At 68.4% G+C, this 55,914-nt stretch carries 54 protein-coding genes (1 of these 54 cut by a window edge); 13 read left to right on the plus strand and 41 right to left on the minus strand.

Going from position 1 to position 55,914, the window contains the following annotated elements; all coding sequences use genetic code 11:
* From fahA to RT97_RS19325, 6 genes are all read right to left on the minus strand, one after another.
* Positions 1-322: the 5' portion of a fumarylacetoacetase gene (gene fahA / locus RT97_RS19300; protein ID WP_042580425.1), read on the minus strand. It extends 950 nt beyond the left edge of the window; only the first 322 of its 1,272 coding nucleotides appear in the window; its start codon is at positions 320-322; its stop codon lies beyond the left edge, outside the window.
* A gap of 112 nt (positions 323-434) precedes the next feature.
* Entirely contained in the window at positions 435-1,409 is a 975-nt protein-coding gene (locus RT97_RS19305) for a Bug family tripartite tricarboxylate transporter substrate binding protein (RefSeq protein ID WP_042580426.1), read from the minus strand.
* Positions 1,409-2,731: a homogentisate 1,2-dioxygenase gene (gene hmgA / locus RT97_RS19310; protein ID WP_042580427.1), complete on the minus strand. Its 1,323-nt coding sequence runs from the start codon at positions 2,729-2,731 to the stop codon at positions 1,409-1,411. Before hmgA ends, RT97_RS19305 begins: the two co-directional genes overlap by 1 nt.
* A gap of 52 nt (positions 2,732-2,783) precedes the next feature.
* Positions 2,784-2,972 carry a DUF2783 domain-containing protein gene (locus tag RT97_RS19315; RefSeq protein WP_042580428.1) on the minus strand — a complete coding sequence of 63 codons (189 nt, stop codon included), beginning with the start codon at positions 2,970-2,972 and terminating at the stop codon, positions 2,784-2,786.
* Between the two features lies 1 nt (position 2,973).
* Positions 2,974-4,611 carry an FAD-dependent oxidoreductase gene (locus tag RT97_RS19320; RefSeq protein WP_042580429.1) on the minus strand — a complete coding sequence of 546 codons (1,638 nt, stop codon included), beginning with the start codon at positions 4,609-4,611 and terminating at the stop codon, positions 2,974-2,976.
* A gap of 140 nt (positions 4,612-4,751) precedes the next feature.
* Complete coding sequence (locus RT97_RS19325) at positions 4,752-5,711, minus strand: MBL fold metallo-hydrolase (protein WP_042580430.1); 960 nt, start codon at positions 5,709-5,711, stop codon at positions 4,752-4,754.
* A gap of 145 nt (positions 5,712-5,856) precedes the next feature.
* Here RT97_RS19325 and RT97_RS19330 point away from each other — a divergent pair, with 145 nt between their 5' ends.
* On the plus strand, positions 5,857-6,747 hold the full coding sequence (locus RT97_RS19330; protein ID WP_042580431.1) for an IclR family transcriptional regulator: 891 nt from the start codon (positions 5,857-5,859) through the stop codon (positions 6,745-6,747).
* Positions 6,744-7,496, plus strand: a complete 753-nt coding sequence (locus RT97_RS19335; protein ID WP_042580432.1) for an SIR2 family NAD-dependent protein deacylase — start codon at positions 6,744-6,746, stop codon at positions 7,494-7,496. Before RT97_RS19330 ends, RT97_RS19335 begins: the two co-directional genes overlap by 4 nt.
* Positions 7,497-7,527: 31 nt before the next feature.
* Here RT97_RS19335 and RT97_RS19340 read toward each other — a convergent pair whose 3' ends face one another.
* The 7 genes from RT97_RS19340 to RT97_RS19370 form a co-directional block, all read right to left on the minus strand.
* Entirely contained in the window at positions 7,528-8,022 is a 495-nt protein-coding gene (locus tag RT97_RS19340; protein WP_042580433.1) for a pentapeptide repeat-containing protein, read from the minus strand.
* Positions 8,023-8,268: 246 nt separating this feature from the next.
* A complete protein-coding gene (locus RT97_RS19345) occupies positions 8,269-8,490 on the minus strand; it encodes a hypothetical protein (RefSeq protein ID WP_042580434.1) in 222 nt (73 codons plus the stop codon).
* 47 nt (positions 8,491-8,537) lie between these two features.
* A complete protein-coding gene (locus RT97_RS19350; RefSeq protein WP_042580435.1) occupies positions 8,538-9,209 on the minus strand; it encodes an ABC-type transport auxiliary lipoprotein family protein in 672 nt (223 codons plus the stop codon).
* Between the two features lie 15 nt (positions 9,210-9,224).
* Positions 9,225-10,181 carry an MlaD family protein gene (locus RT97_RS19355; protein WP_042580436.1) on the minus strand — a complete coding sequence of 319 codons (957 nt, stop codon included), beginning with the start codon at positions 10,179-10,181 and terminating at the stop codon, positions 9,225-9,227.
* 16 nt (positions 10,182-10,197) lie between these two features.
* Complete coding sequence (locus RT97_RS19360; protein WP_042580437.1) at positions 10,198-11,040, minus strand: ABC transporter ATP-binding protein; 843 nt, start codon at positions 11,038-11,040, stop codon at positions 10,198-10,200.
* Between the two features lie 162 nt (positions 11,041-11,202).
* Positions 11,203-12,369 (minus strand): MlaE family ABC transporter permease, encoded by a 1,167-nt coding sequence (locus RT97_RS19365; RefSeq protein ID WP_042580438.1) that lies wholly within the window; start codon positions 12,367-12,369, stop codon positions 11,203-11,205.
* A gap of 134 nt (positions 12,370-12,503) precedes the next feature.
* Complete coding sequence (locus RT97_RS19370) at positions 12,504-13,409, minus strand: LysR family transcriptional regulator (RefSeq protein WP_042580439.1); 906 nt, start codon at positions 13,407-13,409, stop codon at positions 12,504-12,506.
* 146 nt (positions 13,410-13,555) lie between these two features.
* Here RT97_RS19370 and RT97_RS19375 point away from each other — a divergent pair, with 146 nt between their 5' ends.
* Positions 13,556-15,190, plus strand: a complete 1,635-nt coding sequence (locus RT97_RS19375; RefSeq protein ID WP_042580440.1) for a GMC family oxidoreductase — start codon at positions 13,556-13,558, stop codon at positions 15,188-15,190.
* Positions 15,191-15,205: 15 nt separating this feature from the next.
* On the opposite strand, the gene tetR is transcribed toward RT97_RS19375, so the two are convergent.
* Positions 15,206-15,871: a tetracycline resistance transcriptional repressor TetR gene (gene tetR / locus RT97_RS19380; protein WP_042580441.1), complete on the minus strand. Its 666-nt coding sequence runs from the start codon at positions 15,869-15,871 to the stop codon at positions 15,206-15,208.
* A gap of 130 nt (positions 15,872-16,001) precedes the next feature.
* On the opposite strand from tetR, the gene tet reads away from it, so the two are divergent.
* Positions 16,002-17,201 (plus strand): Tet(A)/Tet(B)/Tet(C) family tetracycline efflux MFS transporter, encoded by a 1,200-nt coding sequence (gene tet, locus RT97_RS19385; RefSeq protein WP_042580442.1) that lies wholly within the window; start codon positions 16,002-16,004, stop codon positions 17,199-17,201.
* Here the strand turns inward: tet and RT97_RS19390 are convergent, their stop codons facing one another.
* From RT97_RS19390 to RT97_RS19420, 7 genes are read right to left on the minus strand one after another with little or no spacing between them, the layout of a single operon-like run.
* On the minus strand, positions 17,202-18,269 hold the full coding sequence (locus RT97_RS19390; protein ID WP_042580443.1) for an ABC transporter substrate-binding protein: 1,068 nt from the start codon (positions 18,267-18,269) through the stop codon (positions 17,202-17,204). It abuts the gene before it with no gap.
* 12 nt (positions 18,270-18,281) lie between these two features.
* Positions 18,282-19,469: an NAD(P)/FAD-dependent oxidoreductase gene (locus tag RT97_RS19395; RefSeq protein WP_042580444.1), complete on the minus strand. Its 1,188-nt coding sequence runs from the start codon at positions 19,467-19,469 to the stop codon at positions 18,282-18,284.
* Positions 19,466-20,875, minus strand: a complete 1,410-nt coding sequence (locus tag RT97_RS19400; RefSeq protein ID WP_042580445.1) for an NAD(P)/FAD-dependent oxidoreductase — start codon at positions 20,873-20,875, stop codon at positions 19,466-19,468. The genes RT97_RS19395 and RT97_RS19400 overlap by 4 nt, the downstream gene beginning before the upstream one ends.
* On the minus strand, positions 20,872-21,186 hold the full coding sequence (locus RT97_RS19405; protein WP_042580446.1) for a (2Fe-2S)-binding protein: 315 nt from the start codon (positions 21,184-21,186) through the stop codon (positions 20,872-20,874). Before RT97_RS19405 ends, RT97_RS19400 begins: the two co-directional genes overlap by 4 nt.
* On the minus strand, positions 21,187-21,981 hold the full coding sequence (locus tag RT97_RS19410) for an ABC transporter permease (protein WP_042580447.1): 795 nt from the start codon (positions 21,979-21,981) through the stop codon (positions 21,187-21,189).
* 4 nt (positions 21,982-21,985) lie between these two features.
* On the minus strand, positions 21,986-22,846 hold the full coding sequence (locus RT97_RS19415; protein ID WP_042580448.1) for an ABC transporter permease: 861 nt from the start codon (positions 22,844-22,846) through the stop codon (positions 21,986-21,988).
* Complete coding sequence (locus tag RT97_RS19420; RefSeq protein WP_042580449.1) at positions 22,843-23,913, minus strand: ABC transporter ATP-binding protein; 1,071 nt, start codon at positions 23,911-23,913, stop codon at positions 22,843-22,845. Before RT97_RS19420 ends, RT97_RS19415 begins: the two co-directional genes overlap by 4 nt.
* A gap of 205 nt (positions 23,914-24,118) precedes the next feature.
* Here RT97_RS19420 and RT97_RS19425 point away from each other — a divergent pair, with 205 nt between their 5' ends.
* Positions 24,119-24,997 (plus strand): IclR family transcriptional regulator, encoded by an 879-nt coding sequence (locus RT97_RS19425; protein ID WP_042580450.1) that lies wholly within the window; start codon positions 24,119-24,121, stop codon positions 24,995-24,997.
* 8 nt (positions 24,998-25,005) lie between these two features.
* Here the strand turns inward: RT97_RS19425 and RT97_RS19430 are convergent, their stop codons facing one another.
* The gene (locus RT97_RS19430; RefSeq protein ID WP_042580451.1) at positions 25,006-25,446 is read right to left on the minus strand and encodes a DUF4174 domain-containing protein; all 441 of its coding nucleotides are present in this window, start codon (positions 25,444-25,446) and stop codon (positions 25,006-25,008) included.
* Positions 25,447-25,448: 2 nt separating this feature from the next.
* Positions 25,449-25,952, minus strand: a complete 504-nt coding sequence (locus tag RT97_RS19435) for a hypothetical protein (protein WP_042580489.1) — start codon at positions 25,950-25,952, stop codon at positions 25,449-25,451.
* 200 nt (positions 25,953-26,152) lie between these two features.
* Here RT97_RS19435 and amaB point away from each other — a divergent pair, with 200 nt between their 5' ends.
* From amaB to RT97_RS19455, 4 genes are all read left to right on the plus strand, one after another.
* A complete protein-coding gene (gene amaB / locus RT97_RS19440; RefSeq protein ID WP_042580452.1) occupies positions 26,153-27,691 on the plus strand; it encodes an L-piperidine-6-carboxylate dehydrogenase in 1,539 nt (512 codons plus the stop codon).
* A gap of 168 nt (positions 27,692-27,859) precedes the next feature.
* Positions 27,860-28,765, plus strand: coding sequence for an amino acid ABC transporter substrate-binding protein (locus RT97_RS19445; RefSeq protein WP_042580453.1), 906 nt, complete (start codon positions 27,860-27,862; stop codon positions 28,763-28,765).
* Complete coding sequence (locus RT97_RS19450; RefSeq protein ID WP_042580454.1) at positions 28,762-29,979, plus strand: pyridoxal phosphate-dependent aminotransferase; 1,218 nt, start codon at positions 28,762-28,764, stop codon at positions 29,977-29,979. Before RT97_RS19445 ends, RT97_RS19450 begins: the two co-directional genes overlap by 4 nt.
* 157 nt (positions 29,980-30,136) lie before the next feature.
* Positions 30,137-31,810 carry a thiamine pyrophosphate-binding protein gene (locus RT97_RS19455; RefSeq protein WP_042580455.1) on the plus strand — a complete coding sequence of 558 codons (1,674 nt, stop codon included), beginning with the start codon at positions 30,137-30,139 and terminating at the stop codon, positions 31,808-31,810.
* Between the two features lie 160 nt (positions 31,811-31,970).
* Here RT97_RS19455 and RT97_RS19460 read toward each other — a convergent pair whose 3' ends face one another.
* The 7 genes from RT97_RS19460 to RT97_RS19490 all read right to left on the minus strand — a co-directional run bounded on the left by RT97_RS19460 (position 31,971) and on the right by RT97_RS19490 (position 37,843).
* Positions 31,971-32,273 carry a hypothetical protein gene (locus RT97_RS19460; RefSeq protein ID WP_080898363.1) on the minus strand — a complete coding sequence of 101 codons (303 nt, stop codon included), beginning with the start codon at positions 32,271-32,273 and terminating at the stop codon, positions 31,971-31,973.
* A gap of 17 nt (positions 32,274-32,290) precedes the next feature.
* Positions 32,291-33,526, minus strand: coding sequence for an ammonium transporter (locus RT97_RS19465; protein ID WP_042580456.1), 1,236 nt, complete (start codon positions 33,524-33,526; stop codon positions 32,291-32,293).
* A gap of 863 nt (positions 33,527-34,389) precedes the next feature.
* The gene (locus tag RT97_RS19470) at positions 34,390-35,901 is read right to left on the minus strand and encodes a tripartite tricarboxylate transporter permease (RefSeq protein ID WP_042580457.1); all 1,512 of its coding nucleotides are present in this window, start codon (positions 35,899-35,901) and stop codon (positions 34,390-34,392) included.
* A 12-nt stretch (positions 35,902-35,913) separates the two neighbouring features.
* Complete coding sequence (locus tag RT97_RS19475) at positions 35,914-36,402, minus strand: tripartite tricarboxylate transporter TctB family protein (RefSeq protein ID WP_042580458.1); 489 nt, start codon at positions 36,400-36,402, stop codon at positions 35,914-35,916.
* A 219-nt stretch (positions 36,403-36,621) separates the two neighbouring features.
* Positions 36,622-37,038: an RNA recognition motif domain-containing protein gene (locus RT97_RS19480; RefSeq protein ID WP_042580459.1), complete on the minus strand. Its 417-nt coding sequence runs from the start codon at positions 37,036-37,038 to the stop codon at positions 36,622-36,624.
* A 182-nt stretch (positions 37,039-37,220) separates the two neighbouring features.
* The gene (locus RT97_RS19485) at positions 37,221-37,457 is read right to left on the minus strand and encodes a DUF3820 family protein (protein ID WP_042580460.1); all 237 of its coding nucleotides are present in this window, start codon (positions 37,455-37,457) and stop codon (positions 37,221-37,223) included.
* 8 nt (positions 37,458-37,465) lie between these two features.
* The gene (locus tag RT97_RS19490; RefSeq protein ID WP_042580461.1) at positions 37,466-37,843 is read right to left on the minus strand and encodes a translation initiation factor Sui1; all 378 of its coding nucleotides are present in this window, start codon (positions 37,841-37,843) and stop codon (positions 37,466-37,468) included.
* Positions 37,844-37,896: 53 nt separating this feature from the next.
* Between RT97_RS19490 and RT97_RS19495 the strand changes: the two genes are divergently transcribed.
* Entirely contained in the window at positions 37,897-39,162 is a 1,266-nt protein-coding gene (locus RT97_RS19495; RefSeq protein WP_042580462.1) for a DEAD/DEAH box helicase, read from the plus strand.
* 10 nt (positions 39,163-39,172) lie between these two features.
* On the opposite strand, the gene RT97_RS19500 is transcribed toward RT97_RS19495, so the two are convergent.
* The 11 genes from RT97_RS19500 to argE form a co-directional block, all read right to left on the minus strand.
* Complete coding sequence (locus RT97_RS19500; RefSeq protein WP_042580491.1) at positions 39,173-39,475, minus strand: Dabb family protein; 303 nt, start codon at positions 39,473-39,475, stop codon at positions 39,173-39,175.
* A gap of 14 nt (positions 39,476-39,489) precedes the next feature.
* Positions 39,490-39,795 carry a YciI family protein gene (locus RT97_RS19505; RefSeq protein WP_042580463.1) on the minus strand — a complete coding sequence of 102 codons (306 nt, stop codon included), beginning with the start codon at positions 39,793-39,795 and terminating at the stop codon, positions 39,490-39,492.
* Between the two features lie 144 nt (positions 39,796-39,939).
* Positions 39,940-41,106: an acyl-CoA dehydrogenase family protein gene (locus RT97_RS19510; RefSeq protein ID WP_042580464.1), complete on the minus strand. Its 1,167-nt coding sequence runs from the start codon at positions 41,104-41,106 to the stop codon at positions 39,940-39,942.
* A gap of 6 nt (positions 41,107-41,112) precedes the next feature.
* On the minus strand, positions 41,113-42,273 hold the full coding sequence (locus RT97_RS19515) for an acyl-CoA dehydrogenase family protein (RefSeq protein ID WP_042580465.1): 1,161 nt from the start codon (positions 42,271-42,273) through the stop codon (positions 41,113-41,115).
* A 15-nt stretch (positions 42,274-42,288) separates the two neighbouring features.
* Positions 42,289-43,200 carry an SDR family oxidoreductase gene (locus tag RT97_RS19520; protein WP_042580466.1) on the minus strand — a complete coding sequence of 304 codons (912 nt, stop codon included), beginning with the start codon at positions 43,198-43,200 and terminating at the stop codon, positions 42,289-42,291.
* A 43-nt stretch (positions 43,201-43,243) separates the two neighbouring features.
* Positions 43,244-45,196 carry an acetyl-CoA carboxylase biotin carboxylase subunit gene (locus tag RT97_RS19525; RefSeq protein ID WP_042580467.1) on the minus strand — a complete coding sequence of 651 codons (1,953 nt, stop codon included), beginning with the start codon at positions 45,194-45,196 and terminating at the stop codon, positions 43,244-43,246.
* Positions 45,193-46,803 (minus strand): acyl-CoA carboxylase subunit beta, encoded by a 1,611-nt coding sequence (locus RT97_RS19530; protein WP_042580468.1) that lies wholly within the window; start codon positions 46,801-46,803, stop codon positions 45,193-45,195. Before RT97_RS19530 ends, RT97_RS19525 begins: the two co-directional genes overlap by 4 nt.
* A 73-nt stretch (positions 46,804-46,876) precedes the next feature.
* A complete protein-coding gene (locus RT97_RS19535; protein WP_042580469.1) occupies positions 46,877-47,656 on the minus strand; it encodes an MHYT domain-containing protein in 780 nt (259 codons plus the stop codon).
* Positions 47,657-47,788: 132 nt separating this feature from the next.
* On the minus strand, positions 47,789-49,495 hold the full coding sequence (locus tag RT97_RS19540; RefSeq protein WP_042580470.1) for a hypothetical protein: 1,707 nt from the start codon (positions 49,493-49,495) through the stop codon (positions 47,789-47,791).
* Between the two features lie 125 nt (positions 49,496-49,620).
* Positions 49,621-50,874 carry a DUF445 domain-containing protein gene (locus RT97_RS19545; protein ID WP_253278271.1) on the minus strand — a complete coding sequence of 418 codons (1,254 nt, stop codon included), beginning with the start codon at positions 50,872-50,874 and terminating at the stop codon, positions 49,621-49,623.
* A 167-nt stretch (positions 50,875-51,041) separates the two neighbouring features.
* Positions 51,042-52,208, minus strand: coding sequence for an acetylornithine deacetylase (gene argE / locus RT97_RS19550; RefSeq protein ID WP_042580471.1), 1,167 nt, complete (start codon positions 52,206-52,208; stop codon positions 51,042-51,044).
* Between the two features lie 100 nt (positions 52,209-52,308).
* Here argE and RT97_RS19555 point away from each other — a divergent pair, with 100 nt between their 5' ends.
* The 3 genes from RT97_RS19555 to RT97_RS19565 all read left to right on the plus strand — a co-directional run bounded on the left by RT97_RS19555 (position 52,309) and on the right by RT97_RS19565 (position 55,911).
* Positions 52,309-53,505 carry a glycerophosphodiester phosphodiesterase gene (locus RT97_RS19555; protein WP_042580472.1) on the plus strand — a complete coding sequence of 399 codons (1,197 nt, stop codon included), beginning with the start codon at positions 52,309-52,311 and terminating at the stop codon, positions 53,503-53,505.
* 109 nt (positions 53,506-53,614) lie between these two features.
* Entirely contained in the window at positions 53,615-54,820 is a 1,206-nt protein-coding gene (locus RT97_RS19560) for a M20 aminoacylase family protein (protein WP_042580473.1), read from the plus strand.
* Entirely contained in the window at positions 54,817-55,911 is a 1,095-nt protein-coding gene (locus RT97_RS19565; protein ID WP_042580474.1) for a M14 family metallopeptidase, read from the plus strand. Before RT97_RS19560 ends, RT97_RS19565 begins: the two co-directional genes overlap by 4 nt.
* The last annotated feature ends 3 nt before the right edge of the window (positions 55,912-55,914 follow it).

Here is a 55,914-nt window from a genome sequence, read left to right on the forward strand (position 1 = left end):
CGAGCAACGCCTTCGACCACGCGGCCTGCTTGTCGCTGCCCTCGGCGAGGCCGGCGGAGATCGCGGCGCGCAGGGCCTGCCGGTCCGTCACGCTCGCGCTCATCAGCGCGTTCATGTCGTCGGTGTCGACGAGGCCCGCGGCCTCCAGGTCGAGCACCTGGTCGCCGATGGCCACGCCGATGCGAAAGGCCTCGCTGCCGCCCGCCGCGCGGAAGCGGCCGAAGGGCAGGTTCTGGATCGGGAAGTCGGTGCCGGCCTCGTTGGCCGAGGCGACCCAGCTGCGCAGCTTCGGGTCATGGGTGGCGTTCAGTGTGGCGGTCATGGATGTCTTTCTGTTCTGTGTTCGTTTCGGTGTCGCAACCGTTCGGACTGAGCTTGTCGAAGTCTCGCGCGGCGCTTGGACAAGCTCCGCGTGAACGGTTGGGTGGATCGCTTCAGTCGGCGGTCATCCCGGCTTTTTTCGCGACCTCGCCGAGGCGCTGGTACTCGGTCTGCGTGAGCGTGGACAGCTCCTGCGCGGTCGAGCCGCGCGGCGAGAAGCCGGCCTGCTGCAGCTTGGCCTTCACGTCGGGCATCGCCAGCGCTTCGACGAAGGCTTCGTTCAGCGCCTTCACGATGGGCGCCGGCAGGTTCGCCGGGCCGTACACGCCGAACCACGGATCGAGCGCGTAGCCTTTCAGGCCTGCCTCGGCCATCGTCGGCACGTCGGGCAGCGAGGGCGAGCGCGCCGGCCCGGCCACCGCCAGCGCGCGCAGCTTGCCGGCCTGGATGTGCGGCAGCGATGCCGGCAGGTTGTCGAACATCACGCCGATGTTGTTGCCCAGCATGTCGGTGATGGCCGGGCCGCTGCCCTTGTAGGCGACGTGCACGAGCTCGGTGCCGGTCATCTGCGCGAACATCACGCCCGCGAGGTTCATCGAGGTGCCCGCGCCGGCCGTGGCGTAGGGCAGGCCCGGGTTTTTCTTGGCGGCGGCGATCAGGTCCGGCACCGACTTGATCGGCGAGCTCGCAGGCACTTCGAGCACGATCGTCGAGGTGCCCAACAGGCTGATCGCGGTGAAGTCGCGGCGCGGGTCGAACGCCATCGACTTGTAGATGTGCGGGTTCAGCGCGTTGGTCGAGATCGCGCCGAAGCCGATGGTGTAGCCGTCGGGCGCGGCCTTGGCCACGGCGTCCATGCCGATGTTGCCGCCTGCGCCGCCGCGGTTGTCGATGAGCACCGGCTGGCCGAGCTTTTCCGACACCTTCTGGCCCACGGTGCGCGCCACCAGGTCGGTCGTGCCGCCCGGCGTGTAGGGCACGATGAAGCGGATCGGCTTCGACGGAAAGTCCGCCGCGTGCGCGAGGAACGGCGCGGCGAGCAGTGCGATGGCCGCGGCGCGGCGGGTGAGGGCGAAGGCGTTCTTCATCATGGCTTGAACTGGTCTTTCAGGCCGGCCCAGCAGTCGGCGTAGTCGGTGTCGAGCGCCGGGCTCTTGAGCGCGAAATTGGTTGGAATGAAGCGGTAGCGGCTCTCGAACATGAAGGCCAGCGTGTTGTCCAGCTTGTGCGGCTTGAGGTCCGCGTGCGTGGCCTTGTCGAAGGCCTCCTCGTCGGGGCCGTGCGGCACCATGCAGTTGTGCAGGCTCGCGCCGCCGGGCTTGAAGCCGCCTGGCTTGGCGTCGTATTCGCCGAGCACCAGGCCCATGAATTCGCTCATGAGGTTGCGGTGGAACCAGGGCGGACGGAAGGTGTTCTCCATCACCATCCAGCGCGGCGGGAAGATCACGAAATCGCAGTTGGCCGTGCCGGGCGTGTCGCTCGGCGAGGTGAGCACCGTGAAGATCGACGGGTCGGGATGGTCGAAGCTGATCGAGCCGATCGCCATGAAGTGCGCGGTGTCGTACTTCACCGGGGCGAGGTTGCCGTGCCAGGCGACCACGTTGAAGGGCGACTGCTTCGTCGGCGCCTTCCAGAAGCGGCCGGCGAATTTCTTGACCAGTTCGTAGGCGCCGCCGCTGCCGTCGCCGTTTTCCTCGAAGGCCGCCACCGGCGCCTGGAAATCGCGCGCGTTCGCCAGGCCGTTCGAGCCGATCGGCCCGAGCTCGGGCAGGCGGAAATGCGCGCCGTAGTTCTCGCACACGTAGCCGCGCGAAAGACCGTCGGGCAACGCCACCTTGAACACCATGCCGCGCGGCAGCACCGCGATCTCGCCGGGCTTCACGTCGAGCACACCCAGTTCGGTGGTGATGACGAGGCGGCCTTGCTGCGGCACGACCAGCATCTCGCCGTCGGCGTTGACGAAGGCGCGCTTGTCCATCGAGCGGCCGGCCAGGTACATGAGCGAGCCGATGCCGACCTGCGACTCGGCATCGCCGTTCGCCGCGACCGTGTGCATGCCGTCGACGAAGTCGGCTTCGGCGGCGCCGTCCAGCGGCATCGGATGCCAGCGCAGGGGCTCGGGCGCGAGCGCGATCTCGCGGTCGCCGCCGGTGGTCCAGTGCGGCTGGGCGTAGGGCTGGTAGCGGCCCGACACCACCGAGGGTTGGCGGCGATAGAGCCAGGTGCGGCGGTTCTCGTGGCGCGGCGCGGTGAAGGCGGTGCCCGAGAGCAGCTCGGTGTAGAGGTCGAACGGCCCGCGCTGCGGGTTGTTGCGGCCCTGCGGCAGGGCGCCCGGCACGGCTTCGGAGGCGTATTCGTTGCCGAAGCCGCCCAGGTAGCGCCGTTCGTCGTTGGCGGATGCTTGGGTCATTGGTTCTCTTTCGAAAATCGCGATGAGGTTGGAATGCGTGGTGCCGCCCGGCTCAGCCGCGCGCGGCCTCGAAGGCCTCGCGCAGCACGGCCAGCGAGCCGATGTGGTTGGCCAGCACGAGCACGAGGCGCGCGTTGAATGCGTGGCTCTCTTCGTCCGAAAGCCCCTGGTGCGCCTCGATGAGCGCCTCGTAGAAATCGTCGGGGGCTTCCAGGTTCGGCGCGGTGTTCAGGTGTTGCATGTCATGCCTTTGCAAGGGCGTGGTCGATGGCCGTGCGGATGTCCGCGGCGGCAGGTTGCCGCCAGCGTGCGCACACGTGCTGGTCGGGCCGCAGCAGGTACACGGTACCGGGTTGCGCGTCGTAACGCCGCGCGGCGAGTTCGCCTTCGGGCGTCGTGTCCTGCACGCGCACGATGTGCAGCGGGCGGTCGCTGGCCTTCAGCGCGTGCGCGCTGCGCTCGGCCGCTTCTCCCGCGCCGAACACCAGCGCGGTGAACTGCGCCACATGGCATTCGCGCAGCAGCCAGGCGCTGCGGCCGTCGGCGCGCACGATCGGCGCATCGGCAGCGGCGGCGCCGGGCACCATCGCGCCCTGGAACGCATCGGCATCGGGCGTGTTGAGCGGCGAATCGCGCAGCACCGCCGGCACCGAGAGCCGCCCGCTGTTGACCAGCGTGCGCGCGAAGGCGTGGCGTTTCGTCAACGCCAGCACCGCGTCGCGGAACAGGCGGCTCACCTGGCTCTTGGGCGTGATGAAGTCGGTCGCGCGCGTGGAGTGGCGGATGTTCTCGTCGGCCGCGAACTCGCGCTCGCTCGCGTAGCTGTCGAGCAGCGCATCGGGCGCATCGCCCGCGAGCACGGCGGCGAGTTTCCATGCGAGGTTGTCCGCGTCCTGCACGCCCGAGTTGGCGCCGCGCGCGCCGAAGGGCGACACGCCGTGCGCCGAGTCGCCCGCGAAAAGCACGCGGCCGTGGCGAAAGCGTTCCATGCGCTGGCAGGCGAAGGTGTAGACGCTGGCCCAGCCGATCTGGAACTGCACGTCCGCAAAGCCGATGCTGTCGAGCAGCGCGCGCACGCGCGGCGTGATGTTCTCGGGCTTGCGTTCTTCCACCGGGTCGGCGTCCCAGCCGAGCTGGAAGTCCACGCGCCACATGCCGTCGGCCTGCTTGTGCAGCAGCACGCTCTGGCCGGGATGGAACGAGGGGTCGAACCAGAAGCGGCGCTCTGTGGGGAGCTGTGCATCCATCGTGATGTCGGCGATCAGGAAGCGGTCGCGGAAGGTGCGGCCCTTGGCCTCCTGGCCGAGCAGCTGGCGCAGGTTGGAGCGTGAGCCGTCGCAGGCCGCGACGTAGCCGGCCGACAGCTGGTAGTCGCCCTCGGGCGTCTCCACGGTGAGCACCGCGCCGTCGTCGCGCTGCGCGATGCCCGTCACCTTGTTGTTCCAGCGCAGGTCGATCAGCGGCAGCGCCGCGGCGCGCTCGACGAGGTAGCCCTCGACGTAGTACTGCTGCAGGTTGATGAAGGCCGGCCGCTCGTGGCCGGGCTCGGGCAGCAGGTCGAAGCGGTAGACCTGCTCGTCGTGGAAGAACACCTTGCCCACGTTCCACGAGACCCCCTTGTCGACCATGCGGTCGCCGCAGCCGAGGCGATCGAACACCTCCAGCGTGCGCTTGGCGAAGCAGATCGCGCGCGATCCGCTGGAGAGGGTGTTGTCGTTGTCCAGCAGCACGACAGGCACCTGGCGCAGCGCCAGGTCGATGGCCAGCGTGAGGCCGACCGGGCCGGCGCCCACGATCACCACGGGGCGATGGGCCGGTGTCGCGGCGTCCTGGTCGGCGTGGCGGCGGTAGTCGAAGCGCAGGCTTTGATAGTCGATCACGTTTGTCTCCGTGTCTTGGGTCTTGTCTTGCTCCTTCCCCCTCTGGGGGGAAGGTGGGGATGGGGGCAAGCGGCGCTCGAAACTGGCGCTCTGCCTGCCCCACCCCAGCCCTCCCCCAGAGAGGGAGGGAGCAAGACCGATCAGCCTTCCAATGCCTTCCACATCTCGATGTCGCGCTCGGCCGTCCACACGCGCGGATCGGCATGGCCCGAGGCTTCGTCGTACGCCCGGCTCACGTCGAACGGCATGCAGTGGTCGAAGATCACCCACTGGCTGTACTTGGGCTTGAGCTTGGCGTAGGTGTCCTTGTAGACCGTGTTCAGGTCGCGCCCGGCCTTCACGCCTTCCTGCACGCTCGCATACACGTCGGAGATGAAGTTGCGCGTGCCCGTGAGGCCCTCGGCCACCTCGGCCGGCGTGGTGAGCGCGGCGCCGCGGCCGGGCACCAGCGCGGCGGGCTTGAGCGCTGCGATGTTGTCCAGCGTCTGCGGCCAGTCCTGGAAGTACGCGTCGCCGGCATACGGCGTGGCGCCGAACTCCACCAGGTCGCCCGAGAGCAGCGTGCGCTCTTCCGGCAACCACACGACCGTGTCGCCCTTGGTGTGGCCGCGGCCCAGCTGGATCAGTTGCACTTCGAGCTTGCCCAGCCAGAGGGTCATCTTGCCGGTGAAGGTCATGGTGGGCCAGGTCAGGCCCGGGGGCACGCTCTCCACGTTCTGGAAGAGGCGCGGGAAGCGGCCGATTTCGCTGGCCTTGTCGGCCTCGCCGCGCTCCACGATCAGGTCGCGCGTGTCCTGGCTGGCCAGGATGTGTTCCGCGCCGTAGCCTGCCGCGCCCAGCACGCGCACCGCGTGGTAGTGGGTGAGCACCACATATTTGATGGGCTTGTCGGTCACCTCGCGGATGCGGCGCACCACGTCGGCGGCCATGGCGGGGGTGGCTTGCGTGTCGGCGACCAGCACGCAGTCGTCGCCGATCACGATGCCGGTGTTCGGGTCGCCCTCGGCGGTGTAGGCCCAGGCGTGCTCGGAGATCTGGCTGAAGGTGATCTTCTTTTCTTCCATGTCGGCCTGGCTGGCGAACTTCTTGGCTTGGCTCATCGTGTTGTCTCCGGTCTGGGTGGGGTGGAAAGTGCCTGGTGTAAATTCGTTTAGGGCAAACGAATTCGCGGATAACGAATTTTCGCAGTGTAAGCGGCGGATCGGTTAATGTCTAATCCCTTCTTCATGAACGAACGGCAGCCCTGTGACCAAGGACTCCAGCGAGACCAGCGACCCCCCGGACACCGACCGCGCCGCCCAGCGCGGGATCCAGAGCATCGAGGTCGGCGGCCAGTTGCTGCGCGCGCTGGTGCACCACGGCCGGCCGATGGCGCTGAAGGACCTGGCGCGCGAAGCCGACATGACGCCCGCCAAGGCCCACCCCTACATGGTGAGCTTCGGTCGGCTCGGGCTGATCGAGCAGGACCGCGCCAGCGGCCACTATCTGCTCGGTCCGCTGGCCTTGCAACTGGGGCTCATCAGCCTGCAGCAGGCCGACCCGGTGCACATCGCCACGCCGATGCTCAGCCCGCTCGCGCAGCAGATCGGGCATACGGTGGCGCTGGCGGTGTGGGGCGCACGGGGCGCGACCATCGTGCGCACGGCCGAGTCGCCGTCCCCGGTGCACGTGAACATGCGGCACGGCACGGTGTTCTCGCTCACCAACACCGCTTCGGGCCGCATCTTCGCGGCCTACCTCGATGCCGGCGCGGTGCGGCAACTGCTCGAGGAAGAGCGCCAGCGACAGAAGCCGCGCAAGGGCGCCGCCGAACCCTCGCCGCCCGCCGGCATGCCGCGCGTGCAGCCGCTGCCGTCGTGGAGCGACTTCGAAAGCCAGCTGAAGGAAGTGCGCGAACACGGCATCAGCCGCTCCGACGGCGAAGTGATCGAGGGCGTGAGCGCCATGGCCGCGCCGGTGTTCGACCACACCGGCGCCATCGTGCTCGCGGTGACTGCCATCGGCCCGGCCGGCATCTTCGATACCGCGTGGGACGGCGAGCTCGCGCGCGCACTCAAGGCCTGCGCGGGCACCGTGTCGCAACGGCTCGGCGCTCCCGCCGCAGGGCCTTCCGACCTCCGAAAACCAGAGCGATGACGCAACCCGCTGCAAACGGCACACCTTCTTCTCCTCCGCTCGAATCCGCCATCGCGCTGCTGCGCGACGCCCGGCGCATCGTCGTCTTCTCGGGCGCCGGCCTGTCCCGCGCCTCGGGCATCCCGACCTACCGCGATGCGGACGGCCTCTGGAAAAGCCAGAACGCCCTGCAGTTTTCCCATGCCGAAGACCTGAAGCGCGACCCCGCGGGGTTCACGAAGTTCTGGGGCCAGCGCATGTCGGTGGTCGACTCGGCCTTGCCCAACCCGGGCCACCGGGCGCTCGCGCAACTGCAGCGGCTGCGCCCGGCAACGCGGCTGGTCACGCAGAACGTCGACGGGCTCCTCTCCCGGGCGGGCGGGCTCGACGTGCTCGAGCTGCACGGGTCGTTGCGCCGCTGGCGCTGCGACCACTGCGGCAACCGCAGCGGCCCGTGGCCCTTTCACCGGTGCCTGCGCTGCGGCTCGCACGCGCGGCCCGACGTGGTGATGTTCGGCGAAATGCTCAACCATGGCGTGCTGCTCGAAGCGCAGGTGGCGGCGCAGGAGTCCGATCTCTTCATGGTGGTCGGCAGCACGACCGTCGTCTACCCGGCCGCCGAGTTGCCCGAGCTCGCGATGGCGCACGGCAGCCGCCTCATCACGCTGAACCTGGAGCCGCTGCCGCATCTGGACGACGCGGCATCGGTGGTGCTGCGCGGGGCTTCGGAAGACCTGTTGCCGCAATTGCTGGCGGGAATGGGCGCCTAGCTTCGCGCCTTCGTGCACCCGCCGTGCGCCTTCAGTTGATGCGCGCGTTGGTGAGCTGCATGTCTTCGAACTGGCTGCCAGTGAAATCGACCCGGTCGCCTTGCAGGTCGATGGCGCTCACTTGCCGGCCACTGCAATCGAGCAAGTTCACCTGCGACCAATGGCTCGCGTCGAAATTCAGCGCGGTCCAGTTGCATCGGGTGAAGGTGCAGCCGCCGAGCTGGCTGGCCTTGAGTTGCGATGCATCGAACGTGCAGTCGACGAAGGTGCATCCGGTGATCCGGATGCCCTGCATGTCGCACAGCCTGAACGCGCAGTTGCTGAACCGGCACGAGGTCCAGGCGGCATCCAGGAACGTGGTCGACGTGAAGCTGCTGCCGCTGAACGTGCTGGACGCGAAGGTGATCAGGTTCAGGTCGAGGCCGGCATAGGCATTGCCGTCGCTTTCGCCCGCGAGCCCCGCCGGCGCGCCGCCGACGCCCTTGCGCCACTTGTCGTGGTTCTGGATGAGTTGAAGGGCGCTCATGCGGTCGTCCTTCCTCGTGCAACCGACGGCATGGCCGTAGCGATGGTTTCGATCGTGCGCGCTCGCGCGGCATGGAATGCGGACATGTGTTCCTCCCGTGAACCTGCTCCCGTGGATCGGGAGTCGCGGCGGATTATGGAAGGGGCCTCGCAGCGAAGGGGCGCGAGAAAAAATCCGGCAACCATTGCGCCACGCATGGCGTGACGGATTGCATGGGGCCTGCCGCGCCGCGGGACAGGCGGGCGTTCAGCCCCTCTTGCCGCCCAGCAGCACCAGCGCGCCGCCCACCACGATGGCGGCCACGCCGGCCCAGGCGGGGAAGTTGACGGTCTGCTTCTCCTTCACCGAGAACTCCAGCGGCCCGAGCTTGGCCTGGTGGGTTTCCTTGGTGAAGCTGAAGCTGCCCAGGCCCAGGGCGGCGATGCCCGCCACGATCAACAGGATGCCGACGATGCGTGTCGCGTTCATGGGACGGGTCTCCTCGGTGTTGGATGTTGCGGCGGTCGGGCGACAGCTTACTGCCGCGGCTGGCGCTGCAGTGCGTCCATCCACTGCGTGACCTCGGCCACGGCCGCATCGCTGGCGGCGGCCAGGGCCTTCACGCCGCCGGGCGCGTCGGCGCTCGGCGCGGGGCGGCGAACGGTGATGGTCTTCTGGCCCAGCACGCGGTCGCCGGCGGTGGTGCCGCGGATCAGCGTGGCGCGCAGCCGCACGAGGCCCACGCTGCTCGTGGGCGTGTCGAAGTAGTGGCTGAATTCGTCCAGCGAGATGCGCAGCGTGTCGGGCACCTCGCCCTTGCTGCGGGAAATGGTCGCGCTCTCTTCGGGGCCGAGCACCATGCGGCGCTCGGCGAGGCTGTCGCGCAGCCGCTGGCGCAGCAGTTGCGCGGGCGGCTGGCTCCAGCGCGACTGGCCGTAGGGGCGCAGCTCGTTGACGTCCGCGTAGCCGAGGCGGTAGAGGATCTGCGTGCCATCCAGGCGCGTGTTGCTCTCGATCTCGGCCAGCGCCAGGGTCGGAAGTGGGGCAGCGGGCGCAGCGGCGGCCGGCGCTGACGCGGCCAGCCCGGGGCCGAAGTCGTAGAGCGTCGCGCGCGCGGGCTTGTCGGGCAGCGCGCCGCAGCCGGCGATCAGCGCCGCAAGGCCGACGCCCGCGAGCGCCGTTGCAAGGGAATGGGTGGTTGTCTTCATGCTCGTCACCTTGGATCAGGGGCGCGCGGCCGGCGCGGAGAAACCCGGCTCGCCCGGGCCCGCCGCGGCGCCGCCGTTGCCGAACAGCAGCGATTGGGGGTTGTCGTTGATGCCGTCCGCCGCGCGGCCCAGCCGTCGCACGGCGTGCGAGGTGTCGTCGGCCACGCGGTTCACGCGCGGCAGCGTCGCCGAATTGAACGAATCGACCGCCTGCGCGAGCGCCTTGGTGCCGTCGCTCAGCCGCTCGACCGGCCCGTCGGGCACATTCAGCCGGCCCACGGTGGTGTTGAAGTTGTTGGCCACGCGCGAGACGTCGCTGGCCGCCTTCTTCACGGTGCCCAGCGTGTCGGGCAGCTTCTCCAGCGCCGGGTTCAGGCCCGTCTTCACCGTGCTGTCGAGCGTCTTGAGCAGCGTGTTCGCGCTGGCCGAGGCCGCGGCAATGTTCTCCAGCGCATCGGCCGCGCGCTTCTGGTTGGGGTCGCTCAGCAGCTGGTTGGCGCGCTTGGTCACTTCCTCGACCTGGTTGATGATGGCTTCGCCGCGGTCCTGCAGCTGCGCGAGCATCGAGGGCTTGAGCGGAATGCGCGGCGGGTCGTCGTCGTTGGGCTTGAGCGCGACCTGCGATTCGCCCTTGTCGTCCAGCGCGATGAAGGCCAGGCCCGTCACGCCCTGGTAGCTCAGCGTGGCGAAGCTGGAGGTGGTGAGCGGCACGCGCTCGTCGACCGTGATGCGCACGCGCACGTTGCCCTTGACCTTGGGGTCGAAGTCGATCGACGCCACCTTGCCGACCGCGATCCCGCGGTAGCGCACCATGGCCTGCGGCTGCAGGCCGCTGACCGCATCGCGCGTGGACAGCTCGTAGACGTTGCGCACGGTGTTGTCGCGCGTGAACCAGATCACCAGCCCGACGAGCACGGCCAGGAGGCCGAGCACGAAGGCGCCGGCGGCGAGGGCATGGGCCTTGTTTTCCATGGTGGCTACCTACCTTTCAGCGCGGTGCGGCTTCGGGCCGCGGCGCAGGTTGTTCTGTGGCTGGCTTGTCATGCAGCGCCTCCAGGGCGCGCTGGCCGCGCCCTCCGAGAAAGTATTCGTGGATGAACGGATGCGGGTAGGCGATGACCTCGCGCGCCGTGCCGGTCACGATCACCCTTTGGTCGGCCAGCACCGCGATGCGGGTGCTCAGGTCGAACAGCGTGTCCAGGTCGTGCGTGACCATCACGACCGTGAGACCCAGCTCGCGGTGCAGGCCGCGCAGCAGGTCGCAGAAGCTGTCCGAGGCCTCGGGGTCCAGGCCCGCGGTCGGCTCGTCGAGCAGCAGCAGCGGCGGGTCCATGATGAGCGCGCGCGCCAGCGCCACGCGCTTGATCATGCCGCCCGAGAGGTCCGAGGGGCTCTTGTTCGCATGCTGCGGCTCCAGCCCCACCATCTGCAGCTTCACGAGCGCCGCATGGCGGATCAGCTCGTCGGGCAGCAGCTTCAATTCGCGCAGCGGAAAGGCGATGTTCTCCAGCACGCTGAAGGCCGAGAACAGCGCGCCGTGCTGGAACAGCATGCCCACGTTGGCCGCGCCCGAGGCGCTGAGCTCGCCCGGCTGCTGGCCCAGCACCTCGACCACGCCCTGCGTCGGCTTTTCCAGCCCGAGGATCTGGCGCAGCAGCACCGTCTTGCCGGTGCCCGAGCCGCCCACCAGCGAGAGCACCTCGCCGCGGTCGATGTGCATGTCCAGGTTGCGATGCACCACCTGCTCGCCGTCGGCGTTCTTGAACACCGTCCAGAGCTTGCGGATGTCGACGACGGTCGCGTCGGTGCTGGAGCGCACGGACATGCTCATTTCAACGCTCCCCCCGGCCGTGATTCGCTGCGCAATGCGTCGAGTTCGCGCACCCAAGGCCGGTAACACCGCGGAACCGGCTTTGCCGGGCCGCTGGTGTTGCCCCCTGGAAGGTGGTTGGCGAAGCGACACGAAGTGCGCGAAGACTGGGGGTGAGCTTTTTCATCCGCGGAACCCTATGCCTTTGAACAGCACCGCGAAGAGCGCATCGACCAGGATCACCGCGGTGATCGACGTCACCACCGACGAGGTCGTGCCGCGCCCGAGGCTCTCGGTGTTGGGCTTGACCTTCATGCCGAAGTAGCAGCCGATCAGCGCGATCAGGATGCCGAACACCGCCGACTTGGCCATCGCGAGCCAGAGGTTCGCGATCGGCACCGCGCGCGGCAATGCAGACAGGAAGTAGGCCGGCGAAATGTCGAGTGCCGCATCGGCCGCGAGCATGCCGCCCAGCAGCGCCGCCATCGAAGTCCAGAGGCTGATGAGCGGCATCGCGATCGCCAGCGCCAGCACGCGCGGCATCACGAGGCGAAAGCCGTGCGGGATGCCCATCACGCGCATTGCGTCGAGTTCTTCGGTCACACGCATCACGCCGATCTGCGCCGTGATGGCCGAGCCCGAGCGCCCGGCGATCAACACCGCGGCCAGCACCGGCCCGAGCTCGCGCACCAGCGAGAGCCCCAGGATGTTGACCACGAAGGCCTCGGCGCCGTACTGGCGCAGCTGCTGGGAGATCAGGTAGGCCAGCACCACGCCGATCAGGAGGCCGACCAGCGCCGTGATGTGCAGCGCCGTCGCGCCGAACTGGTAGAGATGCCCCGAGAAATCGCGCCACGGCGCGCGGTGCGGTGCGCGGATGAGCGTGCCCACGTCGATGGCGAGCTGGCCGATGAGGCCGACGAAATCGCGCATGACGTACATCGCGCGCGGTCCGTTGTGCGAGAAGGCGCGGATGCGGTCGGCCAGCGTCTTGGGCGGCTCGTCAGGCGTGGCGACGGTGTACTGCGCCACCTGGTCGAGCACCGCCTTGTGCTGCGCTTCCATCTCCAGCGTGGCGGGCCATTCGTGGCGCCAGTGCTCCCAGAGCAACTGCGCGCCGATGTGGTCGAGCTGCTCGATCGGGCGCAGGTCCCAGGCGCGGTCGTCCGCGGGCGGCGCGGCCTCCAGGCTTTTCGACAGCGCCTGCCAGGCGGAAAACGACGACATGCCCAGCGCGGTCCAGCGGCCGGTGGCCACCGTCCAGGCCTTGCCCTCCTGCTCCTGCTCTGCGACACGCGGCAACGCGCTGTCGGCGGCTTGGGCGTCGGCAGTCGGGGTGGCGGAAGGCATGGGACGGGTGAGCAGAAAAGTAAACAAAAAACCGGGTTGGGGGATGCGCGCATCGTAACCGGGTGCATCCGGCAACTGCGTGCTCCAGACCCCTCATTGGCGTAGGGCGGCACCCCGTTTTCTTCAGCTTTTCTTCAGCTCCAGGCCTTGCCCAGCGCCTCCCAGGCGCTGGCGACCACCGGTTCGTCGCGCCGCGATGCCAGCGAGACGAAGCGCAGCGCGCAATCCAGCTGCACCCGGTCGGCCATCGCGAGGCCGTGGGCCTGGCATTCGCGGATCGCGATCGAGTCGCGCACCAGGCTCAGGCCGATGCCCGACTTCAGGAGGTCGAGCATCGACGCCTCCTGGTCCACCAGCGCCACGCGCCGCGGCGAAAGGCCCAGGGGCCCGAACACCCGCTCCAGCAGCCGGTGGTGCGCCGACTCCGGCGGCGTCGCGAGCCAGGGCAGCGCGGCCAGCGCCTTCCAGTCGCGGCCCTGCACCTGCGGCCCCCAGCCGGCGGGTGCGACCACGCGGTAGGTGAAGCGGGTGAGGGTGCGGACCGAGAGCGCAGGCGCTGTCGCGGCCGAGGCGTCTTCGCCTGGGTCGAGGTGGAACCCCACGTCCAGGTCCCCGCGCAGCACCTGCGCCAGCACGCTCCCGCTCATGCCGTGGCGCAGCTCGGTCTCGATCTGTGGGGCGGCTTCGACCAACTCGCGCAGGAACACGCCGAGGCGCGTGAACTCGGGGTCGAGGATGGTGCCGATGCGCAGCGCCCCGCGCACCGTGCCCTGGAGCTTGCGCGCAGCCTGCTGCAGGTCGCCGACGGCAGCCAGCACCCGCTCGGCCTGCGGCAGCATCGCCGCGCCGTCGGCAGTGAGCGCCAGGCCGTGCGGCGTGCGCGTGAAGAGCACGAGCCCGGTTTCCTCGGCAAGGCGCTTGAGCTGCAGGCTCACCGCGGGCTGCGTGAGGTGCAGCCGCTCGGCGGCTCGGGAGACGTTGCCCTCCCTCGCGGCAAGAACGAAGGCGCGCAGAATCTGCAGGTCGATGGCGGCGGTCATATAAGAACGATTTATAAGCCACTGGCGCCGAAATCATTGGCCTTTGCGACGGAGAGCCGGGTAAATTGCGGCCCGGAGTACGCATCACGTCCATGAATCCCGGAAATATCGCGCGCAGGACGCAGTCATCCCGAAAAGAAGAACCCATGCGAGACAACGACAACACCTTCGACTACATCATCATCGGCGCCGGCACGGCCGGTTCGCTCATCGCCAATCGCCTCAGCGCCGACAAGACCAAGCGCGTGCTGCTGATCGAGGCTGGCCGCAAGGACGACTACCACTGGATCCACATCCCGGTCGGCTACCTCTACTGCATCGGCAACCCGCGCACCGACTGGCTCTACAACACCGAGCCCGATGCGGGCCTCAACGGCCGCGCGCTGCGCTATCCGCGCGGCAAGACGCTGGGCGGATGCTCCAGCATCAACGGGATGATCTACATGCGCGGCCAGTCGCGCGACTACGACCAGTGGGCCCAGCTCACCGGCGACGACGACTGGCGCTGGCAGAACGTGCTGCCCGCCTTCAAGAAGCACGAAGATTTTTATCTCGGCGCCGACGAGCTGCACGGCGCGGGCGGCGAGTGGCGCGTGGAGAAGCAGCGCCTGCGCTGGGACATCCTCGATGCGTTCGCCGAAGCCGCAGTGCAGGCCGGCGTGCCGCACACCACCGACTTCAACCGCGGCAGCAACGAAGGCGTGGGCTACTTCCAGGTCAACCAGAAGAACGGCTGGCGCTGGAACACCGCCAAGGCGTTTCTCAGGCCCACCTGCTACGGCCGGCCGAACTTCGAGCTGTGGACGGGCGCGCAGGTCTCGCGTCTTCTCTTCGAGAAAAACGAAGACGGCACTCAGCGCTGCACCGGCGCCGAGGTGTGGAACGGCAGCGAGATGAGCACCGCGCATGCCGAGCGCGAAGTGATCCTCTGCGCAGGCGCCATCGGCTCGCCGCAGATCCTGCAGCTCTCGGGCGTCGGCCCGGCCGATCTATTGCGCCAGCACGGCATCGACGTGGTGCTGGATGCGCCCGGCGTCGGCGCCAACCTGCAGGACCACCTGCAGATCCGCGCGGTCTACAAGATCGACGGCGCGCCCACGCTCAACGTGCTCGCATCGTCGATGGTCGGCAAGGCGAAGATCGGCCTCGAATACCTGTGGAAGCGCAGCGGCCCGATGAGCATGGCGCCTTCGCAGCTGGGCGCCTTCACGCGCAGCTCCGACGCCTATGAGTGGCCGAACCTCGAATACCACGTGCAGCCGCTCTCGCTCGATGCCTTCGGCGATCCGCTGCACAGCTTTCCGGCCTTCACCGCGAGCGTGTGCAATCTCAACCCGACGAGCCGGGGCTCGGTGCGCATCAAGAGCAAACGCTTCGAAGATGCGCCCGCCATCGCGCCCAACTACCTCAGCACCGACGAAGACCGCAAGGTGGCGGCCGACTCGCTGCGCGTGACGCGCCGCATCGCCTCGCAGCCCGCTCTCGCCAAGTACAAGCCCGAGGAGTGGAAGCCCGGCGTGCAGTACCAGAGCGACGAAGACCTCGCGCGCCTGGCCGGCGACATCGCCACCACCATCTTCCATCCGGTGGGCACCACCAAGATGGGCGCCGACGGCGACCCGATGGCGGTGCTCGATGCGAAGCTGCGCGTGCGTGGCATCCAGGGCCTGCGCGTGGTGGATGCGGGCGCGATGCCCACCATCACGAGCGGCAACACCAACAGCCCGACTTTGATGATGGCCGAGAAGGCCGCGGGCTGGATCGTCGAAGCCAACCGCTGAGCGGCGGAGTGGGCCTCAGCGGCGCGGTGCGGGCTTTCGCCGCAAGGCCTTGGGCTCGCCGCTTTCCTTTTTCGCGAGGCGCGCCTTCGCGCCTTCGATCATGAGATCCACGCCGATGTCGAACATCGCATCGGGCCCTGCCTTGCGGTAGCTCGCAAAGGCCTCCGCCAGCAAAGGCCGCGATGCCGCGGCGGCATCGAGCGTCTGCTGGCGCACGGCCGCGTCGTCGGGCGCCGCCTGTTCCTCGAGCACGCAGCCCACGGTGTAGCGGCCCAGCGCGATCATCAGCGCCATGGCGTCCGTCGCCGGCATGCCCCGTTCGACCACGGCCGCGAGCTGGGCTTCCACCATCGCGAGGTCGCCCGGATCGGGCTCGGTGCCCGCATGCAGCCGCGCGCCGTCGCGCCGCGCCAGCAGTGCGCGGCGGAAGCTGTGCGCGTTCTCGCGCAGGAAGGTCTCCCACGATTCGCCGTCCCGCGGCAGCCGGCGCTCGTGGGCGCGGCGCAGGATCTGGCCGCTCATCGCGTCGAGCAGCGCGCGCTTGTTCTTGAAATGCCAGTACAGCGCGGGCTGCTGCACGCCAAGGCGCTCGGCCAGCAGACGCGTGCTGAGCTTGTCCATGCCGACCTCGTCGAGCAGCGCAAGGGCCGCCTCGAGGATCGTTTCGCTATCCAGTTTCATGCCGTGTTCGTGTTCGTGTCCGTGCCTGTGTGCCTGCCTGCGTCCAGGCCTTGTTCCGGGACCGATGGTACGGGTGCTTCACGGCCAGGAATTTATCGCTGATAATTCCTTATCACCGATAAATTCTAAGATGTCTTCTTCCTTTCTCCCAGGCGGCCGACAGGCGCACGCCGTGATCCTTGCGATCGTCACGCTCGACGCCATCGGCATCAGCCTGGTCATGCCCATCGTGCCGAGCCTCTTGCGCGAAGTCGGCCACACCGGCGATCTCGGCTGGCACTTCGGCGCCTTCCTTTCCCTGTACGCGCTGATGCAGTTCCTCTGCGCGCCCGTCCTCGGCGCGTTGAGCGACCGCTTCGGCCGCCGTCCGGTGCTCCTGATCTCGGTGCTGGGCGCGGCGATCGATGCGCTCTTCATGGCCTTCGCGCCGTCGCTGTGGATGCTGTTCGTGGGCCGTGCGATCGCCGGCATGACGGGCGCGAGCATGGCGGTGGCCTCGGCGGCCATTGCCGACCTCACGCCCGAGCACCAGCGCGCGCGCTGGTTCGGCCGCATGGGCGCGTGCTTCGGCCTGGGCTTCATCGCCGGGCCGGCCATCGGCGGCGTGCTCGGCGACCACGGCGTGCGGCTGCCCTTCATTGCGGCCGCGCTGCTCAACGGCCTGACCTTCCTCGTGGGCCTGCTGGTGTTGCGCGAGTCGCGTCCGCCCGCGCTCGCGTCGAAGCCGTTCGACCGCGCCGTGCTGCATCCGCTCGCGCCGCTGCGCTGGGCCGCGGGCGTTCCCGCGCTGCTGCCGATCCTCGGCGTGTTCCTGGTGCTCGTGCTGGTGGGCGAGGTCGCCGGCACGACCTGGGTGATCCACGGCGAGGACCGGTACGCCTGGAACGGCACCACGGTCGGCCTTTCGCTCGCGGGCTTCGGCCTGATCCATGCGCTGGTGCAAGGCGTCCTGGCGGGCCCACTGGTCGAGCGTTGGGGCGAGCGCGCGGCGATCGCGGTCGGCACCCTTTCCGACTGCACGGCCTACGCGCTGATCGCCTTCGCCTCGCAGGGCTGGATGGCGCTCGCGCTGCTGCCGTTCCTGTGCATGGGTGGCGTCGGCCAGCCCGCGCTGCAGGCGATGCTCTCGCGGCGCGTGGGCGAGGCCGACCAGGGCCGGCTGCAAGGCGTGCTCGCGAGCATCTCCAGCCTGGCCTCGGTGGCCGGCCCTCTGCTGATCAGCTCGCTCTACTTCGCGTTCCGGGTGCGCTTCCCGGGCATCGTGTGGCTGGTCGGCGCGGTGCTCTATCTGCTGTGCCTGCCGGTGCTGGTACGCAAGACCGCGCCTTGATCATTTCTCGATGGTTTTATTCCAGCGCGAATTCCACGCCGGCCGGTTCGCGTTGATGCTCTCCCAATCGATGGTGATCGCGGTCTTCATCCACTTGTTGATGTCCGCCACCTGCGTCGCGCCTTCGCCCACGGCCGGCGCCTTCGGGTTGGTCGGGATCTGCGCGCCGTACTGGAGCACGTTGGCCTGCGCGAGCGGGCTCAGCAGGAACTCGGCGAGCTTCTGCGAGAGCTCGGGCTCGCTGTTGTTGGCGATCACGCACTGGCCCACCATCAGCACCACCGCGCCTTCCTTGGGCGGCGCGTACTCGACCGGGATGCCCTTGGTCTTTAGCGCCGCCACGGCCGTGGGCGTGAGCGGGAAGATCGCCGCCTCGCCGGTCTGCACCATCTCCGAGAGCTTGGCCGAGCTGGGGATGTACTCCAGCACGTTGGGGCCGACGGTGGTGGGCCAGGCCTTGAAGCCGGGCTCCACGTTCTTGTCGTTGCCGCCCTGGATGCGGTTGAACATCAGGAAGCCGTGCAAGCCGAACGAAGACGACGACATCGACTGGAACACCACCTTGCCCTTGAACTTCGGGTCGGCCAGGTCCATCCACGAGGTGGGCGCGGCCCAGCCCTTTTCCTTGAACATCTTGGCGTTGTAGGCCAGGCCCGTCATGCCCAGGCTCACGCCGCTGGCCATGTCGTCCTTGAAGCGCGCGGCGGGGTAGATCTCGGCGAGCGAGGGGTTGGGCTTCTGCTTCTGGCACAGGCCCATGCCGATGGCGCGCACCATGATCCCGTCGTCCAGGAACATCACGTGCATCTGCGGGCGGTCCTTGTTGGCCTGCGCCTTGGCGAGGATGTCCGACGAGGTGCCCGGCACCACCACCACCTTCGCGCCGTAGAGCTTCTCGAAGGCCGGGAACACGTACTGCGTGTACGCCTTCTCCATGGTGCCGCCGTTCATGCCGATGTAGAGCGTCTTGGTCTGCGCGCCCGCCGCGCCGGTGGCCGCGAGCAACGAAACGGCCGCCGCCCCGAGCAGGGTCCGGCGAAGGGAAAAGGTCTTCTGGGTACGGGACATGGGGGTTGCCTTTCAGGGGAGGGTGGGGACTGAAGTGGAAGGGGGGACGGCCTGTTCTTCATCCGCTGCTTCCCCCTCTTCGTCGGGGAAGGGGCGGTCGACCGCGAACGCATCGATCGGCGTGCTGCTGCGGCCGTCGCGCACCAGCTCGGCCAGCACTTCGCCGGCGGCCGGGCCGATCTGGAAGCCCGCGCCCGAGAAGCCGAAGCCATGGAAGAGGCCTGGCGTGGTGCGGCTGGGCCCGAGCACCGGCTGGCGGTCGGGCATGTTGCCTTCGGTGCCGCTCCAGGTGCGGATGAAATGCGCATGGCGCAGCGCGGGCAGCAGCTCGACGGCCTGCAGCGCGAGCGTGGCGATGGCGTCGCGGTCGACGCGGGCGCGGTCGGCATCGAGCGCGTAGCCCCGGCCGCCGCCGAGCACGAGGTTGCCGCGCGCCACCTGCCGACCATAGATGCCGCCGCCTTCGACGCCCAGGCTCCAGTCCATGAAATGCGGCAGCGGCTCGGTCACCGCCATGACGGGGTGGCTCGCTTGCAGCGGCACCGCTTCGCCGAACCGGGCGGCGAAGGGCCCGGCCCATGCGCCCGCGCAGTTGAGCAGCACCGGCGCATGCACTTCGAGCGAATTGCCCGAGCGCAGCATGAACATCGCGCCGTCGTGCGCCACCTCGTCGACCGGGTGGCGCTCGAAGACCTGCGCGCCCGCGCGCTGGGCCGCAAGCGCGAACGCGGGGGACACGAGGCGCGGGTTGGCCTGCCCGTCTTCCACGCACAGCGAGCCGCCGACCGCGCGCGGGCCGAGCCAGGGGCAGCGCTCGCGCAGGCGCGCAGAAGAGATCAGCTCGAGCCCGAGATCGAAGTCCAGGCTCTGCGCGCGGTAGCGCTCGAGCGAGGCCATGTCGGATTCGCTGCGCGCGATCTTGAAATGGCCCGAGCGCAGGTATTCGCCGTCGGTGCCGAGCAGCGAGGGCAGTCGCCCCCAGATCTGGTGCGCGCGCTGCGCGAGCGGCAACTGGCTCAGCGGCCGCCCCTGGCGCCGCACGCCGCCGAAGTTCACGCCGCTGGAGCGCGAGCCGCAGAGGTCGCGCTCCAGCAGCGCCACGCCGATGCCCATCTGCCGCAAGGCGAGCGCGGCCGACGAGCCGACGATGCCGCCGCCGACGATGGCCACGTCGGTGCGCAGGGTGCGCAGCGAACTCATGCGACGTTCCCTTCGCTGGCCGCGTGCGCGGCGAGGTGGATCGGAATCGGCTTGATCGGCGCCTGCCCGCGCAGCCGGCCCACCTGCTGCAGCGGCTGGCTCGTCGCGTGCGCGAGGATCTCGGCGGTCGCCACGCCGCACATGCGACCCTGGCAGCGGCCCATGCCGACGCGCGACAAAGCCTTGAGTCGGTTCATTTCGTCGGCGCCTTCGACGCGGACGGTCTCGCGCAGCGTGCCGGCCGTGACGTTCTCGCAGCGGCAGACGACGAGGTCGTCGGGCGCGTTCGCGGCCCAGTCCTGCGGCAGCGGAAAGGCGCGCTCGAGTCCGCGGCGGAAACCCGTCAGTCCTTCGAGCTTGCGTTCGAGCGCATCGGCGCGTGCCGCATCGACGGCGACGCCGCGGTCAGCGAGCAGCGCGAGCGCGGCGCGTTCGCCGGCCCACTCGGCCGCATCGGCGCCCATGATCCCGGCGCCGTCGCCCGCGAGGTACACGCCGGGGACGCTGGTGCGCCCCGCCGCATCGCGCACCGGCAGGTGGGCGCGGTGCATCGGCGCGAATTCGAAGCGGCAGCCGAGCAGGTCGGCCAGTTGCGTCTCCGAGCGCAGCGCGTAGCCGAAGCCGACGGCGTCGCAATCGAGCGTGCGCTCCTCGCGGCCGTCGTGCCATTCGACGCCGGTGACGCGGCGCGCATCTGCATCGCCGACCACGCGCAGCGGTCGAACGCCGCCGTGCAGCGGCACGCCGTGCGCGCGCAGCCACGCGACGAAGTACACGCCCTTGGCGAACACAGTGGGCTGGCGCAGCATCGCGGGCGTTGCGGAAATCTGGTCGGCAAGCCGGGCGGTGTCGAGCACTGCCGCGACCTTCGCACCGGCTTTCGCGTATTGATACGCCACGAGGTACAGCAGCGGCCCCGTGCCCATGAACACCACGCGCTGCCCGATGGCGCAGCCCTGGAATTTCAGCGCCACCTGCGCGCCTCCGAGCGTGTAGACGCCGGGCAACGTCCAGCCCGGCACGGGCAGCACGCGGTCTGTCGCGCCCGTCGCGACGATGAGCGCGCCATGCGGCACGCGCGTCGTGGTGCGCGTCGGGTTGTGCAGCACGTCGAGCACGCCGGCCTGCGCGTTCCACACGAGGCTTTCGGGTCGGTAGTCGATGCGGTCGCGCAGCGCGTCGAAGGCCAGGTGCACCGCATTCGCGCGCGAGGCCTCGAAGCCGTAGAGCGTGGCCGCCGTGCGCTGGATGAAATTGGCGGGCGGGCGGCGGTAGATCTGGCCGCCGGCGCGCGCGGCCTCGTCGATCACGAGGGGGCGCAGGCCATGCGCGACCAGCGCTTCGGCCGCGCGCACGCCGGCCGGCCCGGCACCGACGATCACGGGGCGAAGCTGGGCATCGGTCATGCGCCGCTCCTTCCGGTGACCAGCGCCATGCCCGGAGCGATGAAGGTGGAGCAGGCGCGCAGGCGCTCGCCTTCGGCGGTCGCGATCCAGCAGTCCTGGCAGGCGCCCATCATGCAGAAGCCGGCGCGAGGCGTGTCGCTGAATTCGTTGCGGCGCAACTGGCTGCCTTGCGTGAGCACGGCCGTGAGCACCGTGTCGCCGGCGAGTGCCGAGGCGGGCGCGCCATCGAGCGTGAAGGCCACGGCGGCGCGGCCGGTCTCGGCCACGCGATGCAGCAGCGCGTGCGGTGCGGTCGATGCGTTCAATGCCATCTACTTGCGCCCCACCAGCACGCGATCCAGCCCGTAGAGCCGGTCGAGGATCACCATCGCGACGGCGGTCACCGCCACCATCAGCGCCGAGACCGCCGCCATCAGCGGATCGATCGACTCGGTCGCATACATGTACATGCGCACCGGCAGCGTCACCGTGCTCGGCGAGGTCACGAAGATCGACATCGTCACTTCGTCGAAGCTGTTGATGAAGGCGAGCATCCAGCCGCCCGTGACGCCCGGCAGGATCATCGGCAGCGTGATGCGCCGGAACACCGTGGCCTGGCTCGCGCCCAGCGAAAGCGCGGCCTGCTCGGCGCTGCGGTCGAAGCCCACGAGCGCGGCCACCACGAGGCGCAGCGTGTACGGCGTGACGATGAGCGCGTGCGCCATCACCAGCCAGCCGAAGCTGCCCGTGCCGCCCACCAGCGCGAACAGCCGCAAGAGCGCCACGCCCAGCACCAGGTGCGGAATGATCAGCGGCGAGAGAAAGAGGCCGTTGAGGAAGTCGCGCCCCGGAAACTCGTAGCGCGTGATCGCCATGCCCGCCGGCACCGCCAGCAGCGTGGCGATGGTGGCCGAGGCCAGCGCGAGCCACAGGCTGTTCCAGAACGACTGCATGAAGTCCGGGTGCGCGAACACCGCGGCGAACCAGCGCAGCGAGAAGCTGGTGGTCGGAATGGTCAGCGTGTTCTCGGGCGTGAACGCGACGATGCACACCACCAGGAGCGGCGCCAGCATGAAGGTGATGACGAGCGCGTTGAACGCGAGGGCGAGGGGGCCGTTCTTGCTCATAAGGTCACCCGAGCGCTTTCTTGTAGCGGCCTTCTACGAGGCGGTTGTAGCTCAGCATCACGATGAGGTTCGCGGCGAGCAGCGTGAGCGCAATGGCGGCACCCAGAGGCCAGTTCAGCTCGCTCAAGTACTCGTCGTACACGACCGTCGCGACCATCTTCAGGCGGCGCCCGCCGAGCAGCCCCGGAATCGCGAACGAGCTCGCAGCCAGGCCGAACACGATCAGGCTGCCCGAAAGGATGCCCGGCATGACCTGCGGCAGCACGATGCGGCGCAGCGTGGTGAAGGGCGAGGCCTTGAGCGAGAGCGCCGCGTTCTCGACGCCCGCATCCAGCTTCTGCAGCGAGGTCCACACCGGAATCACCATGAACGGCAGCATCACGTGGACCAGCGCGACGATCACTGCGATCTCGGTGTAGAGCATCTTCACCGGTCCGATGCCCACGAGGCCGAGCAGCGAATTCACGGCACCCTCGGGGCCGAGCAGCATGCTCCAGCCGAAGGCGCGCACCACCACCGACACCAGGAGCGGCGCGAGTACCACCAGCAGGAGGATCGAGCGCCACGGGTTGCGCATGCGGCTGAGCACATAGGCCTCGGGCGCGCCGATGACCACGCAGATCAAGGTGACCAGCGCCGAGATCCAGAAGGTGCGCCAGAAGATGCCGTGGTAGTACGAGTCGGTGAACACCTGCGCGTAGTGCGCGAGCGTGAATTCGCCGGCCTTCGGTCCGGTGGCCGGGTCGTACACGTTGAAAGACAGCACGGCCGTGAGCAGGAGCGGCACCAGCAGCAGCGCCGTGAACAGCAGCAGCGCGGGGCCCGAGAGCCACCACGGCGCGGCCTTGTTCCGGATGCCGCTCATGCCGCCACCGCCTCCTCGACCGGCAGCAGGCGCGTGCAGTGCGCGGGCCAGTCGATGCCGACCGCGTTGCCCTCATCGAGCGCTTCGCGGCCGTCGTTGGGGCTCAGCACCATCAGGTCGCCGGCGGGCGTGGCGATGCGGTAGAGCCACTGGCTGCCGAGGAAGAAGCGTTCCTGCACCGTGCCGTCGAGCCGGCCGCGGCCTGCCGCAACGAGCTGGAGCTTTTCGGGCCGCACGCTCATCAGCACCGCGGCGCCGGCCTTGAAGCCGTCTTCGTCGACCTGCACCGCGAGCGGGCCGACCTCGACGCTGCAGCTGCCGGTGCTGCATGCGGTGACGCGCCCGTTCAGCAGGTTGGCCTTGCCCACGAAAGTGGAGATGAAGCGCGTGCTCGGATGCTCGTAAACGCGGTGCGGATGGTCGATCTGCGTGGCGCAGCCGCCTTCCATCACCACCACGCGGTCGCTGATCGACATGGCCTCGCTCTGGTCGTGCGTGACCATCACCGTGGTGGTGCCGACCTTGCGCTGGATCTGGCGCAGCTCGAACTGCATCTCCTCGCGCAGCTTGGCGTCCAGGTTGGAGAGCGGCTCGTCGAGCAGCAGCACCGGCGGCTCGATCACCAAGGCGCGGGCGAGCGCCACGCGCTGCCGCTGGCCGCCCGAGAGCTCGCGCGGGTAGCGCGTGGCGTGCGGCTCCAGGTGCACGAGCGCGAGCGCCTGCTTCACGCGTTCGGCGCGCTCGGCCTTGGGCATCTTGCGCATCTCCAGGCCAAAGCTCACGTTGTCGGCCACCGTCATGTGCGGGAAGAGCGCGTAGCTCTGGAACACGATGCCCAGGCCGCGCGTGTTGGCCTTGGCGTTCGTGATGTCCTTGCCCGCGAGTTCGATGCGGCCGCTGGAGACCGCCTCGAAGCCCGCAATCATCTGCAGCGTGGTGGTCTTGCCGCAGCCCGACGGGCCGAGCAGCGAGACGAATTCGCCCTTTTCGACCGTGAGGTTCATCGCCGACACCGCGCGTGTGCTGCCGTAGAACTTGGTCACGTCGGTAAGCCGTAGGAATGACATGGAAGCGCCTTTCGTGGGGGCAGAAAGATGGCGTGCGACACCTTGGTGCATGCCATGGACTGCCGGGTACTTTCAATTCACTCTATTGCAACGATTGCGCCAGAACGCCTCGGGTATTCCATTAATCAGAATCTTTCTCTGATTTATTCCATTCATTGGAATGTGAGCCATAAAATCCAGTCAGAAAATTCCACAGGAGCAAGGTATGGAAAGCACATCGGAGGCGCGTTCGCAGTCGTCCGCTTCCAGCGGCGGCGTGCCGCGCGTCTTTTCGGTGATCCGCGCGCTCGGCGCGGTGCAGGCCGAGGGCGGCCGCGTGACCCAGATCGCACGTTCCGTGGGCTTGACGCAAGCCACCACGCACCGCTTGCTGCAGGCGCTCATGGCCGAAGGCATGGTCGAGCAGGACGAGCGCAGCAAGCTCTATCGGTTGAGCATCGATTTCTTCGCGCTCGCAGCCAATGCCGGCAACCCCGGCGACCTGCGCGCGATCTGCCGGCCCGTGCTGCTGCGCCTGTGCGCGAGCCTGGGCGACAGCATCTTTCTCCTGGTGCGCAGCGGCTTCGACGCGGTGTGCCTCGATCGCAGCGAGGGGCCGTTTCCGATCCGCTCGTTCACCGGCGACATCGGCGGGCGCATCGCGCTGGGCGTGGGGCAGGGGGCGCTCGCAATCCTCGCGTTCCTGCCGGAGGCGGAGCGCGAAGAGGTGATCCGCTTCAATCTCTCCCGCGTGCGCGAGTACGGCGTGTACGACGAGGTCTATCTGCGCACCGAGATCGAGCGCGTGCGGCAGGCCGGCTACGCGGGTCGCAACACCGGCCTGCTCGAAGGCATGGCGGGCGTGGCGGTGCCGATCCTCGACCGCGAAGGCCGCGCGGTGGCCGCGCTGAGCGTGGGCACGATCGCCGACCGGCTCAATGCGGACCGCATGCCGACGGTGGTGGAACTGCTCAAGCGGGAAGCCGCGGCCATCGGGCCGAAGATCAATCCGTTCGATGCGACGCTCAGGCGGCCGGCGCAGAGCCTGGCGGGCTCGCCGGCGGGGCAGAAGATCTCATTGCCCGAGGCGCCCGGGCCGAACTAGGCGCAGCGTCAGCGCCGGCGCATCGGCATGCGGTCGATCTCGGCGAACACCGCTTGCAGGTCGACGCCGGGGCCTTCGGTCATCTTCACGCCGCCGTCCTTGCCGACCAGCACGAAGGTCGGCGCGCCGGCCGCCTCCAGCTTCAGCGCACCCAAGAGGGCGCGGGTCTGCGCCGGGGCCATGGCCTTGTCGTTGCGGCGGCCCTCGCCCGCGACCACGGTGTAGAGCACCATCTCGCGGTCGATGAAGGCCTCGCGCGTGGCCGTCTGGCGCAGCGCCGTTTCGACCTTTTGCAGCAGCGGATCGCCCGCCGCCGGCACCACCACGACCACCGGCCGCGTCTTCCAGCGCTCGGCCACGAGCGGGTTCGGGTCGGCAGCGGCCGCGAACGGCATGGCGATGCTCAGTGCCGCCAGGGTGGACTTGAGGAGGCTTGATGAAGAAGCCATGGTCATTTCCTGAGCTTTGCGTCTTCGCTCTTGGCCTCCTCCATCGCCTCGGGTTCCAGCTCCTCGGCGTAGCGGTTGAGGCGGATGAAGATCCCCCAGCCCGCCATCAGGAAGCCCACGGAGCCCAGCATGGCGGCGGCGTGGAGCATCAGCTCGGGCGCCTCGCGCGCCTTGAAGGTCGCGACCAGCCCTTCGACCGCGACGGCCACCACGATGACCACCATGAAGCGGGAGAGGAAGCGGCGCACGCGGGTCGGTGCGCCGATGTGCGCGTCGCGCACCACTTCTTCTTCGAGCACCGTCTGCGAGATCTGCAGCGCCACCACCCCGGCCGCGAGCAGGCCCACCGCTTCGATGATGGCTTCGGCCGCCGGGAGGTCCAGGCCGTGCATGACCGCGCCCCAACCCGCGCGCGCCGCGATCACGACCAGCACGAGCGAGGCGATCGCGAAGGCGAGCGCCATCAGCGCATGGATCGCGGCGTAGAGGGAGTGGATGACTTTCATGGCGCGCATCTTCGGCGCCGCCCGGCCGGCTGCGCGTAGGCGCGCAACCCGATGCGCGGGGAGCGGACGCCGAGTTCATTCCGCAAACGCATCAAGTCCTTCCATTTTTTCACTAGGCAAGCGCGCGGGATTCGCAGATATTGGCCGGGTTTCCCGCCTCTCTGTCGCCTTTCTTCTTCCCTCCTTTGCGGAGCGCGCCCATGTCCGAAACCCAATCCCCCGTTTCCCTCCCCGACGAAGTCGAACAACTGCTGCAGCGCCTGGGCGTGCCCCGCACCGCCTGCACCGGCGGCGAGCTCACGGTGCGCTCGCCGGTCTCCGGCGAGGTGATTGCAGAGGTGCGGCAGACCACGGCCGTGGAGGCCACCGGCGCCATCGGCAGCGCGCACGAGGCCTTCAAGGCCTGGCGCAACGTGCCGGCGCCGCGCCGCGGCGAGCTGGTGCGCCTTCTGGGCGAAGAGCTGCGTGCCGCCAAGCGCGACCTGGGCCGCCTCGTCACGCTGGAGGCCGGCAAGATCCCGTCCGAAGGCGCGGGCGAGGTGCAGGAAATGATCGACATCTGCGATTTCGCGGTCGGCCTCTCGCGCCAGCTCTACGGCCTCACGCTGGCCACCGAACGCGCCGAGCACCGGATGATGGAAACCTGGCATCCGCTGGGCGTGTGCGGCGTGATCTCGGCCTTCAACTTCCCGGTGGCCGTGTGGTCGTGGAACGCGGCGCTCGCGCTGGTGTGCGGCGATTCGGTGGTGTGGAAGCCGTCCGAGAAAACGCCGCTCACGGCATTGGCCGTGCACGCCATCGCGCAGCGCGCCGTCGCGCGTTTCGGCGATGCGCCCGAAGGCCTGCTCGGCTTGCTGCTGGGCCAGCGCGACATCGGCGAAGTGCTGGTGGACGACCACCGCGTGCCGATCCTCTCGGCCACCGGCTCCACGGCGATGGGCCGGCAGGTCGGGCCGAAGCTGGCGGCGCGCTTTGCCCGCGCGATTCTCGAACTGGGCGGCAACAACGCCGCCATCGTCACGCCCTCGGCCGACCTCGATCTCACGCTGCGCGGCATCGCATTCGCGGCCATGGGCACGGCCGGCCAGCGCTGCACGACGCTGCGGCGCCTCTTCGTGCACGACAGCGTGTACGACCAGCTCGTGCCCAAGCTCGCGAAGGTCTACGGCAACGTGCAGGTGGGCGATCCGCGCGAGGCCGGCACGCTGGTCGGTCCGCTGATCGACCGCGCGGCCTTCGACGGCATGCAGAAGGCCTTGGGCGAAAGCCGCGAGCTCGGCGCCAAGGTGCACGGCGGCAGCCGCGTCGAGGGCATCGGCACGCAGGACGCCTACTATGTGCGCCCCGCGCTGGTGGAGCTGAAGTCGCACGACGGCCCGGTGCTGCGCGAGACCTTCGCGCCCATCCTCTACGTGGTGCGCTACAGCACGCTGGACGAAGCCATCGAATGGCACAACGCCGTCGGTGCAGGCCTGTCGTCCTCGATCTTCACGCTCAACGTGCGCGAGGCCGAGCGCTTCATGTCCAGCGCCGGCTCCGACTGCGGCATCGCCAACGTCAACATCGGCCCGAGCGGTGCCGAGATCGGCGGCGCCTTCGGTGGCGAGAAGGAAACCGGCGGCGGGCGCGAAGCGGGCTCGGACAGCTGGAAGGCGTACATGCGCCGTGCCACGAACACCATCAACTACTCGACGGCGCTGCCTCTCGCGCAGGGCGTGACCTTCGACATCGGGGATTGAGGCTCACCCCCAGGCTTCGCGCACTTCGTGTCGCTGCGCCAACCCCCTGACCGGGGGCGACATCTGCGGCCCGGCGAAGCCGGTTCCGCGATGTCCCACGAAAAATCATGCCGTGCCGGCAGCGTGTGCCGTGCGCCTTCAAAGAAAAACTACCAGGAGACAGAGAAGATGAAAAAGCAACTGAACACCCTCGCCGCCGCAGCGCTGCTCGCGTTCGCATTCGGCAGCGCCACCGCGCAGCAGGCGCCCACGGGCGGCACGCTCGACAAGATCAAGTCGAGCGGCAAGGTCGTGCTCGGCGTGCGCGAAGCCTCGCCGCCGATGGCCTACATGCTGGGCGCGGGCGAGAAGTACGTGGGCTACCACGTCGAACTCTGCGAGCGCGTGCTGAAGGACATCGTGCCCAGCGCCAAGCTCGAATACATGGCCGTGACCGCGCAGAACACCATCCCGCTGGTGCAGAACGGCACGCTCGACATCGGCTGCGGCCCCACCACCAACAACACCGCGCGCCAGCAGCAGGTGGCCTTCGCGCTCACCACGTATGTGAGCGAAGTGCGCATGGCGACCAAGGTCGACTCGGGTATCACCACGCTCGACCAGCTCGCGGGCCGCAACGTGTCGGCCTCGACCGGCACCACCGCGGTGCAGTTGCTTCGCAAGCGCGAGCGCGCGCAGAACGTCTCGTACAACACCATGCTCGGCAAGGACCACCTGGAGAGCTTCCTGCTCATGGAGTCGGGCCGCGCCGATGCCTTCGTGCTCGACGACAACCTGCTCGCCGGGATCATCGCGAACTCGAAGAACCCCGCGGCCTACCGCATCACCGGCGAGGCGCTGGGCTCCGAGCCGATCGCGCTGCTGTTCCGCAAGGATGACCCGGCGTTCAAGACCGCGGTGGACGAGTCGCTGCGCAAGCTCATGAAGAGCGGTGAGGTCGAGAAGATCTACACCAAGTGGTTCGTTGCTGCGATTCCGCCGAAGAACACCAGCCTCAACCTGCCGATGAGCCCCGCGCTCAAGCAGCTCCTGCTCGAACCCAACGACAAGCCACTGGAAGCCTACGCGAAGTGACAGACGCCGCCGTGTTCTCGCCCGCGCAACGTGTGCGCGCCATCCACGTCTCGGAGATCCTGCGCATTACCGACCATGCGCAGGCGCTCAAGCGCGCCGGCCGCCCGGTGATCGTGCTGGGTGCGGGCGAGCCCGACTTCGACACGCCCGAGAACATCCGGCATGCGGCCTCGCAGGCGATTGCGCGCGGCGACACGCGCTACACGGTGCTCGACGGCAGCCCGGCGATGAAGGCGGCGGTGCACCTGAAGTTCAAGCGCGACAACGCAATGGATTTCGCGCTCGACGAGATCAGCGTGAGCGCGGGGGCCAAGCAAGTCATCTTCAACGCGCTGATGGCGAGCCTCGACCCGGGCGACGAAGTGATCCTGCCCGCGCCGTACTGGACCTCGTATGCGGACATCGTGCAGATCTGCGGCGGCGTGCCGGTGTCGGTGGCCTGCGGCGAGGAGAACGGGTTTCGGCTGACCGCCGCGCAACTGGAGGCAGCCATCACGCCGCGCACGCGTTGGCTGTTCCTCAACTCGCCCTCGAACCCGAGCGGCGCGGCCTACAGCGCGGCGCAGCTCAAGCCGATCACCGATGTGCTGCTCGACCACCCGGGCGTGTGGGTGCTGGCGGACGACATCTACGAACACATCCTCTACGACGGCCTCGCGTTCGCAACGCCGGTGGCGGTCGAGCCGCGCCTGCGCGAACGCACGCTCACGGTGAACGGCGTGTCCAAGGCCTATGCGATGACCGGCTGGCGCGTGGGCTACGGCGCCGGGCCGCGCGCGCTGATCGCGGCGATGGCGGTGGTGCAGAGCCAGTCGACCTCGTGCCCCTCGTCGGTGAGCCAGGCCGCGGCGATCGAGGCGCTCACCGGGCCGCAGGGCATCGTGGCCGAGCGCTGCGCGTCGTTTCAACAGCGCCGCGATTTCGTCGTGGCCGCGCTCAACCGCACGCCGGGCCTGCATTGCCGCGTGCCCGAGGGCGCCTTCTACACATTCGCAAGCTGCGCGGGCGTGCTCGGAAGGCGCACCGCCGGCGGCGCGCTGCTGCAAACCGACAGCGACTTCTGCCGCTACCTGCTGCAGGACTTCGACGTGGCGGTGGTGCCCGGCAGCGTGTTCGGGCTCGCGCCGTATTTCCGCATTTCGTATGCGACGTCGATGGCGCAGCTCGAAGAGGCGTGCGCGCGGATCGAAGCGGCATGCGCAGCGCTCTCTTGAGTTTCTCCCTCCCCTCCCGGGGGAGGGCCGGGGTGGGGGCACGCGGCGTATCCATCGCTGTCGGCGCATCCATCGCCGCTTGCCCGCAGCCCGGCCTTCCCCCGGAAGGGGAAGGAGCAATACCGATACCCAAGACCTTCATTGCATTGGACACAGCATGACTTCCTCCCGCACCGGCGGCCAGATCCTGGTCGAGCAGCTCATCACCCACGGCGTCAGGCAGCTCTTCTGCGTGCCCGGCGAAAGCTTCCTGGCCGTGCTCGACGCACTGCACGACGCGTCGATCGACGTGACGGTGTGCCGGCAGGAGGGCGGCGCGACGATGATGGCCGAGGCGCAGGGCAAGCTCACCGGCAAGCCCGGCATCTGCTTCGTCACGCGCGGCCCCGGGGCCACCAACGCGGCGGCGGGCGTGCACATCGCGCACCAGGATTCGACGCCGCTCCTGCTGTTCGTCGGCCAGGTCGCGCGCGACGCGATGGGCCGCGAGGCCTTCCAGGAGCTGGACTACGGCGCGGTCTTCGGCACGATGGCCAAGTGGGTGGTGCAGATCGACGATCCGGCGCGCGTGCCCGAACTGGTGTCGCGCGCCTTCCACGTCGCGACCTCGGGCCGGCCCGGTCCGGTCGTGATCGCACTGCCCGAAGACATGCTGACCGAAGCCGCCGTGGTGGCCGATGCGCTGCCTTATGCGGTGGTCGAGACCCATCCGGGCGCCGCGCAATTGGCCGAACTGCAGCAGCGCCTGTCGCAGGCGCAGCGGCCCGTCGTGATTTTGGGGGGCAGCCGCTGGTCGGAAGCCGCGACGCAGCAGTTCGCGAAGTTCGCCGAGGCGCATGCGCTGCCGGTGTACTGCTCGTTCCGCCGCCAGATGCTGATGTCCGCCGAGCACCCCTGCTATGCAGGCGACCTGGGGCTCGGCGCGAACCCGCGCATGCTGGCGCGCATCCGCGATGCGGACCTCGTGCTGCTGGTGGGCGGACGTTTGTCGGAAGTGCCGTCGCAGGGCTATGAGCTGTTCGCGATTCCGCAGCCGAAACAGGCGCTGGTGCACGTGCATGCGGATGCCGACGAGCTCGGCAAGCTCTACCGCCCGGCGCAGGGCATCCACGCCACGCCCCAGGCTTTCGCCGAAGCGGTGTCCACGCTGCGCCCCGCTTCGACGCCCGCCTGGGAGGCCGAAACCAGGACCGCGCGCGAAGAATTCCTGCGCTGGAGCGACCCGGCACCGATCCGCATTCCCGGCCCGCTGCAGATGGGCGAGGTCATGCAGCACCTGCGCGAGGTGCTGCCGGCCGACACCATCTTCTGCAACGGTGCGGGCAACTTCGCCACCTGGGTGCACCGTTTCTGGCCGTTCCGCGCATTCGCGAGCCAGCTCGCACCGACCAGCGGCTCGATGGGCTACGGCCTGCCGGCCGGCGTGGGCGCCAAGCGGCTGTGGCCCGCGCGCGAGGTGGTGGTGTTCGCGGGCGACGGAGATTTCATGATGCACGGCCAGGAGTTCGCCACCGCCGTGCAGTACGGGCTGCCGATCCTTGTCGTGCTGCTGGACAACGGCATGTACGGCACGATCCGCATGCACCAGGAAAAGCACTACCCCGGCCGCATCAGCGCCACGCAGCTGAAGAACCCCGATTTCCGCGGCTACGCCGAGGTGTTCGGCGGCCACGGCGAACGCGTGACCAGCACCGAAGAGTTCGGCCCCGCACTCGCGCGTGCACGTGCGAGCGGCAAGCCGGCCATCCTGCACTGCCTGCTGGACCCCGAGGCGATCACTCCCGCGAGCACGCTGCAGTCGATCCGCAAGGCCGCATTGGCTGCGAACTGAGCGCAGTCAGAGCGGTCGTGATCGGCCGCTCATTGGCAGCGCCCATCGGTGCGCAGGGCATCGGGTGCTCCCCGCAGCGAAATCAAGGAGGAGGGCGACGCCCGGGGGACATTCGCGGAGGGGAGTACCCGGTGGCCTGTGCACCCGCCCTGAACAAACCCTAGCGCAATCCACCCACATAGCGAGGCGGCGGCGTAGGCGGTGTCCCATCGGGCTGCCGCGCCGCCAGCCGTGCAGCGCGGGCAAGCGGCTCCATCGCCTGCTCGAGGCGCGTGGCGAGCTGGTCGAGTTCCTCGTCCTTGGTCTCGGCCGCGTGCGCCCGCGTCATGCGCACGATCTCGGCGGCGTACTCGGCGTTGATGGCCATCCATTCGGTGTCGGTCACGCGGCCGTGCTTTCGCCGCAGTGCCACGTGAAGGCGTGCTGCAAGCGCGATGCGTTCGCTTTCGGACATGGACGGCATGGTGTCTCCCTCGGTGGTCAGGCTCCCAGGTGTTCTCGATGCTGAGCAAGATCGAGGCCCAGCTGTTCGCTTTCGGCATCGACGCGCAGTCCGACCAGCATGTGCACCAGGAACAGCACGATCGCCGTCGCCGCAGCGCTGTAGATCGCCACGCTGCCGACCGCGATGGCCTGGGTCAGCACGTTGCCCGTCGCGCCCGAGATGCGTGCATCGGCGAACACGCCCGTGAGGAGCGCGCCCACGATGCCGCCGATGCCGTGCACGCCGAACACGTCGAGCGAATCGTCCGCGCCGAGCATGTGCTTGAGGCCCGTCGCGCCCCAATAGCAGGCCAGGCCCGCGATGGCGCCGATGGCCAGCGCCGAGAGCGGCGTGACGAAGCCGGCGGCCGGCGTGATCGCCACCAGCCCGGCGACGAGGCCCGAGCACAGGCCCAGCAAGGAGGGGCTGCGCCGCACGATCCACTCCCCGATCATCCAGCTCATGGCGCCGGCGGCCGCCGCGATGTGCGTGACCAGCATCGCCAGCCCGGCGCGCCCGTCGGCCGCGACCGCAGAGCCCGCATTGAAGCCGAACCAGCCCACCCACAGGAGGCCCGCGCCGATCATCGTCATCGCCAGGCTGTAGGGCTCGAAGGCCTCGCGCCCGTAGCCGCGGCGCGGGCCGAGCGCGTAGGCGCACACCAGGCCCGCGATGCCCGCGTTGACGTGCACCACCGAGCCGCCCGCGAAGTCGAGCGCGCCCATCTGCGCGAGCCAGCCGCCCGGCTCCCACACCCAGTGCGCGACGGGCGCGTAGACCAAGACGCTCCACAGCAGCGCGAACCAGAGCACTGCCGAGAAGCGCATGCGCTCGACGAATGCGCCCAGCACCAGCGCGATGGTGATGATCGCGAAGGTGAGCTGGAACATCGCGTAGACCGACTCCGGCACGTTGGGTGCGACGTGGCTCACGGCGATCTGTCCGGCCTCCTTCAGGTACTCGAAGCCCGAGAACCAGAAGCGCCCGGTGCCGCCCAGCCAGGGCCAGCCGGGCGTGAACGCGAGCGAGTAGCCGACGGCGAACCACGTGAGCGACACCGCCGCGGCGATCGCCACCACGGCCGCCATGGTGGCCAGCACGTTCTTGCGCCGCACCATGCCGGCATAGAAGAGCGCGATGCCGGGCAACGTCATCAGCAGCACCAGTGCCGTCGACGTCATCATCCAGGCGGTGTCGGCCGCGTTGATGGAGGCTTGCGGGACCAGGGCCATGGCGGTGCGCTTCTTGGAGTTGTCGGTGTTGCGTGACGTGCACGAGTCGTGCCATCTCGTTAACTACCAGAAACACTTTGGTTTGCGAATCGGCCGTTCGCAGTAAGGCAAAGCGGGTAATTCCCAATGCACTGGTGCGGTGCAGCACATAAAGTCTGCGCACTCGCGAACGGGCCCTGCTCGTGCTGCCGAGGGTCCGAGGAGACAACTTCCCCTTCAAAAAGAAAAATCCTTCAAGGCTCCGTACGAGATGCCGGTTCGAACTTGAAAGGCGCCGCTGGTCGGCGCCTTTTTTATGCCTGCGCGATTAGCGTCGGCAGGATCTTTCTCCCGGTCGAATCCCTGGGCTGCCCACGTGGGACGGATCTTTTTTGCTATCTTTTGAGTAGCAACTGGGGTGGGCCAGTTGCGTCATTGGAACGCGGATGCCGAGGGGAGCCTTTTCGCCCTCCGGGCTGGTCGATCCGATCGCTCCCGCAGGCGATTGATCTCGGTGCCGGCGCTCCGTGCCATCTTTCCGGGCGCACAACAGGCGACGCCGCCGGGCACCAACAAGAGCGCGTCGATATGGGGCGCAGCCGCCGCGGCGCCCCCGGAAACGAAAAAGCCCCGGGCACCAGCCAGGGGCTTCTTCCAGAAACACCGAGGAACCGGCTCCGCCGGGCCTCAGGTGTTGCCCCCGGCAGGGGGTGGGCGAAGCGACACGAAGTGCGCGCAGCCTGGGGGCGAGCCTATTCCTGCCCGGGCACCAGCCAGGGGCTTCTTCCAGAAACACCGAGGAACCGGCTCCGCCGGGCCTCAGGTGTTGCCCCCGGCAGGGGGTGGGCGAAGCGACACGAAGTGCGCGCAGCCTGGGGGCGAGCCTATTCCTCGACGAAGGCTTCCTCGCGCTTGGCCTTGATCGACGGCAGCAGCACGATGCACAGCAGCGCCGCTGCAGCCACCAGCAGGCCGGCCGACAGCGGCCGCGTGACGAACACGCTCCACGCACCGCGCGACAGCAGCAGCGCGCGCCGCAGGTTCTCTTCCATCATCGGCCCGAGGATGAAGCCCAGCAGCAGCGGGGCCGGCTCGGTGCGCAGCTTCAGGAACAGGTAGCCGATGAAGCCGAAGATCGCGACCATCCACACGTCGAAGGTGTTGTTGTTGGTCGAGTACACGCCGATCGCGCAGAACAGCACGATGGCGGGGAACAGGAACTTGTAGGGCACCGTCAGGAGCTTGATCCACATGCCGATGAGCGGCAGGTTCAGGATGATCAGCATCGCGTTGCCGATCCACATCGAGGCGATCAGGCCCCAGAAGAGTTCGGGGTTGCTGGTCATCACCTGCGGGCCGGGCTGGATGTTGTGGATCGTCATCGCGCCCACCATCAGCGCCATCACGGCGTTGGGCGGAATGCCCAGCGTCAACAGCGGAATGAAGGACGTCTGCGCGCCGGCGTTGTTGGCCGACTCGGGCGATGCCACGCCGCGGATGTTGCCCTTGCCGAAAGGCACTTCGCCGGGGCGCATCTTGATCTTCTTCTCCAGCGCATAGGCTGCGAAGGCCGCCAGCAGCGCACCGCCGCCGGGCAGGATGCCCAGCGCAGAACCGAGGGCAGTGCCGCGCAGCACGGCGGGCGTCATGCGCTTGAAGTCGTCCTTGGTGGGCCACAGGCCCTTGACCTTGTGCGTGAAGACTTCGCGCTCGTCGTCGGGCTGCGAGAGGTTGCCGATGATTTCGCCGTAGCCGAACACGCCCATGGCGATCACCACGAAGCCGATGCCGTCGGTGAGCTCGGGAATGTCGAAGCTGAAGCGCGCGACGCCCGAGTTGACGTCGGTGCCCACGATGCCGAGCAGGAGGCCCAGCACGATCATCGCCACCGCCTTCAGGAGCGAGCCCGAAGCCAGCACCACCGCGCCGATCAGGCCCAGGGTCATGAGCGAGAAGTACTCGGCCGGGCCGAACTTGAAGGCCAGCTCGGTCAGCGGTGGCGCGAAGGCGGCCAGGATCAGCGTGCCGACGCAGCCCGCGAAGAACGAGCCGAGGCCCGCGGCTGCGAGCGCGGGGCCCGCGCGGCCCTGCCTTGCCATCTGGTAGCCGTCGATGCAGGTGACCACCGAGGAGGACTCCCCGGGCAGGTTCACCAGGATGGCGGTGGTGGAGCCGCCGTACTGCGCGCCGTAGTAGATGCCGGCCAGCATGATCAGGGCCGACACTGGCGGCAGCGCGTACGTGGCGGGCAGCAGCATCGCGATGGTCGCGACAGGGCCGATGCCCGGCAGCACGCCGATCAGCGTGCCCAGGATGCAGCCGAGGAGGCAATACAGCAGGTTCGTGAAGGTGAAGGCAACGCCGAAACCGATGGAAAGGTTGTGGATCAGGTCCATGGTGTTCTCTCCTCAGCCCGAAATGAAGGTGGGCCAGACCTGGATCTGGAGCTTGAGCGCCCAGATGAAGGCCACGTAGCTGCCGGCCGCCAGGATGGTGGAGAGCACGAGCACGTCGCGCAGCTTGAAGTGCTCGCCGGCCATGCTGGAGATGATCGTGAGCGCGTAGATCGCGATGATCATTCCCATCGCCGGCAGGCCGATGCTGGGCAAGCCGCCCAGCAGGATGCCGAAGGCGAGGTTGGCGCCGAGCACGAAGGCCAGCGGCTTCCAGGCCCACTTGCCGATCTTGTCGCCGTCGGTGGTCTCCACCACCATGGCCTGGAACATGATGACCACCCCGAGGATGGCCAGCAGGATGCCCAGCATGAGCGGGAAGTAGCCGGGGCCCATGCGGGCACCGTTGCCGACGGTGTAGGTGGTGGCGCCTATCGCGAAGGCACCCCCCACGGCGGTGAACATGACCCCTGAAAAGAAGTCCGCCTGACTCTTGATCTTCATTGCCTCGACCCTCTGTTTTGGAGCAGTGAGGGTCGTCTTGCGCGGCTGACCGTTGGCTGACCGGTGCGGTACGGACAAATGCTTAGGCCAGGATTAGGGTTCTCCCCGGAGCGATGCCTGCGGCACGGTGAAAGGAAGGGGCAGAAACGAAAAAAGCTCCCGAAGGAGCTTTCTTTTCATCATTCGGAGAGCCGAAGCTCCCCGAGTGTGGATGAGGGCTTAGTAGCCGCCGCGACCACCGCCGCCGCCGCCGTAACCGCCGCCGCCACCGCCGCTACGGCCACCGCCGCCGCCGCCGTAACCGCCGCCGCCACCACCACCGTAGCCGCCGCCACCACCAGCGCCGCCGCCGTAGCCGCCACCACCGCCGGTGCGGGGGGGACGAGCTTCCATCGGACGGGCTTCGTTCACCGTCAGGGCGCGGCCCTGGAGCGAATGGCCGTTCATGGCTTCGATGGCTGCGAGTGCTTCAGCGTCCGAGCCCATTTCGACGAAGCCGAAGCCCTTCGAACGACCGGTGTCGCGTTCCATCATGACCTTGGCGCTGACGATCGAGCCGAACTCGCCGAAAGCCTGTTCCAGGTCGTTGTCACGCACAGAGTAGGCGAGGTTGCCTACGTAGAGTTTCTTGCCCATGGAGGGACTCCTAATTCAAACCAACAAAACAAAGCGATGGAGTCCCAGAATCACAACAAACAAGTGCGCTGTGGCGCGAAACTGACCGATCACCGAATTACGTGCACGGGAGACAACAAAGCTCACAGACACGTGGGGCGAATTATCCCGGTCCTTTGCAAAAAAGCGTGGGAAATCGTGTGTTATTGAGAAACATCCCGGCGCGACGGGCGGTTTCGCAACGGTTTGAGCAGCTCCGAAAGCCCGTTGTGGTCTATTTCATGCATCAAATGGAGCAGCCGGCCGATTTCTCCTGAGGGAAAACCCTCGCGAGCGAACCAGGTCAGGTAATTTCCGGGCAAATCGGCGATGAGCGTGCCTTTGTGTTTGCCAAAAGGCATTTCGAGCGTGACCAGGCGCTGCAGGTCTTCGGGTTTCATGCGTTTCCTCAGCCTCCCGCGCGCTTGACGGTGTGGCCTTGCTTCACGAGAGCCGCGATCACCAGTTCGCGGTGATCGCCCTGGATCTCGATGATCCCGTCCTTCACCGTGCCGCCCGAGCCGCAGGCCGTTTTCAGCTGCTTGCCCACAGCCGCGAGCGCCGCGGCGTCCAGCGCGAGGCCCTTGATGACGGTCACGCCCTTGCCTTTGCGGCCCTTGGTCTCGTGCGATACACGCACAATGCCGTCAGTGGCCGGCGCGCGCGCCTTCAGTTCCTTGCAGCGGCACTGCGCCATCGGCGCACGGCAATCGGGGCACATGCGGCCGCCCGCCTCGGTGGAATACACCAGCGCGCTGCTGGCCTGATTGTTTTTCGTCGTCGCCATTCGATCCATCTCTTCTCTGTCCGAATACCGGGTTTTTCTCTCTGTCTGCTCACATGCCATTCGACTCACTGGGCCTGGCCCCCGCGCTCGTCAAGGCTGCCGCCGAAAGCGGCTATGCCGCGCCGACCGCCATCCAGGCCGCCGCCATCCCCGCAATTTTGCAGGGCCGCGACGTGCGGGGCTCGGCGCAGACCGGCTCCGGCAAGACCGCCGCATTCTCCCTGCCGCTGCTGCAGCGCCTGGCCGCCGAACCCGCGCTGTCGCCGCGCCGCGTGCGCGCACTGGTGCTCGTGCCCACGCGCGAACTCGCGGCCCAGGTCGGCGAAACCATGCGCAGCCTTGCCCAGCACCTGCCCGAACGCCTGAAGATCGCCATCGCCTTCGGCGGTGTCTCGATCAACCCGCAGATGATGAGCCTGCGCGGCGGCGCCGACATCGTCGTCGCCACGCCCGGCCGGCTGCTCGACCTGGTCGAGCACAACGCGCTCAAGCTGGGTGCCGTGTCGATGCTGGTGCTCGACGAGGCCGATCGCCTGTTCGATCTCGGCTTTGCCGAAGAACTCGGCCGCATCCTCGCGCTGCTGCCGGCGCAACGCCAGAACCTGCTTTTCTCCGCCACCTTCCCGCCCGCGATCCAGTCGCTGGCCGACAGCATGCTGCGGGAGCCCGCCGTCATCGACGTGCAGGGCGAGCCCGGCACCGAGCCGAACATCGTGCAGCGCGTGATCGAGGTCGATGCGAACCGCCGCACGCAGCTCCTGCGCCATCTGCTGAAAGAGAACGAATGGGAGCGCGTGCTGGTGTTCGTCGCCACGCAGCATTCGGCGCAGATCGTGGCCGAGAAGCTCTACAAGAACGGTGTCTACGCGGTGCCCTTCCACGGCGACATCGCGCAGGGCACGCGCACCGGCATCCTGGCGCAATTCAAGGAGAGCCGCTGGGACGTGGTGATCGCCACCGACCTTGCGGCGCGCGGCATCGACATCGCGCAGCTGCCGGTGGTCATCAACTACGACCTGCCGCGCTCGCCCACCGACTACATCCACCGCATCGGCCGCACGGGCCGCGCGGGCGAGAGCGGCTTGGCGATCAGCTTCGTGAGCGCGTCGACCGAGGCGCACTTTCGCCTGATCGAAAAACGCCAGGGCCTGAGCCTGCCGCGCGAGCGCATCGAAGGGTTCGAGCCGACCGAGGTGGCCGTGCCGCTCGTCGATGCGTCGGGCACGGGCGGCATCAAGGGCAAGCGGCCGAGCAAGAAGGACAAGCTGCGCGCTGCGGCGCAGGCCGCGCAGCAGGACGGATCCGAAAAGAACGACTGACCGGCGCCGGTCAATCCGCCGCGTAGTCGACCTGGTGCCGCGCGATCCGCAGGTCGCCCAGCTCCTCGCGCACCCGCAGATGCGCGGGGTGCGTGGCATAGCCGTCGAGCGATGCCTGGCTGTCGAACTCGCTGTAGAGCACCACGTCGCAGGCGTAGCCGATGCGGCTCGAATCGACGCCCACCTCGAGGTGCAGCAGCCCGGGGATCTGCCCGCGCAGCGATTCGAACCTGCGCTTGAGCAACTGCGAGGCCTCGGCCTTTTCCTCGGCCGATTCGCCGCGCAGGTCCCACATCACGATGTGCTTGAACATGGTGCGCGGCCCGCTCACTCGGCGGGCGGGAAACCGGCCTTCTGCGGCCAGAGGTTCGCGAAAGGCAGCACCGAGCCCGACGCGTAGACGCCGGCGCGCGTGAAGGGCTCGTCGGCCTGCCATTGCTCAGCCGCTTCGCGGCTCGCGAAGTCGATGGCCAGCAGGCTGCCGATCATGGTCTTGCCGTCGTCCGACAGCAGCGGCCCGGCGAAGGCCATGCGGTCGGCCACCTGGGCCAGGTAGGCCTTGTGCGCGGGGCGGATCTCGTTGCGAAGCGCGGCGGAATCGGGCTTGTCGAGAAGATGGAAAACAAAGATCAAGGCGGCTCCGGCTTCATGCGGGTTGAAGGGCTGCAGAAGGCGGCCCTCGTGTGCGATCGATGGTAAGCAGCCGTCGCGCGAAAGGCCATGCCTTGCGCGCCTCGCCGATGAAGAACAGTTTTCCGCTGGCGAAGAAGTGGCGCGCTACAACCAGCCGAGCTGGCGCGCGGCGAGCTCCTTCATGATCTCCTCGGCCCCGCCGCCGATCATCATCACCTTCACCTCGCGGTAGATGCGCTCGCTCACCGTGCCGCGCATGAAGCCCATGCCGCCGAGGATCTGCACCGCCTGGTCGGCACAGAACTGCATGGTCTGCGTCGCGTGGTTCTTGAGCATGCAGACCTGCGCCACCCACTCGGGCGCGTTGAAGCGGCCAGCCGCTTCGTGCGCATCGCCTTCCGCGCACACCGCCTCGAGCCACGCCTCGGTGGAGGCGATGCGCATCTGCATGTCCACCAGCTTGTGGCGCACGGCCTGGTGTTCGATGAGCGCCGCGCCGAAGGTCTTGCGCTCGCGCGACCAGGACAGCGCCTCGTCGAGGCAGGCCTGCGCGAAGCCGAGCGCACCGGCCGCGAGGCCGATGCGCTCGCCGTTGAAGTTGGTCATGACCATGCGGAAGCCTCCGCCTTCGTTCCCCAGAAGGTAGCGAGCCGGCACGCGCACGTTGTCGAAATGCAGCGTCGCGGTGTCGGAGCACCACCAGCCCATCTTCGTGAGTCGCGTGCGCGTGAGGCCGGGCACATCGCCGGGTACGAGCAGCATCGAGATGCCGCTCGCGCCGCGGCCTTCGCCGGTGCGCACGGCCACCGTGATCCAGTCGGCGCGCATGCCCGAGGTGATGAAGGTCTTCTCGCCGTTCAGCACGTAGTCATTGCCGTCCCGCTGGGCTGTTGTGCGCAGCGCGGCGACGTCGGAGCCTCCGCCGGGTTCGGTGATCGCGAGTGCCGCGATCTTCTCGCCGCGCAGCACCGTGGGCACGACCTCGTTGCGCACCTCGTCGCTCGCATGCAGCACGACCGGCGGCAGGCCGATGTTGTGGGAGAACAGGCTCGCGAGCACGCCGCCGCTCTTGCCGCGCCGCGCAAGCGCAATCCATGCGGGGAGCTTGAGCGAATACGAGGCCGGCGTGCCGCCGAGCGCTTCGGGATAGCCGAGGCCGAGCAGTCCGAGTTCCGCAGCGCGCGCATAGAGCGCACGCGGAAATTCGCCCGCGTCGTCCCAGGCTTCGACGTTCGGCGCGATCTCGCTTTCGGCAAAGCGGCGCACCGTTTCGGCGAGCGCCGCGCGGTCGGCCTGCAGTTCGGGGTCCATATTCCCTCAGCCGCGCGGCGGTCGCTTGGCGATGCCCATCGTCTTGGCGAGGATGCCCAGCATCACTTCGTCCGCGCCCCCGCCGATCGAGCCGAGCCGCCCGTCGCGGTAAAGGCGCGAGACGCGGTTCTCCAACGTGAAGCCCATGCCGCCCCAGAACTGCAGGCAGGTGTCGGACACCTGCCGCGTGAGACGGCCGGTCTTGAGCTTGGCCATCGAGGCGAGCTCCAGCACGTCCTGGCCCTGCACATGCAGGTCGCAGGCGCGGTAGGTGAGGGCGCGCAGCGCCTCGACCTCGGTCTTGAGTTCGGCCAGCTTGAACTGCACCCATTGCTGGTCGGCCAGCGTGCCGCCGAACATCTGGCGTTGCTGCGCCCATTCGATGGTCTGCGCGATGCAGTCTTCCATCGGTTCGAGCGAACTGGCCGCGGCCCAGAGGCGCTCTTCCTGGAACTGCTGCATCTGGTAGACGAAGCCCTGGCCCTCTTCGCCGATGCGATAGCGCTGCGGCACGCGCACATTGTCGAAATAGATGAGCCCGGTGTCGCTCGAATTCATGCCGATCTTGCGGATCTTCTTCGCCTTCTCGATGCCGGGGCTGTCCATGGGCACCATGACGAGCGACTTGTTGCGGTGCACGGGGCCGTCGCTGGTGTTCACGAGCATGCACATCCAGTCGGCCTGCAGGCTGTTGGTGATCCACATCTTCTGGCCGCTGATGAGGTAGTCGTCGCCGTCCTTGCGCGCGTGGCTCTTGAGGCCCGCCACGTCGCTGCCCGCGCCGGGCTCGCTCACGCCGATGCACCCGACCATGTCGCCGGCGATGGCGGGCATGAGGAATTCGCGGCGCAGTTCGTCGCTGCCGAAACGCGCGAGCGCGGGGGTGCACATGTCGGTCTGCACGCCGATGGCCATCGGCACGCCGCCGCAGCTGATGTGGCCGAGCGCCTCGGCCATGGCCATCGCATACGAGTAGTCCAGGCCGCCGCCGCCGAAGGCCTCGGGCTTGTTCAGGCCCAGGAGGCCCAGGTTGCCCAGCTTCTTGAAGACCTCGTGCGCGGGAAAGATCTCGGCCTCTTCCCATTCGTCGACGTGCGGGTTGATTTCCTCGTCGATGAAGCGGCGCAGCGTCTTCTGGATCTCGAGGTGTTCGTGGGTGTACTGCATGTCGCTGGTCTCCGGTCAGTCGTTCGTATCTTCGCCCTGGAACACGCGCGGCGTCTGCGCCAGATGAAAGCCGTCGAAGGGCCGCACCGCGGGGCGTTGCTGCGCCGCTTCATCGGGCAGCGCCATTGGCCAGCCCATGCGCACCTGCGGCCGCGCGCCATCGACGCGCAGCACGCTGCCGCTGATGAAGCTCGCGGCGGGGCTCAAGAGGAAGGCGATGGCCGCGGAGGTCTCGGCCTCGTTGCCGAAGCGGCCCGCAGGCACGGTCTTGCGCATGGCGCGCAGCATGTCGCCGGCCTCGGGCGGGTAGTGGTCCATGCCGCTCGATGCGATGTAGCCGGGTGCCACGGCGTTCACGCGCACGCCGTTCGCGGCCCATTCGAGCGCGGCCGTCTCGGTGAAGCTCACCATGCCCGCGCGCGCGGCGCCGCTGTGGCCCATGTTCGGCATCGAGCCCCACATGTCGGCCACGATGTTGACGATGGCGCCGCCATGCGCCTGCATGCGCTGCACGAAGCATTCGCGCGCGACGAGGAAGCCGCCGGTGAGGTTGGTGTGGATCACCGCCTCCCAGCCCTTGGCCGAGATGGCGGCGAGCGGCGTGATGTATTGGCCGCCGGCGTTGTTGACCAGGCCGTCGATGCGCCCGTGCGCTGCGACGACCTCGGCGATCGCGGCACGCACGGCTTCTTCTTGCCGGATGTCGAAAGCCTGGATGCCGGCCTTGCCGCCGGCCGCGGCGATTTCGGCCTGCACCTGCTGCAGCTTCCCGGTATTGCGGCCGACGAGCACGACCTGCGCGCCGAGCGATGCGAGCTCGTGCGCGGTGCAGCGGCCGATGCCCGAGCCGCCGCCGGTGACGACGATCACCTGCCCGTCGAACAGGCCGGGCGAGAACACGGAGCGGTAGCGGGAGGGGGCGTTCATGCGAAAGGCTTTCAGGAAATCGGGAAGAGGGCGGCGGCCGCCGTCATGCGTCGGCAATCTCCGCCACCACATGGCGCGCGACCACCTGCGCGCCGACGGCCACATGCAGCGCGGCGACGCGGCCGGCCCGCGGTGCGCAGTGCACGTGCTCCATCTTCATCGCTTCGAGCGTGAGGAGGGGCTGGCCTGCAGCGACCGTGTCGCCCTCGGCCGCAAGCAGCGCGATGACGCGGCCGTTCATCGAGGCCCGCAGCAGGCCGTCGCCGCCCGCTGCGCCGGCGCGAGGCACTGGCACGTGCGTGAGATCGTCAAGCTCGAAGGCCTGGCCTCGGAAGTGCATCCACAGGCGATTGCCGGATTCGCGCACCGACATGGTTTGCTCGGAAACACCGTCGCACGAGAAGCGCACGACGCCGTCGCCGGGCAGCGCGAGCAGTTCGATGCGCACAGGCGCGGTGGCATCGATCGCGACATCGAAACGGCCCCTGCCCTGCGGCGTCACGCGCGCCGCATGCACCTTGCCGTCGAGCGCAAAGCGCAGCGCGTTGGGCAGCGTGTGTGCGAGCGGCGAAGGCCAGCCGCGTTCGCCCAGTTGAAGCAGCAGCGCGGCAAGCAACGCGGCCTGGTTTTCAGTCGCGGTATCGGGCGCGAGCAAGGCATCGAGATGCTCGGCGACGAAGGCCGTCGTCGCCGCACCCTCGGCAAATGCCGCATGCGACAGCGCGCGCTGCAGAAATTGCTGGTTGGTCGCGATGCCGAGCGCCACCGTGTCGTGCACGCCCGAAATCAAGCGCTGCCTCGCTTCTTTGCGGGTGCGGCCATGCGACACCAGCTTGGCGATCATCGAGTCGTAGAACGGCGGTACCGCCGCGTCATCGCGCAATGCGTGTTCGGTGCGAAGCGCCGGCGACGGCCGCCACGCGGCGAGCGTGCCGCTTTGCGGCATCAAGCCCTGCTGCGGGTCTTCGGCGCAGAGGCGCACCTCGATCGCGTGGCCGCGCATGCGCACGTCCTGCTGCGTGAGCGGGAGCGGTTCACCGGCGGCAACGCGCAACTGCAACTCGACCAGGTCGAGCCCCGTCACCGCCTCGGTCACCGGGTGCTCCACCTGCAGCCGCGTGTTCATTTCCATGAACCAGTAGCGGCCCTCGGCATCGAGCAGGAATTCGAGCGTGCCCGCGCCCTCGTACGCAATGGCCTTCGCCGCCGCAATGGCCGTCGCGCCCATGCGTTCGCGCAGTTCGGCGGACACGGCCGGCGAAGGCGATTCCTCGATCACCTTCTGATGCCGCCGCTGCACCGAGCAGTCGCGCTCGCCGAGGTGGATCGCGTTGCCGTGCCGGTCGGCGAACACCTGGATCTCGATGTGGCGCGGCGCGGCGATCGCGCGCTCCAGGATCACGGTCGCATCGCCGAAGGCGTTGAGCGCCTCGGACTGTGCGCTCTGCAGCAGTTCGGCAAAGACCGCGGCCGAGGGCACGAGCCGCATGCCGCGCCCGCCACCGCCGGCGGTCGCCTTGATCATCACGGGCCAGCCGATGCGCGCGGCTTCGGCGGCGAGCGCGGCTGCGCCCTGGTCTTCGCCCTCGTAGCCGGGAATGCACGGCACGCCGGCCGCCTGCATCAGCCGCTTCGCACCGGCCTTGTCGCCCATCGCGCGAATCGCTTCGGGCGAGGGGCCGATGAAGATGAGGCCCGCATCGCGGCAGGCCTGCGCGAACCCGGCGTTTTCCGCGAGAAAGCCGTAGCCGGGATGCACGGCCTGCGCGCCGCTGGCTCGCGCGGCCTCGATGATCGCGGCGATGTTCAGGTAGCTCTGCGCGGGCAGCGATTCGCCGATCCACACGGCCTGGTCGGCTTGCCGCACGTGCTCCGCGTCGGCGTCGGCGCTCGAATACACGGCCACGGTGCGATGGCCCATGGCGCGCGCGGTGCGCATCACGCGGGCCGCAATTTCGCCGCGGTTGGCGACGAGGATCTTGTTGAATGCGCTCATGGCCGCGCCACCGAGAACTGCATCGCCTGCGGCACGCGCGCATCGGCATCGCGGCAGATCGACAGAACCTCGGCCAGCACCGCGCGCGTGTCGCGCGGGTCGATCACGCCGTCGTCCAGCAGCATCGCGCTGGTGGTGAACACGCTCATCTGCCGGTCGAAGCGCTCGACGATCTGCTGGCGCATCGCGTCGATCTTCGCGTGGTCGACCGCGCCTTTTCGCGCCATGCCGGCCTCCATGACGATGGCCATGGTCCTGGCGGCCTGCTCGCCGCCCATCACCGCGGTGCGCGCGTTCGGCCACGAGAAGCAGAAGCGCGGCGCGAAGCCGCGGCCGCACATGCCGTAGTTGCCCGCGCCGTAGGAGGCGCCGCAGTGCAGCGTGATCTGCGGCACCGTCGCGCTGGTCACGGCCTGGATCATCTTGGCGCCGTGCTTGATGATGCCGGCCTCCTCGTGCGCGCGGCCCACCATGTAGCCGGTGATGTTCTGCAGGTAGACGATCGGCGTGCGCGACTGGCAGCAAGCCTGGATGAAGTGCGTGGCCTTGGTGGCGCCGTCGGAGTCGATCGGGCCGTTGTTGGTGACGATGCCCACCGCATGGCCTTCGAGCCGGATGTGGCCGCAGACGGTGGCGCTGCCGTAGTGCTCGCTGAATTCGAGGAAGTCGGAGCCGTCCGCGATGCGCGCGATGACTTCGCGCATGTCCACCGGCCGTCGGCCGTCGCCGGGCATGATGCCCAAAAGGTCTTCGGCGTCGTAGCGCGGTGGCGCGAAGGTGCGCGGTGCTTCGCCGCGGGCCCAGTCGATGCCGCCGAGGATCGCGCGCGCGATGCGGACGGCGTCTCGGTCGTCTTCGGCCAGGTAGTCGCCCAGGCCCGAGATGTGGGTGTGCATCACGGCGCCGCCGAGTTCTTCTTCCGTGGCGATCTCGCCGGTGGCGGCCTTGAGCAGCGGCGGACCTGCGAGAAAGGCCCGCGTGCGGTCGCGCACCATCACGATGTAGTCCGACAGGCCCGTCTGGTAGGCGCCGCCCGCGGTCGAGGAGCCGTGCGTCACCGTCACCACCGGCAGCCCCGCGGCCGAGAGGCGTGCGAGGTTGCGAAAGATGCTGCCGCCGCGCACGAAGTCCTGCACGCGGTACTGCATGAGGTTGGCGCCTGCGCTTTCCACGAGCTGCACGTAGGGCAGCTTGTTCTCCAGCGCGATCTCCTGCACGCGCAGCTGCTTGTCCAGGCCCATGGGCTGCAGCGCGCCGGCATCGATGCCCGAATCGGAGGCGCTCACCATGCAGCGCACGCCCGCGACCTGGCCGATGCCCGAGATCAGCCCGCCGCCGGGCACGCTCTTCGACAGGTCGGGGTTGTCGTGGCCGAGGCCCGCGAGCGAGGCCAGCGGCAGGAAGGGCGCGCCGGTGTCCAGCAGCAGCGCGATGCGTTCTCGCGGCAAGAGCTGTCCGCGCTTGGCGAATCGCTCGGCCGAGGCGCCCGAGGCGGCCGCGGCGCGGGCCTCGTGCGCACGCACCTGTGCGAGCAGTTCGAGCATGCCGGTGCGGTTGGCCTGGAAGGTGTCGCTGGCCGATGGCAGCCGGGATTCGATGGCGGGCATGGAGTCTGGGCAGGTCGCAGGTTTTCGCTCTGCACGGACTTTAGGGGGCGGGCCATTGGCCCGCTTGCGCCAACTAGCTGGTGCGGGCGCGGTGCGAGGCGGTGGGCGCGGGTGCGTCCAGGCTGCTGCCGGTCACCACCCAGAAGATGAAGATCAGCACCGCGCCGGCCGTGCCGAACACCGACAGGCCCATGTAGTTGCCGCCGATGGCGAGCGCATCCGTGGGGGCCACGGCCGTGCAGATCATGCTGGCGGCGCTCATGCCCACGTAGTGCATCGTGCAGACCGCCAGGCCCATCACCGCGGCAGCGGCGATCTGGTGGGTGAGTTTGCGCAGGTTGAACGCCAGCCACAGCGCGGCCGCGGCGGCGGTGATGGCGATCGCCACCGACAGCGCGACGGTGCCGGTGTCGAACTCCATCGAGGCGCGCATGTTCATCGCGAACATGCCCATGTAGTGCATCACGCACACCCCGAGGCCGGCCAGCAGGCTGCCAGCCAGCCAGCCGGGCTTGCTGAACTTGCGCCGGCCGCCGGCCAGATACAGGGCGATGCCGGAAATGAGGATGGCGGCCACCAGCGACACGATCGTCAGCGGCATGTTGTACGAAATGGCCACCGGCAGCCGGTACGCCAGCATGCCGATGAAGTGCATCGACCAGATGCCGATGCCGCCCAGTGCCACCGCGGCGCAGGCCACGGCGGCCAGGTTGGGCCTGCCGTCGGCGCCGACCATGCGCCCCGCGCAGATCAGTGCCACGAGCGATCCCGCGAACGAGATGAGGAATGAAAGCGCCACCAGCCCCAGGGAGTACTCGGGCGACAGCAACTGGCCTACGACGAGGGGAGTCATGCGGTTTTTCCTTTCAAGGGAAACGCCCGGCAGCCCTCGAAAACCCGATGTGATCGGGGCGCATTGCGGCGTCCCGGCCAGTTTGTAATATTTGTTTTTAAAAGTAAATCGAAATCTGTACGTATGGTTACCCTACCTTACGGCACGAATTCGATATATCGCATTGTTACGATCTGCGCTCACGTAGACCGTGCCGTCGCGGCCCACGGCCACGCCCGTGACCACATACGGCGGAGGCAGTCCGGGCCCCGGCGCGAGGCCGATCGGCAGGTTGTCGGCGATGGTTCGCCGGGTTCCGTTGGCCGGGTCGATTTCGACAAGCCGCCGCGCCGCGCTCTCGGCCACGATGAAAGTGCCCCATGGCGTCTGCGCCACGCCCTCGGGCAACGCGAGGCCGTCGACGATGGTGCGCAGCGGCGCGCTGGCATCCAGCGGAATGCGCAGCAGCTTGCCGGCGGCCTCGGTGACGTAGAGCGCGCTGTCCTGGCCGATGACCATCTGCACCGGGCCGCCCAGTCCGCTAGCAAGCACTGACTTTTCTGCAAACTTCGGCCCGCTGGCGCGCGTGATGCTGCCGGTGGCGAGTTCCGCGTAGATCACGCTGCCGTCGGGCATGGGGATCGCGTCGAACGGCGCCTTCAGGCCATGGATGGTTTCGACGGTCTTGAGCGTCTGGCGGTCGACCAGCTGGACCGTGCCGGTGAACCACGAAGCCAGCGCGAAGCGCGTGGGCGACAGGCCGACCGAGAAGGGATAGTCGAGCTCGGGCTCGCGCTGCATGCGGAACACGTCGCGCACTTCGCCGGTGCGCACGTCCACCTGCCGGAAGCCGAAGACGTCGGCCACCCAGAGGTCGTTGCCGTCGATCTTCATGCCGGCCGGCACCGCCACCTTGCCGGTGGTGAGGGTGCGCAGCTCTCCGGTGGCGGGGTTGAAGGCCTGCACCTCGTTGTTGGCCATGTTCGACACGTAGATCGTGCCGTCCGTGGCAATGGCCAGGTTGTCCAGCGAGGGCCGAAGCTGTTTCGCGACGGTCTTGCGGCCGGTGGCCAGTTCCACCCGCACTAGTTCGCCGCTGCGCGCATCGGCCACCCAGAGGTTGCCCTTGCCGTCGAGATTGGCCGCGGCCGGGATCTTGAAGCCATCGGCGATCACGGCCATGTGGCCATTGGCCGGATCGATCTTCACGACCTGGCCCTTGAACCACAGCGGCCCGTAGAGCATGCCGTCGGGCCCGACCTCGAAACCGTTGAAGCCGCCCATGTCCTTCTTGATGAGGCGCGGCGGCTTCTGGCCGGTGCGGTCGATTTCCCACAGCGCATCGCCCAGGAACACCTGCGAGGCGTAGAGCTTGCCGCTCTTGCGGTCGAAGTCGAGCGAATTCAGGCCGGGCAGGTCCTTGGCGAGCACGCGCATCGGCGCGGTGTCGCTCTCGCGGTAGCGCAGCATGCCCATGAGGTAGTTGGTCCAGGCCAGCTCGCCGTTGGGGCCGACCGCGATGTCGTCGGCCTGGCCTTCGGGGGCGTCGATCAGCACCTTGGCCTTGCCGGTGGTGCGGTCGACTTCCCACAGCGTGTTGCCGAGCACCGAGCCCGCGAGCAGCCGACCCTTGGCATCGATGGCCAGCCCGTGCACGCCCGAGAACGACGACGGCGGCACCAGCGCCTCCGGTGCGGCCCACGAGGCGGGCCGGGCGGTGGATGGCGCAGAGGGCGGCGCCGGTGTCGGCGAGGTGGCGGGCACGGTCGTGGACGCAGGCGGTGCGAGCGTGCTGCAGGCACCCAGCAGGGCGAGCGTGGCGATCAGCGCGGCGGCGGCGCGCAGCGGGCGACGGGGCATGTCTTCTTCTCCTTCTTGTGAATGCGCGCGCAGTCTAGAAGGAGGAAGGGGTGGTCGCGCAGTCTTTCCCGGGACATGCGCACTTTCGTCCGCTGCGGATTACCCGCAGCGCGTGGGCTTTATGCTCACCCGCGCAGCAGCTGCGTGACGGTGTGGATCAGGAGGCCCACCAGCCCGCCCACCAGCGTGCCGTTGATGCGGATGAACTGCAGGTCGCGTCCGATGTGGCGCTCCAGCTCGAGCGTCATCTCCTGGGCGTTCCACTCGCCGACCCGCTCCTCGATGTAGCGGCGGATGTCCTCGCGGTAGCGCTCGATGGCCAGCGGCGCGGCGGCCTCGATCTGCTCGTTGATCCAGCGGCGGATGGCCTCGTCGGCCTGCAGCCGCGTGCCCAGCGCGCCGGCCATCGACGCGATGCGCTGGCGGATCGTCGAATCGCTGCGGCGCAGGTCGGCGTCCAGCCACGCCAGCAGTTCGCCCCAGAGCCCGTGCAGGTAGTCGCCCAGCGCCGGGTGCGCCATCAGCTCGGCGCGGATCTGCTCGCCGCGCTGCTGGAATTCCGGGTCGAGCTTCAGGCGCACCACGAAGTCGTCCACGAAGTGGTCGAAGCGCTTGCGCATCGGGTGGTCGGGCTCGGCCGCGAGTTCGCCGATGGTGTGCGCCACGGCCGCCACGATCTTGCGCGTGGCGAGCTTGGCCGCGACCTGGTCCAGGCCCACGTAGCGCAGCGTCTTGATCTCGCGCGCGATCGCTTCGGTGATGTGCGCCTGCACCTCGTCGCCTTCGAGCAGGCCCGCCACCTGCTGCAGCACGTCGTCCAGCAGCGCCTGGTGGCGGCCGCCCGCGGTGAGCGCATCGAGCGCCTGGCCCGTGAGGCGCGAGAGGTCGATCTTGGCCAGGCCCGCCGCGGCGGCGCGGCCCATGAAATCGCGCACCCGGTCGTCGTCGAAGGCGGCGAGGCCGTAGCGCGTGGCGGCCACGCCCCATTCGCCGAGCTTCTGGCCGCTCGCGGGGCGCGCCAGCCAGTCGGCGATGCGGCTGGCGGTATCGAACTCGCGCAGCTTGGCGAGCACCTGCGCGGTGCTCAGGAAGTTGTTGCAGATGAAGCCCGCGAGCTTCGCGCCGATCCGGTCCTTGTTGCTCGGGATGATCGCGGTGTGCGGAATCGGCAGGCCCAGCGGATGGCGGAACAGCGCCACCACCGCGAACCAGTCGGCAATCGCGCCGACCATCGCGGCCTCGGCGAAGGCGGCCACGTAGCCCCAGGCCGGATGCTGCGCATGCAGCGCGCTCGCCACCGCATAGAGCAGCGCCGCCGCGCACAGCAGGCCGAGCGCGACGCGCTTCATGCGCCGCAGCGCATCGGCATCCTTGGTCAACTCAGTTTTCCATCAGTCCATCGCACGCTGCGCGCCGCACGACACCGTCACGGCCAAGGCCAGGCACACCGCCGCGGAACCGGCTTTGCCGGGCCGCTGGTGTGGCCCCCTGAAAGGGGGTTGGCGAAGCGACACGAAGTGCGCGAAGACTGGGGGTAAGCGGCATTTCAGCCAATGGTGTGTGACGTGGCGAGGCGCTCCATGAACAGCTCGCAGCGCGCGAGTTGCTCCAGGCTCACGAACTCGTCGGGCTGGTGCGCCTGCTCGATGCTGCCCGGGCCGCACACCACCGTGGGGATGCCCGCGTTCTTGAAGAGGCCCGCTTCGGTGCCGAAGGCCACCAAGGTGGTGCGGTCCTCGCCCGCCAGGCGCTGCGCGAGCAGCGTGACCGGGTCGCTGGCCGCGCCGAGGAAGCTGGGGATCTCGCAGATCGTCTCGAACTTGAAGCCCGCATCGGGCGCCACCTTCTTCATCGCCGGCTCCAGGCCCGCGGCATAGGCCAGCACATCGGACTGCATGCGCTTGGCGTCGGCCGTGGGCAGGTCGCGGAACTCATAACGGAACTCGGCGTCGCGCGGCACCACGTTGTCGGCGATGCCGCCGTGGAACTGGCCCACGCTCGCGGTGCTGAAGGGCACGTCGAAACCTTCGTAACGGGGCTCGCTGCGCTCGAAGTCCTCGGCCATGTCGCGCACCTTGCCGATCACGCGCGCGGCCATCTCGATGGCGTTGACCGACTTGGGCGTGAGCGACGAATGCGCCTCCTTGCCCCGCACGCAGCACTTGTAGCGGTACACGCCCTTGTGGGCGATGGCCGGCACCATGCTGGTGGGCTCGCCCACGATGCAGGCCAGCGGCTTGATGCCCGCGTCGCGCATGTCGGCGATGAGTTCCTTCACGCCGAAGCAGCCGATTTCTTCTTCGTAGCTGAAGGCGAAGTGCACGGCGAAGGGCGAGTCGCTCTCGAGGAAGCGCTTGGCGTTGGACAGCGCGATGGCGATGAAGCTCTTCATGTCGGCCGAGCCGCGGCCGTAGAGGCGCTCGTTCTGCACCACGGCCGAGAGCGGGTCGACGCTCCAGTCCTGGCCGTCCCAGGGCACCGTGTCGGTGTGCCCCGAAATGATCACCCCGGCCGGCTTGCCCTCGCCGAGCGTGGCGAAAAGGTTCGCCTTGGTGCGCTCGGCGTTGTAGGTGATGCGGCTCTTCACGCCGAGTGCGGCGAGGTGGCTCTGGGCGAGGTCGATCAGCTGCAGGTTGCTGTTCTCGCTCACGGTGTTCATGCGCACCAGCGACTGGGCCAGTGCGAGGCTTTGGGGGGAAAGCGTGTGGGGCATGCAACAGATTGTCCAAGAAGTCGATGCCCCGCGTCTTCGGTGGTTCCGACTGTCATCCGCAGCGGGTACCCTGCGCCTCTTTTGGATGGAGAAAAAAACCATGCGCACCCTTCAGATCGCCCTGACCGCCACCGCCGCCCTGTGCGTTGCGGCCTGCAGCGGCACCGGCCCCTCGGGCGGCCCCGCCAAGCTGCTGACGCTGGACGGCAACCCGCCGCTGGTCATTGCCCACCGCGGCGCCTCGGGCTACCTGCCGGAGCAGACGCTGGAGGCCTACACGAAGGCCATCGAATTGGGTGCCGACGTGATCGAGATGGACCTGGTCTCCACCAAGGACGGCGTGCTCATCGCCCGCCACGACCCCAACCTGGCCATCAGCACCGACGTGGCCAAGCACGCCCGCTTCGCCTCGCGCAAGAAAACCATCAAGGTCGACGGCGAAACCCAGACCGGCTGGTTCAGCAACGACTTTACGCTGGCCGAGATCAAGACGCTGGGCGGCATCTCGACCGACGCAGAACGCCCGCAGGAATTCAACGGCAAGTTCAAGATCGTGACCTTCCAGGAGATCATCGATTTCGCCAAGGCCAAGTCGAGGGAAACCGGCCGCACCATCGCGATCTACCCTGAAACCAAGAACCCGACCTACTTCCGCGACCTGGGGCTGCCGATGGAAGACAAGGTCGTCGCCGCGATCGACGCGGCCGGCTGGAACAGCAAGACCGCGCCGATCTACGTCCAGTCGTTCGAGCCGGGCAGCCTCAAGTACATGAAGGCCAAGGGCCTGAAGACCAAGCTCATCCAGCTGATCGACGGCGACGGCATCGACATGAAGACCGGTGCCATGACCTATGCCATTCCGGTGGACCGCCCCTACGAATGGACCAAGGCCGGCGACAAGCGCAACTTCGATGTCATGGTCACGCCCGCGGGCCTGGCCGAAATCAAGACGTACGCCGACGGCATCGGCCCGTGGAAGCGCTACATCGTGACCATCAAGGGCAGCATCGGCCCCGATGGCAAGCCGATCGACGTGAACAAGGACGGCAAGATCAACGACGCCGACGCCACCTCGGTCTCGCCCACCACGCTGATCGCCGACGCCCACAAGGCGGGCCTGTTCGTGCATCCCTTCACCTTCCGGAACGAATCGCGCCGCCTGGCGGCCGACTACAACAAGGATGGCAAGAACGAGTACGCGATCTATTACAAGCTCGGCGTGGACGGCGTGTTCACCGACTTCACCGACACCGCGATCGCCGCGCGCACCGAGTACCTGAAGAGCCTCGGCCGCTGAGTTTCTGTTCGCGAAACACCGCGGAACCGGCTTTGCCGGGCCGCTGGTGTTGCCCCCGGCAGGGGGAAGGCGTAGCGTGGGGGCGTGCTTTTTGCATAGACTGTGTCCTATGAAACTCATCGATTCGCTCGTCACGCAGGCGGCCGGCATCGCCGCCGTCCGACGTGACCTCCACGCCCACCCCGAACTCTGTTTCGAAGAAGTCCGCACCGCCGACGTGGTGGCAGGCAAGCTCACCGAGTGGGGCATTCCCATTCACCGGGGCCTGGGCACCACCGGCGTCGTGGGCATCGTCAAGAACGGCACCAGCAACCGCGCAGTCGGCTTGCGCGCCGACATGGACGCACTGCCCGTTACCGAACTCAACACCTTCGCCCACGCCAGCAAGCACCAGGGCAAGATGCACGCCTGCGGCCATGACGGCCACACCGCGATGCTGCTCGCGGCCGCCCAGCACCTGGCCAGGAACCGCAATTTCGACGGCACCGTGTACCTGATCTTCCAGCCGGCCGAAGAGGGCGGCGGTGGCGCCCGCGAAATGATCAAGGAAGGGCTCTTCGAGCAGTTCCCCATGGACGCGGTCTTCGGCATGCACAACTGGCCCGGCATGAAGGCCGGCCAGTTCGCCGTGAGCCCCGGCCCGGTGATGGCCTCGGGCAACAAGTTCTTCGTCAACGTGATCGGCAAGGGCGGCCATGCGGCGCTGCCGCAGACGGGCATCGACCCGGTGCCGATCGCCTGCGAGATCGTGCAGGCGTTCCAGACCATCCTCACACGCAAGATGAAGCCGACCGACTCGGCGGTGATCTCGGTCACCACCATCCATGCGGGCGAAGCCAACAACGTGATTCCCGACAACTGCGAACTCTCGGGCACGGTGCGCACCTTCTCCATCGAGGTGCTCGACATGATCGAGGCCAAGATGCGCCAGATCGCCGAGCACATCTGCGCGGCGCACGACGCGACCTGCGACTTCCGCTTCGAGCGCTACTACCCGCCCACCATCAACACCGAGGCCGAAGCCGACTTCGCGCGCGAGGTGATGAGCGGCATCGTCGGCGCCGAGAACGTGCTCAAGCAGGAGGCCGCCATGACCTCCGAGGACTTCGCCTTCATGCTGCAGGCCAAGCCCGGTGCCTATGCCTTCATCGGCAACGGCGACGGCGCGCACCGCGACGTGCACCACGGCGAAGGCCCTTGCACGCTGCACAACGCGAGCTACGACTTCAACGACGATCTCATTCCCCTGGGCGCCACCTGCTGGGTGCAGATCGCCGAGCAGTTCCTGAACAAGCCCGGCGGCAACGTTTCATGATCGGCATCGGCGAGGCTTTTTCGCCGCGCTACGCCCAGGCGCGCCAGAAATTCCTGCAGGGCTGCGTGGCAGCGGGCCTCACCGTGCAGCCGCATGCGCACCCGCTCAAGGGACGCGACGGCGAAGATCTTTCGATGGACGTGGCGCTCGATGGCGATGCCAACGCCGAGCGCCTGCTGATCGTCACGAGCGCCTGCCACGGCGTCGAGGGCCATTGCGGCAGCGGCGTGCAAGTGTTCGCGCTGCACGACGCCGAATGGCGCGACAAGGCGAAAGCGCAGGGCGTGGCGGTGCTCTACGTGCACGCGCTCAACCCGCATGGCTTTTCGTACGGCCGGCGCGTCACGCACGAGAACGTCGACCTGAACCGCAACTTCATCGACTTCTCGCAGCCGGCACCGGTCAACGAGCCCTATGCCAAGCTGCATCCGCTGCTGCTGCCCGACACCTGGCCGCCGACGCCCGAGAACCAGGCGGCCGTCGAGAAGTGGATCGAGAAGCACGGCGCCACCGCCTACCAGGCAGCCGTGACCAGCGGCCAGTACCAGTTCGACGATGGCCTCTTCTTCGGCGGCAAGGCGCCCACCTGGAGCAACAAGACCATCCGCGGCGTGTTGCGCCGCCATGCGGGCAGTGCAAAGCGAATCGCCTGGATCGACCTGCACACGGGGCTCGGCCCCAACGGCCTGGGCGAGCGCATCTATGCAGGCAAGGACGACAAGACCGCCTACGCCCGCGCCAACGCCTGGTGGGGCACGCCTGCGGCGCCCGTCACCTCGATCTACGACGGCTCGTCGACCTCGGCGCTGCTGCGCGGGCTGATGTGGGATGCCGTGTACGAGGAATGCCCGCAGGCCGAGTACACCGGCATCGCACTCGAATACGGCACGCTGCCGATCCTGGAGGTGACCGGGGCCCTGCGCGCCGACCACTGGCTGCACAAGCACCCCGATGCGCCGGCCGACCTGGCCGACGGCATCCGTGCGCGGATGGTCGAGGCGTTCTACACGGACACCGATGCCTGGCGCGGGCAGATCGTGAGCCAGGCGCGGCAGGCGATGTTCCAGGCGGTGGATGGGTTGAGCGCCTGAGCT

It is taken from the genome of Variovorax paradoxus (genome assembly GCF_000834655.1).
GTDB lineage: Bacteria > Pseudomonadota > Gammaproteobacteria > Burkholderiales > Burkholderiaceae_C > Variovorax > Variovorax paradoxus_F.

Bases quoted from the DNA above. Each gene is read 5' to 3' on its own strand.
- RT97_RS19435 (WP_042580489.1), bottom strand. From the start codon at position 25,952: ATGAAAGTCATCCACTCCCTCTACGCCGCGATCCATGCGCTGATGGCG.
- amaB (WP_042580452.1), top strand. From the start codon at position 26,153: ATGTCCGAAACCCAATCCCCCGTTTCCCTCCCCGACGAAGTCGAACAA.
- RT97_RS19510 (WP_042580464.1), bottom strand. From the start codon at position 41,106: ATGGACCCCGAACTGCAGGCCGACCGCGCGGCGCTCGCCGAAACGGTG.
- RT97_RS19565 (WP_042580474.1), top strand. From the start codon at position 54,817: ATGATCGGCATCGGCGAGGCTTTTTCGCCGCGCTACGCCCAGGCGCGC.
- RT97_RS19350 (WP_042580435.1), bottom strand. From the start codon at position 9,209: ATGAAGACAACCACCCATTCCCTTGCAACGGCGCTCGCGGGCGTCGGC.
- RT97_RS19305 (WP_042580426.1), bottom strand. From the start codon at position 1,409: ATGAAGAACGCCTTCGCCCTCACCCGCCGCGCCGCGGCCATCGCACTG.
- RT97_RS19530 (WP_042580468.1), bottom strand. From the start codon at position 46,803: ATGCCCGCCATCGAATCCCGGCTGCCATCGGCCAGCGACACCTTCCAG.
- RT97_RS19345 (WP_042580434.1), bottom strand. From the start codon at position 8,490: ATGAACGCGACACGCATCGTCGGCATCCTGTTGATCGTGGCGGGCATC.
- RT97_RS19410 (WP_042580447.1), bottom strand. From the start codon at position 21,981: ATGAGCAAGAACGGCCCCCTCGCCCTCGCGTTCAACGCGCTCGTCATC.
- RT97_RS19415 (WP_042580448.1), bottom strand. From the start codon at position 22,846: ATGAGCGGCATCCGGAACAAGGCCGCGCCGTGGTGGCTCTCGGGCCCC.
- RT97_RS19490 (WP_042580461.1), bottom strand. From the start codon at position 37,843: ATGGCGACGACGAAAAACAATCAGGCCAGCAGCGCGCTGGTGTATTCC.
- RT97_RS19425 (WP_042580450.1), top strand. From the start codon at position 24,119: ATGGAAAGCACATCGGAGGCGCGTTCGCAGTCGTCCGCTTCCAGCGGC.
- RT97_RS19475 (WP_042580458.1), bottom strand. From the start codon at position 36,402: ATGAAGATCAAGAGTCAGGCGGACTTCTTTTCAGGGGTCATGTTCACC.
- RT97_RS19360 (WP_042580437.1), bottom strand. From the start codon at position 11,040: ATGAGCATGTCCGTGCGCTCCAGCACCGACGCGACCGTCGTCGACATC.
- tet (WP_042580442.1), top strand. From the start codon at position 16,002: ATGTCTTCTTCCTTTCTCCCAGGCGGCCGACAGGCGCACGCCGTGATC.
- RT97_RS19560 (WP_042580473.1), top strand. From the start codon at position 53,615: ATGAAACTCATCGATTCGCTCGTCACGCAGGCGGCCGGCATCGCCGCC.
- RT97_RS19395 (WP_042580444.1), bottom strand. From the start codon at position 19,469: ATGAGTTCGCTGCGCACCCTGCGCACCGACGTGGCCATCGTCGGCGGC.
- RT97_RS19555 (WP_042580472.1), top strand. From the start codon at position 52,309: ATGCGCACCCTTCAGATCGCCCTGACCGCCACCGCCGCCCTGTGCGTT.
- RT97_RS19500 (WP_042580491.1), bottom strand. From the start codon at position 39,475: ATGTTCAAGCACATCGTGATGTGGGACCTGCGCGGCGAATCGGCCGAG.
- RT97_RS19390 (WP_042580443.1), bottom strand. From the start codon at position 18,269: ATGTCCCGTACCCAGAAGACCTTTTCCCTTCGCCGGACCCTGCTCGGG.
- RT97_RS19355 (WP_042580436.1), bottom strand. From the start codon at position 10,181: ATGGAAAACAAGGCCCATGCCCTCGCCGCCGGCGCCTTCGTGCTCGGC.
- RT97_RS19465 (WP_042580456.1), bottom strand. From the start codon at position 33,526: ATGGCCCTGGTCCCGCAAGCCTCCATCAACGCGGCCGACACCGCCTGG.
- hmgA (WP_042580427.1), bottom strand. From the start codon at position 2,731: ATGACCCAAGCATCCGCCAACGACGAACGGCGCTACCTGGGCGGCTTC.
- argE (WP_042580471.1), bottom strand. From the start codon at position 52,208: ATGCCCCACACGCTTTCCCCCCAAAGCCTCGCACTGGCCCAGTCGCTG.
- RT97_RS19495 (WP_042580462.1), top strand. From the start codon at position 37,897: ATGCCATTCGACTCACTGGGCCTGGCCCCCGCGCTCGTCAAGGCTGCC.
- RT97_RS19375 (WP_042580440.1), top strand. From the start codon at position 13,556: ATGCGAGACAACGACAACACCTTCGACTACATCATCATCGGCGCCGGC.
- RT97_RS19485 (WP_042580460.1), bottom strand. From the start codon at position 37,457: ATGAAACCCGAAGACCTGCAGCGCCTGGTCACGCTCGAAATGCCTTTT.
- RT97_RS19420 (WP_042580449.1), bottom strand. From the start codon at position 23,913: ATGTCATTCCTACGGCTTACCGACGTGACCAAGTTCTACGGCAGCACA.
- RT97_RS19335 (WP_042580432.1), top strand. From the start codon at position 6,744: ATGACGCAACCCGCTGCAAACGGCACACCTTCTTCTCCTCCGCTCGAA.
- RT97_RS19480 (WP_042580459.1), bottom strand. From the start codon at position 37,038: ATGGGCAAGAAACTCTACGTAGGCAACCTCGCCTACTCTGTGCGTGAC.
- RT97_RS19315 (WP_042580428.1), bottom strand. From the start codon at position 2,972: ATGCAACACCTGAACACCGCGCCGAACCTGGAAGCCCCCGACGATTTC.
- RT97_RS19520 (WP_042580466.1), bottom strand. From the start codon at position 43,200: ATGAACGCCCCCTCCCGCTACCGCTCCGTGTTCTCGCCCGGCCTGTTC.
- RT97_RS19405 (WP_042580446.1), bottom strand. From the start codon at position 21,186: ATGGCATTGAACGCATCGACCGCACCGCACGCGCTGCTGCATCGCGTG.
- RT97_RS19525 (WP_042580467.1), bottom strand. From the start codon at position 45,196: ATGAGCGCATTCAACAAGATCCTCGTCGCCAACCGCGGCGAAATTGCG.
- RT97_RS19340 (WP_042580433.1), bottom strand. From the start codon at position 8,022: ATGAGCGCCCTTCAACTCATCCAGAACCACGACAAGTGGCGCAAGGGC.
- RT97_RS19515 (WP_042580465.1), bottom strand. From the start codon at position 42,273: ATGCAGTACACCCACGAACACCTCGAGATCCAGAAGACGCTGCGCCGC.
- tetR (WP_042580441.1), bottom strand. From the start codon at position 15,871: ATGAAACTGGATAGCGAAACGATCCTCGAGGCGGCCCTTGCGCTGCTC.
- RT97_RS19400 (WP_042580445.1), bottom strand. From the start codon at position 20,875: ATGACCGATGCCCAGCTTCGCCCCGTGATCGTCGGTGCCGGGCCGGCC.
- RT97_RS19460 (WP_080898363.1), bottom strand. From the start codon at position 32,273: ATGCCGTCCATGTCCGAAAGCGAACGCATCGCGCTTGCAGCACGCCTT.
- RT97_RS19430 (WP_042580451.1), bottom strand. From the start codon at position 25,446: ATGGCTTCTTCATCAAGCCTCCTCAAGTCCACCCTGGCGGCACTGAGC.
- RT97_RS19370 (WP_042580439.1), bottom strand. From the start codon at position 13,409: ATGACCGCCGCCATCGACCTGCAGATTCTGCGCGCCTTCGTTCTTGCC.
- RT97_RS19470 (WP_042580457.1), bottom strand. From the start codon at position 35,901: ATGGACCTGATCCACAACCTTTCCATCGGTTTCGGCGTTGCCTTCACC.
- RT97_RS19365 (WP_042580438.1), bottom strand. From the start codon at position 12,369: ATGCCTTCCGCCACCCCGACTGCCGACGCCCAAGCCGCCGACAGCGCG.
- RT97_RS19540 (WP_042580470.1), bottom strand. From the start codon at position 49,495: ATGCCCCGTCGCCCGCTGCGCGCCGCCGCCGCGCTGATCGCCACGCTC.
- RT97_RS19455 (WP_042580455.1), top strand. From the start codon at position 30,137: ATGACTTCCTCCCGCACCGGCGGCCAGATCCTGGTCGAGCAGCTCATC.
- RT97_RS19535 (WP_042580469.1), bottom strand. From the start codon at position 47,656: ATGACTCCCCTCGTCGTAGGCCAGTTGCTGTCGCCCGAGTACTCCCTG.
- RT97_RS19325 (WP_042580430.1), bottom strand. From the start codon at position 5,711: ATGAGCCAAGCCAAGAAGTTCGCCAGCCAGGCCGACATGGAAGAAAAG.
- RT97_RS19445 (WP_042580453.1), top strand. From the start codon at position 27,860: ATGAAAAAGCAACTGAACACCCTCGCCGCCGCAGCGCTGCTCGCGTTC.